The sequence below is a fragment of the Halorubrum distributum JCM 13561 genome, assembly GCF_000337395.1.
In the GTDB taxonomy this organism is placed as follows: domain Archaea; phylum Halobacteriota; class Halobacteria; order Halobacteriales; family Haloferacaceae; genus Halorubrum; species Halorubrum distributum.
Window position 1 is genome coordinate 1 of the sequence record NZ_AOJF01000025.1, and the last position, 54,396, is coordinate 54,396.

At 66.1% G+C, this 54,396-nt stretch carries 63 protein-coding genes and 1 tRNA gene (1 of these 64 only partly in view); 39 read left to right on the plus strand and 25 right to left on the minus strand.

Annotated elements, in window-relative coordinates; translation table 11 throughout:
• Positions 1-93: 93 nt before the first annotated feature.
• Positions 94-843: a GNAT family N-acetyltransferase gene (locus C470_RS03430; protein ID WP_007344502.1), complete on the plus strand. Its 750-nt coding sequence runs from the start codon at positions 94-96 to the stop codon at positions 841-843.
• A gap of 62 nt (positions 844-905) precedes the next feature.
• On the opposite strand, the gene C470_RS03435 is transcribed toward C470_RS03430, so the two are convergent.
• Complete coding sequence (locus C470_RS03435) at positions 906-1,898, minus strand: NAD-dependent epimerase/dehydratase family protein (RefSeq protein ID WP_008365289.1); 993 nt, start codon at positions 1,896-1,898, stop codon at positions 906-908.
• A 59-nt stretch (positions 1,899-1,957) separates the two neighbouring features.
• Complete coding sequence (locus tag C470_RS16005; protein WP_162832646.1) at positions 1,958-2,098, minus strand: hypothetical protein; 141 nt, start codon at positions 2,096-2,098, stop codon at positions 1,958-1,960.
• Between the two features lie 77 nt (positions 2,099-2,175).
• Here C470_RS16005 and C470_RS03440 point away from each other — a divergent pair, with 77 nt between their 5' ends.
• Positions 2,176-2,685 carry a zinc ribbon domain-containing protein gene (locus tag C470_RS03440; RefSeq protein ID WP_008365290.1) on the plus strand — a complete coding sequence of 170 codons (510 nt, stop codon included), beginning with the start codon at positions 2,176-2,178 and terminating at the stop codon, positions 2,683-2,685.
• A gap of 31 nt (positions 2,686-2,716) precedes the next feature.
• Here C470_RS03440 and C470_RS03445 read toward each other — a convergent pair whose 3' ends face one another.
• Positions 2,717-5,215, minus strand: coding sequence for a cbb3-type cytochrome c oxidase subunit I (locus tag C470_RS03445; RefSeq protein WP_004596330.1), 2,499 nt, complete (start codon positions 5,213-5,215; stop codon positions 2,717-2,719).
• Positions 5,212-5,994 carry a cytochrome c oxidase subunit II gene (coxB, locus tag C470_RS03450; protein ID WP_004596331.1) on the minus strand — a complete coding sequence of 261 codons (783 nt, stop codon included), beginning with the start codon at positions 5,992-5,994 and terminating at the stop codon, positions 5,212-5,214. Before coxB ends, C470_RS03445 begins: the two co-directional genes overlap by 4 nt.
• Positions 5,995-6,246: 252 nt before the next feature.
• Between coxB and C470_RS03455 the strand changes: the two genes are divergently transcribed.
• Positions 6,247-6,669, plus strand: coding sequence for a hypothetical protein (locus C470_RS03455; protein WP_004596332.1), 423 nt, complete (start codon positions 6,247-6,249; stop codon positions 6,667-6,669).
• A 46-nt stretch (positions 6,670-6,715) separates the two neighbouring features.
• Here the strand turns inward: C470_RS03455 and C470_RS03460 are convergent, their stop codons facing one another.
• Entirely contained in the window at positions 6,716-9,235 is a 2,520-nt protein-coding gene (locus tag C470_RS03460; RefSeq protein WP_008365291.1) for an efflux RND transporter permease subunit, read from the minus strand.
• A gap of 60 nt (positions 9,236-9,295) precedes the next feature.
• Entirely contained in the window at positions 9,296-11,011 is a 1,716-nt protein-coding gene (locus C470_RS03465; RefSeq protein WP_008365292.1) for a COG1361 S-layer family protein, read from the minus strand.
• A 166-nt stretch (positions 11,012-11,177) separates the two neighbouring features.
• Between C470_RS03465 and C470_RS03470 the strand changes: the two genes are divergently transcribed.
• Entirely contained in the window at positions 11,178-11,912 is a 735-nt protein-coding gene (locus tag C470_RS03470; protein WP_008365293.1) for a TetR/AcrR family transcriptional regulator, read from the plus strand.
• A gap of 34 nt (positions 11,913-11,946) precedes the next feature.
• Here the strand turns inward: C470_RS03470 and C470_RS03475 are convergent, their stop codons facing one another.
• A complete protein-coding gene (locus C470_RS03475) occupies positions 11,947-12,648 on the minus strand; it encodes an HD domain-containing protein (protein ID WP_004596336.1) in 702 nt (233 codons plus the stop codon).
• 180 nt (positions 12,649-12,828) lie between these two features.
• Here C470_RS03475 and C470_RS03480 point away from each other — a divergent pair, with 180 nt between their 5' ends.
• Both C470_RS03480 and C470_RS03485 read left to right on the plus strand, forming a co-directional pair.
• Positions 12,829-13,749 carry a cation diffusion facilitator family transporter gene (locus C470_RS03480; protein WP_008365294.1) on the plus strand — a complete coding sequence of 307 codons (921 nt, stop codon included), beginning with the start codon at positions 12,829-12,831 and terminating at the stop codon, positions 13,747-13,749.
• Positions 13,750-13,838: 89 nt separating this feature from the next.
• The gene (locus tag C470_RS03485; protein ID WP_008365295.1) at positions 13,839-14,549 is read left to right on the plus strand and encodes a YqjF family protein; all 711 of its coding nucleotides are present in this window, start codon (positions 13,839-13,841) and stop codon (positions 14,547-14,549) included.
• 520 nt (positions 14,550-15,069) lie between these two features.
• On the opposite strand, the gene C470_RS03490 is transcribed toward C470_RS03485, so the two are convergent.
• Positions 15,070-16,359, minus strand: coding sequence for a Glu/Leu/Phe/Val family dehydrogenase (locus tag C470_RS03490; RefSeq protein ID WP_004596339.1), 1,290 nt, complete (start codon positions 16,357-16,359; stop codon positions 15,070-15,072).
• Between the two features lie 171 nt (positions 16,360-16,530).
• Here C470_RS03490 and C470_RS03495 point away from each other — a divergent pair, with 171 nt between their 5' ends.
• Both C470_RS03495 and C470_RS03500 read left to right on the plus strand, forming a co-directional pair.
• Positions 16,531-16,995, plus strand: coding sequence for a PH domain-containing protein (locus C470_RS03495; RefSeq protein ID WP_008365297.1), 465 nt, complete (start codon positions 16,531-16,533; stop codon positions 16,993-16,995).
• Positions 16,992-19,016: a PH domain-containing protein gene (locus tag C470_RS03500; protein WP_008365298.1), complete on the plus strand. Its 2,025-nt coding sequence runs from the start codon at positions 16,992-16,994 to the stop codon at positions 19,014-19,016. Before C470_RS03495 ends, C470_RS03500 begins: the two co-directional genes overlap by 4 nt.
• Before the next feature lie 18 nt (positions 19,017-19,034).
• Here the strand turns inward: C470_RS03500 and C470_RS03505 are convergent, their stop codons facing one another.
• Positions 19,035-20,180 (minus strand): acyl-CoA dehydrogenase family protein, encoded by a 1,146-nt coding sequence (locus tag C470_RS03505; protein ID WP_004596345.1) that lies wholly within the window; start codon positions 20,178-20,180, stop codon positions 19,035-19,037.
• A gap of 177 nt (positions 20,181-20,357) precedes the next feature.
• On the opposite strand from C470_RS03505, the gene C470_RS03510 reads away from it, so the two are divergent.
• Complete coding sequence (locus C470_RS03510) at positions 20,358-21,419, plus strand: phytoene/squalene synthase family protein (protein WP_004596347.1); 1,062 nt, start codon at positions 20,358-20,360, stop codon at positions 21,417-21,419.
• 53 nt (positions 21,420-21,472) lie between these two features.
• Here C470_RS03510 and C470_RS03515 read toward each other — a convergent pair whose 3' ends face one another.
• The 3 genes from C470_RS03515 to guaB form a co-directional block, all read right to left on the minus strand.
• Complete coding sequence (locus tag C470_RS03515; RefSeq protein ID WP_008365299.1) at positions 21,473-23,473, minus strand: DEAD/DEAH box helicase; 2,001 nt, start codon at positions 23,471-23,473, stop codon at positions 21,473-21,475.
• Positions 23,474-23,543: 70 nt separating this feature from the next.
• Complete coding sequence (locus C470_RS03520) at positions 23,544-24,131, minus strand: HalX domain-containing protein (protein ID WP_004599777.1); 588 nt, start codon at positions 24,129-24,131, stop codon at positions 23,544-23,546.
• A 180-nt stretch (positions 24,132-24,311) separates the two neighbouring features.
• Positions 24,312-25,799, minus strand: coding sequence for an IMP dehydrogenase (gene guaB / locus C470_RS03525; protein WP_008365300.1), 1,488 nt, complete (start codon positions 25,797-25,799; stop codon positions 24,312-24,314).
• Positions 25,800-26,322: 523 nt separating this feature from the next.
• On the opposite strand from guaB, the gene C470_RS03535 reads away from it, so the two are divergent.
• The 20 genes from C470_RS03535 (at position 26,323) to C470_RS03610 (ending at position 38,755) form a co-directional block, all read left to right on the plus strand.
• Entirely contained in the window at positions 26,323-27,339 is a 1,017-nt protein-coding gene (locus C470_RS03535) for a DUF5794 domain-containing protein (RefSeq protein ID WP_007344516.1), read from the plus strand.
• Between the two features lie 108 nt (positions 27,340-27,447).
• Positions 27,448-27,672 carry a DUF5795 family protein gene (locus C470_RS03540; protein WP_004596358.1) on the plus strand — a complete coding sequence of 75 codons (225 nt, stop codon included), beginning with the start codon at positions 27,448-27,450 and terminating at the stop codon, positions 27,670-27,672.
• A 138-nt stretch (positions 27,673-27,810) separates the two neighbouring features.
• Positions 27,811-27,985 (plus strand) — tRNA-Trp (locus tag C470_RS03545).
• A gap of 321 nt (positions 27,986-28,306) precedes the next feature.
• A complete protein-coding gene (locus tag C470_RS03550) occupies positions 28,307-28,768 on the plus strand; it encodes a hypothetical protein (protein WP_008365302.1) in 462 nt (153 codons plus the stop codon).
• 259 nt (positions 28,769-29,027) lie between these two features.
• Positions 29,028-29,612 (plus strand): molecular chaperone DnaJ, encoded by a 585-nt coding sequence (locus tag C470_RS03555; RefSeq protein WP_008365303.1) that lies wholly within the window; start codon positions 29,028-29,030, stop codon positions 29,610-29,612.
• The gene (locus tag C470_RS15915; RefSeq protein WP_160162936.1) at positions 29,605-29,760 is read left to right on the plus strand and encodes a hypothetical protein; all 156 of its coding nucleotides are present in this window, start codon (positions 29,605-29,607) and stop codon (positions 29,758-29,760) included. The genes C470_RS03555 and C470_RS15915 overlap by 8 nt, the downstream gene beginning before the upstream one ends.
• Positions 29,753-30,283, plus strand: a complete 531-nt coding sequence (locus tag C470_RS03560) for a hypothetical protein (protein ID WP_008365304.1) — start codon at positions 29,753-29,755, stop codon at positions 30,281-30,283. The genes C470_RS15915 and C470_RS03560 overlap by 8 nt, the downstream gene beginning before the upstream one ends.
• A complete protein-coding gene (locus tag C470_RS03565; protein ID WP_008365305.1) occupies positions 30,280-30,735 on the plus strand; it encodes a hypothetical protein in 456 nt (151 codons plus the stop codon). Before C470_RS03560 ends, C470_RS03565 begins: the two co-directional genes overlap by 4 nt.
• Positions 30,725-30,952 (plus strand): hypothetical protein, encoded by a 228-nt coding sequence (locus C470_RS03570; RefSeq protein ID WP_008365307.1) that lies wholly within the window; start codon positions 30,725-30,727, stop codon positions 30,950-30,952. The genes C470_RS03565 and C470_RS03570 overlap by 11 nt, the downstream gene beginning before the upstream one ends.
• Positions 30,949-31,371, plus strand: coding sequence for a hypothetical protein (locus C470_RS03575; protein ID WP_049908565.1), 423 nt, complete (start codon positions 30,949-30,951; stop codon positions 31,369-31,371). The genes C470_RS03570 and C470_RS03575 overlap by 4 nt, the downstream gene beginning before the upstream one ends.
• Positions 31,371-31,730 carry an HNH endonuclease gene (locus C470_RS03580; protein ID WP_008365311.1) on the plus strand — a complete coding sequence of 120 codons (360 nt, stop codon included), beginning with the start codon at positions 31,371-31,373 and terminating at the stop codon, positions 31,728-31,730. Before C470_RS03575 ends, C470_RS03580 begins: the two co-directional genes overlap by 1 nt.
• Positions 31,723-32,100, plus strand: a complete 378-nt coding sequence (locus tag C470_RS03585) for a hypothetical protein (protein ID WP_008365313.1) — start codon at positions 31,723-31,725, stop codon at positions 32,098-32,100. The genes C470_RS03580 and C470_RS03585 overlap by 8 nt, the downstream gene beginning before the upstream one ends.
• Entirely contained in the window at positions 32,093-32,404 is a 312-nt protein-coding gene (locus C470_RS03590) for a hypothetical protein (protein WP_008365316.1), read from the plus strand. The genes C470_RS03585 and C470_RS03590 overlap by 8 nt, the downstream gene beginning before the upstream one ends.
• A 46-nt stretch (positions 32,405-32,450) precedes the next feature.
• The gene (locus tag C470_RS03595; RefSeq protein ID WP_239638552.1) at positions 32,451-34,094 is read left to right on the plus strand and encodes a DNA cytosine methyltransferase; all 1,644 of its coding nucleotides are present in this window, start codon (positions 32,451-32,453) and stop codon (positions 34,092-34,094) included.
• Positions 34,095-34,156: 62 nt separating this feature from the next.
• Complete coding sequence (locus C470_RS15545; protein ID WP_152418627.1) at positions 34,157-34,669, plus strand: hypothetical protein; 513 nt, start codon at positions 34,157-34,159, stop codon at positions 34,667-34,669.
• A 202-nt stretch (positions 34,670-34,871) separates the two neighbouring features.
• The gene (locus tag C470_RS03600) at positions 34,872-35,228 is read left to right on the plus strand and encodes a hypothetical protein (protein WP_049908567.1); all 357 of its coding nucleotides are present in this window, start codon (positions 34,872-34,874) and stop codon (positions 35,226-35,228) included.
• Entirely contained in the window at positions 35,228-35,551 is a 324-nt protein-coding gene (locus C470_RS03605; protein WP_008365322.1) for a hypothetical protein, read from the plus strand. The genes C470_RS03600 and C470_RS03605 overlap by 1 nt, the downstream gene beginning before the upstream one ends.
• Positions 35,552-35,694: 143 nt before the next feature.
• Entirely contained in the window at positions 35,695-37,224 is a 1,530-nt protein-coding gene (locus C470_RS15550) for a hypothetical protein (RefSeq protein WP_152418628.1), read from the plus strand.
• Between the two features lie 90 nt (positions 37,225-37,314).
• Complete coding sequence (locus tag C470_RS15555) at positions 37,315-37,854, plus strand: hypothetical protein (RefSeq protein ID WP_152418629.1); 540 nt, start codon at positions 37,315-37,317, stop codon at positions 37,852-37,854.
• Between the two features lie 160 nt (positions 37,855-38,014).
• On the plus strand, positions 38,015-38,755 hold the full coding sequence (locus tag C470_RS03610; RefSeq protein ID WP_008365324.1) for a hypothetical protein: 741 nt from the start codon (positions 38,015-38,017) through the stop codon (positions 38,753-38,755).
• Here the strand turns inward: C470_RS03610 and C470_RS15560 are convergent.
• From C470_RS15560 to C470_RS03620, 3 genes are read right to left on the minus strand one after another with little or no spacing between them, the layout of a single operon-like run.
• Positions 38,733-39,020 (minus strand): hypothetical protein, encoded by a 288-nt coding sequence (locus tag C470_RS15560; protein ID WP_152418630.1) that lies wholly within the window; start codon positions 39,018-39,020, stop codon positions 38,733-38,735. The genes C470_RS03610 and C470_RS15560 overlap by 23 nt on opposite strands.
• Before the next feature lie 6 nt (positions 39,021-39,026).
• Positions 39,027-39,323, minus strand: a complete 297-nt coding sequence (locus tag C470_RS03615; RefSeq protein WP_008365326.1) for a hypothetical protein — start codon at positions 39,321-39,323, stop codon at positions 39,027-39,029.
• 26 nt (positions 39,324-39,349) lie between these two features.
• Complete coding sequence (locus tag C470_RS03620) at positions 39,350-39,646, minus strand: PhiH1 repressor (RefSeq protein ID WP_082226639.1); 297 nt, start codon at positions 39,644-39,646, stop codon at positions 39,350-39,352.
• 423 nt (positions 39,647-40,069) lie between these two features.
• Between C470_RS03620 and C470_RS03625 the strand changes: the two genes are divergently transcribed.
• The 9 genes from C470_RS03625 to C470_RS03645 all read left to right on the plus strand — a co-directional run bounded on the left by C470_RS03625 (position 40,070) and on the right by C470_RS03645 (position 44,493).
• Entirely contained in the window at positions 40,070-40,375 is a 306-nt protein-coding gene (locus C470_RS03625) for a helix-turn-helix transcriptional regulator (RefSeq protein WP_008365330.1), read from the plus strand.
• Positions 40,372-40,629, plus strand: a complete 258-nt coding sequence (locus C470_RS03630) for a hypothetical protein (protein ID WP_008365332.1) — start codon at positions 40,372-40,374, stop codon at positions 40,627-40,629. Before C470_RS03625 ends, C470_RS03630 begins: the two co-directional genes overlap by 4 nt.
• An 8-nt stretch (positions 40,630-40,637) precedes the next feature.
• Positions 40,638-40,790 carry a hypothetical protein gene (locus tag C470_RS15920; RefSeq protein WP_160162937.1) on the plus strand — a complete coding sequence of 51 codons (153 nt, stop codon included), beginning with the start codon at positions 40,638-40,640 and terminating at the stop codon, positions 40,788-40,790.
• Positions 40,791-40,905: 115 nt separating this feature from the next.
• Positions 40,906-41,937, plus strand: coding sequence for a tyrosine-type recombinase/integrase (locus C470_RS03635; RefSeq protein ID WP_008365334.1), 1,032 nt, complete (start codon positions 40,906-40,908; stop codon positions 41,935-41,937).
• A gap of 161 nt (positions 41,938-42,098) precedes the next feature.
• Positions 42,099-42,314 carry a hypothetical protein gene (locus tag C470_RS03640; protein WP_007993890.1) on the plus strand — a complete coding sequence of 72 codons (216 nt, stop codon included), beginning with the start codon at positions 42,099-42,101 and terminating at the stop codon, positions 42,312-42,314.
• Positions 42,311-42,448, plus strand: a complete 138-nt coding sequence (locus C470_RS16010; protein ID WP_162832647.1) for a hypothetical protein — start codon at positions 42,311-42,313, stop codon at positions 42,446-42,448. Before C470_RS03640 ends, C470_RS16010 begins: the two co-directional genes overlap by 4 nt.
• Positions 42,438-42,656, plus strand: a complete 219-nt coding sequence (locus tag C470_RS15220) for a hypothetical protein (protein WP_082226641.1) — start codon at positions 42,438-42,440, stop codon at positions 42,654-42,656. Before C470_RS16010 ends, C470_RS15220 begins: the two co-directional genes overlap by 11 nt.
• Positions 42,653-42,829 (plus strand): hypothetical protein, encoded by a 177-nt coding sequence (locus C470_RS15925; protein WP_160162938.1) that lies wholly within the window; start codon positions 42,653-42,655, stop codon positions 42,827-42,829. Before C470_RS15220 ends, C470_RS15925 begins: the two co-directional genes overlap by 4 nt.
• An 8-nt stretch (positions 42,830-42,837) precedes the next feature.
• Positions 42,838-44,493 (plus strand): DUF7845 domain-containing protein, encoded by a 1,656-nt coding sequence (locus C470_RS03645; RefSeq protein WP_394295044.1) that lies wholly within the window; start codon positions 42,838-42,840, stop codon positions 44,491-44,493.
• Positions 44,494-44,964: 471 nt separating this feature from the next.
• On the opposite strand, the gene C470_RS03650 is transcribed toward C470_RS03645, so the two are convergent.
• Both C470_RS03650 and C470_RS03655 read right to left on the minus strand, forming a co-directional pair.
• On the minus strand, positions 44,965-45,273 hold the full coding sequence (locus C470_RS03650) for a hypothetical protein (RefSeq protein ID WP_008365339.1): 309 nt from the start codon (positions 45,271-45,273) through the stop codon (positions 44,965-44,967).
• On the minus strand, positions 45,273-47,453 hold the full coding sequence (locus C470_RS03655; RefSeq protein ID WP_239638554.1) for a hypothetical protein: 2,181 nt from the start codon (positions 47,451-47,453) through the stop codon (positions 45,273-45,275). Before C470_RS03655 ends, C470_RS03650 begins: the two co-directional genes overlap by 1 nt.
• A 286-nt stretch (positions 47,454-47,739) precedes the next feature.
• Between C470_RS03655 and C470_RS15565 the strand changes: the two genes are divergently transcribed.
• Positions 47,740-47,946 carry a hypothetical protein gene (locus C470_RS15565; protein WP_152418631.1) on the plus strand — a complete coding sequence of 69 codons (207 nt, stop codon included), beginning with the start codon at positions 47,740-47,742 and terminating at the stop codon, positions 47,944-47,946.
• Positions 47,947-48,765: 819 nt separating this feature from the next.
• Here C470_RS15565 and C470_RS03660 read toward each other — a convergent pair.
• The 8 genes in view from C470_RS03660 to C470_RS03690 are tightly spaced (at most 53 nt apart) and all read right to left on the minus strand, a layout consistent with a single transcriptional unit that may run on beyond the window.
• Positions 48,766-50,016: a hypothetical protein gene (locus tag C470_RS03660; protein ID WP_239638555.1), complete on the minus strand. Its 1,251-nt coding sequence runs from the start codon at positions 50,014-50,016 to the stop codon at positions 48,766-48,768.
• 2 nt (positions 50,017-50,018) lie between these two features.
• The gene (locus tag C470_RS03665; RefSeq protein ID WP_008365344.1) at positions 50,019-50,771 is read right to left on the minus strand and encodes a hypothetical protein; all 753 of its coding nucleotides are present in this window, start codon (positions 50,769-50,771) and stop codon (positions 50,019-50,021) included.
• A complete protein-coding gene (locus C470_RS03670) occupies positions 50,764-52,596 on the minus strand; it encodes a hypothetical protein (RefSeq protein ID WP_239638556.1) in 1,833 nt (610 codons plus the stop codon). Before C470_RS03670 ends, C470_RS03665 begins: the two co-directional genes overlap by 8 nt.
• Positions 52,593-52,946, minus strand: coding sequence for a hypothetical protein (locus tag C470_RS15570; protein WP_137708597.1), 354 nt, complete (start codon positions 52,944-52,946; stop codon positions 52,593-52,595). Before C470_RS15570 ends, C470_RS03670 begins: the two co-directional genes overlap by 4 nt.
• Positions 52,946-53,320, minus strand: a complete 375-nt coding sequence (locus C470_RS03675; RefSeq protein ID WP_239638557.1) for a hypothetical protein — start codon at positions 53,318-53,320, stop codon at positions 52,946-52,948. The genes C470_RS15570 and C470_RS03675 overlap by 1 nt, the downstream gene beginning before the upstream one ends.
• 53 nt (positions 53,321-53,373) lie before the next feature.
• Complete coding sequence (locus C470_RS03680; RefSeq protein ID WP_239638558.1) at positions 53,374-53,658, minus strand: hypothetical protein; 285 nt, start codon at positions 53,656-53,658, stop codon at positions 53,374-53,376.
• Between the two features lie 2 nt (positions 53,659-53,660).
• Complete coding sequence (locus C470_RS03685; RefSeq protein WP_008365354.1) at positions 53,661-54,134, minus strand: hypothetical protein; 474 nt, start codon at positions 54,132-54,134, stop codon at positions 53,661-53,663.
• 2 nt (positions 54,135-54,136) lie between these two features.
• On the minus strand, positions 54,137-54,396 hold the 3' portion of the coding sequence (locus tag C470_RS03690) for a hypothetical protein (RefSeq protein ID WP_008365356.1). The gene runs 193 nt beyond the window's last position; the window shows 260 of its 453 coding nt (coding positions 194-453); its start codon lies off the right edge, out of view; it ends in the stop codon at positions 54,137-54,139.

Consider the following 54,396-nt stretch of genomic DNA (forward strand, 5'->3'; position numbering starts at 1 on the left):
GAGTGGCGCCGGTCCGCGCCGAGGGGGCGACACCGACCGCGCGCGACGGAAATCCCGACCGAGTTTTTTGTAGCCGGAGTGGTATCTACCCGCATGGACCTACGTGAAGCAACCGCCGCCGACGTCGACGCGGTCCGGTCGGTCGCCCGCGAGTCGCTCGTGGCGTCGTACGGACACGCGGTCGACGAGGAGCTGTTGGACGAGGCCGTCGAAGAGTGGTACGACGCCGGCGACCTCGGCGACGACGTCGAGGACGACGACGCGGTGTTCCCCGTCGCGGTCGTGGACGGGGTCGTCGTCGGGTTCGCGGAGAGCTACGTCGTCGGGCGCCGCGAGCGCGTCGGTGAGATCGACTGGCTCCACGTCCACCCCGACCGCAGGGGAGAGGGGATCGGCTCCGCCCTCCTCGAACGGGTCGAGTCCGCGCTCCGCTCGGCCGACGTGGACCGCATCGAGGCGCGCGTCCTCGCCGACAACGAGGCGGGCACGGAGTTTTACGAACGCGAGGGGTACGAGCTCGCCGGCGAGCGCGACGTCGACATCGGCGGCCAGACGTTCGCGGAGCGGGAGTTCCGGAAGCAGGTCGGCCGGCTCAGGGGCATCTCCGAGGCGACCTACCAGACCGAGGAGGGAGAGACGGTCTACGTCGCGTTCGACGAGAGCGACCGCGGCTCGCGGGCCCCGTTCTACGTCGCGTACGCCGACCCGGACCACGAGCGCCGGTACGGCTACCTCTGTGGCAACTGCGAAGGGACGGACATCGCGATCGACACGATGGACCGAATGGAGTGTCGCGACTGCGGGAACCGCCGGAAGCCGGCGCGGTGGGACGCGGCGTACTGACGCTCTCGATCCGGTCGTCGCCGCGGCTCTCCTCCTCGCGATCGTCGACGCGATCTCCGCTCTCAGAGGGTCTCCTTCACGCCGATGACGCGCTCCTCGGCCTCGCGGCCGGGGTCCCACTCGCTCCCGTCGCGGTCCGACTCGCGGTGTTCCTCGACGGTCCGCGCCATCGCCTCGTCGACCGGCGTCGACTCCCAGCCGAGGTCGGCGAGCGCGCAGGTGTCGAGCAGGTGCGGGTATTCCCGGTAGAGGACGAAGTCGTCGGGTTCGAGCCCGCCGGCGGCGAGCGCGTCGTCGCTCGCCGTGACGAGCTCGCAGTCGATCCCCGCGACGTCGGCGATCGTCTCCAGCGTCTCCCGCAGCGTGAGCGCGCGCCGGTCGCCGACGTTGTACGCCGCGCCCGGCTCGCCGCGCTCGGCGACGATCCGCAGCGCGCTCGCGACGTCCTCGACGTACGCCCGGTGCCAGAGGTTCTGCCCGTCGCCCGGAACGACCACGCGGTCGTGCGTGAGCACGCGGTCGATCCAGTAGTCGAGTCGCTCCGTGTAGTCGTGCGGCCCGTAGACGATACACGGGCGGACGGCCATCGCCGCGACGCCCGCCTCCGCGGCCGCGAACACCGCGCGGTCGCCCTCCGCCTTCCGGTTGCCGTACGTCTCGTGGTCGTCGTCGACCGCCTGTTCGTCGGTACACGGCTCCAGCGGCGTCTCGCCCTCCCGCTTGGGGATCTCCTCGGCGGCGTAGCTGGAGCCCGACGAGATGTACACGTAGCCGTCGACGTCGGCGAAGATCTCCGTCGCGGTCTCCACGTCGGCGGGCTGGTAGGCGACGCAGTCGATCACCACGTCCGGTTCGACCGAGAGCTTCGCGGCCCGTAACGCGGTCTCGTCTTTCCGGTCCCCCTCGACGTGGGTCACTCGGTCGTCGTCCGCGAAGGGGTTCTCGTGGTTCCCCCGGTTGAATATCGCGACCTCGTAGTCGTGTGCCAGCAGTTCCTCGACGGTGTGTCGGCCGATGAATCGCGTCCCGCCCACGACGAGCGCCGTGTCTGTCATACGCGGGATCGGACGAGCGAGGTGAAAAGCGTGGCCGAACCGGAACGCGACGGGGCGATTCAGTCGTCGTCGCGGGGGCCGTCGCCGCGCCACCGACGATAGAGGAGGTAGGCGACGCCGAGACCGATCCCCCAGGTGCCGACGCCGAACACCGCGACCGCGACCCCGGAGAGGAACTCGCCGAGCGGAACGCCGAACATATCCGAGTTCGGCGCGTCCCGCACATAAACGCTCCGAGAGAGGTAGCTTCTCGGGGCGGGAGCTCCTACGGCTGCGCATGTCAGAGTACACTCGCCGGCGGCCCTGGCTCGCCGCCCTGCTCGCGCTCGTCGTCTCCGGACTCGGTCACGCGTACCTCCGCAGATGGGCCCGGGCGCTCGGCTGGTACGTGGCGGTCACCGCGGCGGTGTTCGTGTTCGTTCCCGAGTCGGCGATCGCTGGCGCGTTCGCCGGAGACCCGCCGGCGGTCCGAGAGGTCGCCCCCGCCGCCGCGGTCGTCGGCGCCAGCGTGATCGACGCGTACGTCGTGGCCCGCCGGAACAACCGGGCGTACGAGCGGGAGCGAGAGACGACCCGCGCGACCGACCGCAGGGAGCCGGTCGACTACGGGACCGCAGCGGAACCGGACGCGCGATCCGCGGGGACGACAGAGGAACCGAACGCGCCGTCAACGGGGGCGACGGACGCCGACGGGACCGTGCGCTGTCCGGAGTGCGGCAAGGAGACCGATCCGACGTTCGACTTCTGTCAGTGGTGCGCCGAACCGGTGGGTGAGGGCGACGCGTGAGGACGAAAAGAAAACCGAACCGCGGACCGCCTCAGAAGAGGTAGAACAGCGGGAAGATGAACACCCAGACGATGTCCACGAAGTGCCAGTAGAGGCCGAAGTACTCGATCGGCCGCTCGTCGTCGAGGTAGTGACCCTGGTACGCCCTGACGAACAGGAAGATGGCGATCACTAAGCCGAGCAGCACGTGGATCCCGTGGAGCCCGGTCGTGACGTAGTAGATCGACGCCTGGATCGGGTCGCCGTGGGCGTTCGCCGAGATGGTCACGCCGCGGTCGAAGATCTCGTGGTTCCACTCCCACAGTTTGATCGCCATGAACGTGAACCCGAGCAGGATGGTCGCGCCGAGCGTCGCCAAGAGGCCCTGCCGGCTCTTCCGGCGGGCCGCGACCAGCGCGAGGATCACGGTGAACGAGGACGTGATCAGGACGAAGGTGTTGATGAGCCCCGGCAGCGACTCCGTCAGCGGCGACCAGGTCATCCAGCCCGCGTTGTAGCGGACGAAGATGGCCGCCGAGAGGAACGCGCCGAAGACGATCACGTCCGAGGCCAGGAAGAACCACATCCCCAGCTTCACCTTCTCGACGCCGTTGAACGGCCAGCGCTCGGCGAACTCCGAGGGCGGCGCGTAGAAGTCTTCCAGCCCCCACTTCACGCCGGTGTAGAGGAGCCCGAGCATACCGGCCACGATGGCGATCGGGTACATCGCGTTGGAGATGACGACGTTGCTCTGCATGGCCGTCTCGCCCAGCTCGACGGTGACCGCGTCCGCGAAGCCGGAGAAGCCGAACAGCGTGACGCCGAGCGCCACGGAGAGCGCGAACGGCCAGATGCTGGCGTGGCTCGGATGTTTGTCCCAGTACGGGTACTCGGAGATGTGCGCCGAGTGGCTGTCGCCGCCGTCGGTGGCGACGTCGCCGTTGTCGTCCGTCTTCATCGCGGGTCCGCCGTCCGGCACGTAGTCTTTCACAAACTCCAGCTTGCCGGAGGCGTACGACGGCCGGTTCGGCCAGTTCTCAAGCGGCGGGGGCGAGGAGACCGCCCACTCCGCGGTCCGCGAGTAGTCCCACGGGTTGTCGCCGGCGGGCTCGCCGGAGACGTAGGACTTCGCGAAGTTGTAGAACATGATGAAGAAGGAGAACCCGAGCACGAAGGCTCCGATCGTCCCGAACTGGTGGTAGATCTGGAACTCGGGGTTGTACTCGAACACCCGACGGGGGGTCTCCCAGCCGAGGAACATCGAGAAGTAGACGGCGTTGAACCCGATGAAGAAGATCACGAAGTGGAGCTTCCCGAGGAACTCGTCGTACATCTTCCCCGTGATCTTCGGGAACCAGTAGTAGGCCCCGCCGAACAGCGCCGTCGCGCCGCCGAACATCACGTAGTGGAAGTGCGCGACCACCCAGTAGGTGCCGCGGAACTCGTAGTCCAGCACGATGGCGCCGAGGAACACCCCGGTAATCCCGCCGAGGATGAACAGCAGGAGCGCGCCGAACGCGAACAGGAACGGTGTCGTGAACTGGATCCGCCCCTTGATCAGCGTGTAGATCAGCGCGAAGACGACCAGGTCGAACGGGAGCGAGATGCCGATGGTCGTCGCCATCATCAGCGTCTTGATCTCCAGGTTGATCGTCGTCAGGAACATGTGGTGCATCCACACGAGGAACGACTGGACGGAGATCAGACAGATGGAGATGATCACCCACTTCCGGCCGACGAGGCGACGCCCGGAGAACGTCTGGAACAGCTCCAGCATCACGCCGAGCGCCGGGAAGAAGACGATGTACACCTCCGGGTGACCGAAGAACCAGAACAGGTGGCCCCACAAGAGGGAGCCGCCTTCGGTCGCCGAGAAGTAGACGCTCCCGAGGACGCGGTCGGCGGCGAGGATGAGGCCGACCGCGAGCAGCGCGGCGAACGCGAACAGCATCATCCACACGGTCGCGAGCATCGACCAGGTGAACATCGGCATGTCCATGATCCCCATCCCCTCCGCGCGGGAGTGGTGGATAGACGTGAGGAAGTTCACCGTCGACGCCGTGGTCCCGGTGACGAACATCGCGAGCGCGAGCACCGCACCGGTCGACCCGATGCTCGGCGTGTACATCGGCACGTTGAGCGGGGCGTATATCGTCCACCCCGCCGACAGCGTGCCGCCCTGGAAGAAGCTCACCGCGAGCAGGAGCCCCGAACCAAGGTACAGCCAGTAGGATAAGGCGTTGAGCCGCGGGAACGCCAGGTCGTCCGCGCCGATCTGAAGCGGCACGAAGTAGTTCGCGAAGCCGAACGCGAACGGCGAGAGGAACCAGAACACCATGATGAGCCCGTGGGCGGTGACGGCCTCGTTGTACGCCAGCCCGGAGAGGATCTGGCTCGTCGGGTCCCACAGCTGGAGGCGGATGAGCAGCGCCATCACGCCGCCGAACAGCAGGAAGAACAGCGCGGTGATCGTGTAGAGGATCCCGATGTCCTTGTGGTTGGTCGTCACGAACCAGCGCTTGACCGAGGTCGTCGGCGGGAGTCCGCTCATGCGCTCACCCCGCTGGGCGCGGCGACGCCGGCCGCCCCGATGTTAGAGCTGTTGCCCGCGCTCTCGGAGCTGTTGCCGGTGCTCTCGTACCACTCTTCCCACTCGTCTTCAGGCAGGACCGTGATCTGGCTCTTCATCTGAGAGTGACCCGCACCGCACAACTCGAAGCACTCGACGCGGTAGGTCGCCTCCCCGCCTTGTGCCTCGACGTCCTCGGAGCTCACAGCGAACCACACCTCGCTGTAGTCTCCGGGGATGGCGTCGGACTTTATCCGCAAGTCCGACGAGCCGAAGTTGTGCCAGACGTCTCTCGACGTGATGTTGAGGTCGATCCGCTGGTCGGCCGGCACGATCAGCGCCTCCCGTTCGGTGTGACCGTTCGGGTACTCGTAGGCCCAGCCGTACTGGTACCCCTCGACCATGATCTCGATGTCACCCTCGTCGCCGGTGTCCGGTCCCTGCTCGACGTAGAGGAGGAGTCCGTACGCGTACACGACGAGGCTGATGACGACGATCGCGCTCAACCCGAACGACAGGAAGAGCTTCTTCGCTTTCGGACCGCCCTGTCCCGTTGGGAGCTCGCCGACGACCGGTGCGTCGAACTCCTCGTCCGACCGGTTCCCGTCGTCGCGGTACTTGTACACGTTCCACAGCGTGTACGCCACGACGATGGTGCCGACGAGGGTACCGAGCGCGAGGAAGACGAAGAAGATCTCGTCGAAGACCTCCGCCTGTGCGCGCCAGTCGCTCCCCTGTTGTAGGATAACTGGATCTATCATGTTCGTCTGTCTGCTCTTGTACCACCCTTAGCGATGGCACACTTATCTCTTGTGTAGCGGGGCGGGCGATCGGAGGGCCGAAACGCGGGTCTCCCGCCGCGGACGCGACCCCGCCGACCGGTCGGTCGGCGCGTCGAGCGCAGAACCGTCGAGCCGGACGGAGCCCGCGCGTCGAAGGGTATTTGTACGCGCGAACGGAGCCCCTAATAACGGATATCCATGACATCACTCACCCTCTTGAGTACGGGGCTGATGGGCCTCCTCGTCGTCGCCACGTTCGTCGCGGTCGCCGAAATCGGAGCGAAGCGAGTCGCTCCCGGCCGCGACGAGTCCGGCGGACGCTACGAAGCGATCGTCGGGACGCTCGGCGACATCGCCCGGACGCCGGTCGTGTGGGCGGTCTCGTTCGTCGGCATCACCGTCCTCGTCGGCGGGAGCATCCTCCTCGGAGTCGGGAGCTTCGGGATCCCTGAGGGGCTCGCCGGGACGCTGGTGAACGTGGCGTACCTGATCGTCGGGCTGCTCCTCGTCGGCTTCGTCTTCCTCGGCGCCTACTTCGCGACGCGGAGCCGCGGACTCGGTAACGCGCACGGGGTCGCCGCCGGATCCCTCGCGACCGGCGCCGCGTTCCTCGTCCTCGTCACCGTCCAACTGGTCTTCAGCGTAGTCGGCTGACACGCCTCGTTTTCGCGTCCGCAGTCCGATCGAAGTCGCTCTCGGGTCAGCGCCCGCCCTCGGCGCGGGACCCGCGGAGCCCGTCGTCGAGCCCGAGACCGACTATCCCGCCGTACCGGTCCCACACGACGACGAGCGACGGGACGAGCAGGATCGAACAGAGGTACGCGTAGAACACGCCCAGCGCGAGCAGGACGCCGAAGTCGCGGAGCAGGGGGATCACCGCGAGCCACAGGACGCCGAGGCCGGAGACCGTGGTGAGCATGCTGCCGGTGAGCGCGCCGCCCGTCCCGGCGATGGTGACGTCGAGCGCCTCGTCGATCGGGAGCCCCGCCTGGTACTCGTCGACGAACCGGTGGACGAAGTGGACGGTGTAGTCGACCCCGAGCCCGATCGAGACGGAGAGGATCGGCGCGTTGATCGGGGTCAACGGAATTTCGAACAGTCGCATCGACCCGACGAGCAGCCCGACCGTGACGAGGACGGGGACGAGGTTGAGGAGGCCGTAGACGGCCTTCCCTTCGAGGTACGCGTACGACAGCGCCAGGAACAGCGCCGTGAGCCCGAAGGCGGCGAACAGGCTGCGGATCGCCGACTCGGTCAGTAAGTCGATCACCGCCTCGTTGACGACGAGGGACCCGGTCGGCACCGCTTCGAGGGGGGTACGCTCTGCGAGCGCGCGCACGTCCGCGACCGCCTCGGAGTTGTCGACGCCCGGGCGGATCGTGTAGTCGATCCGCGCGCTGCCGCGGTCGGCGGCCACGTAGCCGCGCGCGCGACCCTCCGCGGAGGAGTCGAGAAGTGCGTCGTACACCTCGTCGACGTTCCGGTCGGGCACGCCGTTGCCGAGGCGGTCGTTGCGCTCGACGAGCGCCGCGAACTCGGGGTCCCGCTCCGCCCGGTCCTCGATGACGGTGACGATACTCGTCGCCTGCGCGCGGCGGTCGTCGGTCGTCGCGAAGGTGTCCGGCGGGTTCCGCGTCGTCCGGTCGATCAGCTCCAGGGCGTCGTCGTCTCTGACCGACTGGTCGACGTACAGGGTCACCGACCCCACGAAGTCCTGTTCGAACTCCTCCTCGAAGAGCGTCAACACGTCGAGGAACGTGTACTCAGTCGGCGCGAACGGCTCCGGGAGGTCGGCGTACGTCTCCAGCCGGTCCTGGTCCGGGAAGAACGCCTCCTCCGAGAACTCCGTGTTCACACCGGTGCCGTAGGCGCCGCCGACCGCGCCGCCGACGAGGAGGAGGGCGACGACCGCGACGGGGGCGATCCGCGAGAGGTCCACCCCGACGTGGAGCACCCGGGCGAGCCGCGACCCGCCCGATCCGAGCGCGGTCGTGCCGAACTCCGGGATCGGGAGCCGCTCGCGCCAGCGGTCGGCGAGCACCTTCGCGGCCGGGAGGAAGACGCCGAATATCACCAGCGTGAACGTGATCCCGGCGGCCGCGACGATCCCGAAGTCGCGGTTCGGGTCGAACGGGCTCACCACGTTGGAGACGAGCCCGAACACCGTGGTGATCGTCACGAGCAGGAAGGCGATGAGCAGCTGGTCGGTCGTGGTCCGCATCGACGCCTCGATCCCGGTCCCCGTCGCCCGCTCCTCGCGGTAGCGGTTGACGATGTGGATCCCGAAGTCGATCCCGACCGCGAGCAACAGCGGGAAGACGGTTATCAGCGAGTCGGAGAAGGGGATCCCGGCGTACCCCATGAACCCGAAGGTCCAGAGCAGCGAGATCAGCAGCGCGGAGATCCCGATCGCCATGTCGATCGGGTCGCGGTACGCGAAGATCAGGAACCCGACGATCAGGATGAGCGCCGCCGGGAAGACGATGATCGCGGTGTCGGTGAGCAGGGCGGTGATCTCCGACTGGAGGACGCCGTCGCCGAAGAGGATCGCGTTCTCGCCCGCCTCGTTGCCCGGGACGGAGTCGACGACCTCGACGCTGCGGGTCTGCAGCTCCGTCACCCGCGCCGTCGTCGCCGCGTCCGGCAGGTCGTAGGTGATCCCCACGATCGCGGTGTCGGCCGCCTGCGCGGTGGGGTTGTAGTCGACGGACACCTGCGCCGCGATCGCCCCCGCCGCGTCGGCGTCGGCGATGGCCGTCCGCAGTTCGGCGGGCGTCGCCTCGGCCACGGCGTCGCGCCGCTCGGCCGCGTTCGCCGCGTCCGGGTCCAGCTGTCGCGCGATCGCGTCGGCGTGGCTCGACGTCGACGCGACCCGGAGGGTGGAGCGGGACTCCAACCGGTGTTGGGTCTCCAGCGTCCGGACCAAGGCGTCGCGGGAGAGGACGTTGTCGTCGGAGACGATAACCTGTGCCGAGGTGGCGGAGCCGCCGATCGACGTCTCGAACTCCTCGTCGATGTCGTCGAGCGCCCGCTGGGCGGGGATGTCCTGCGTGAACTGGTCCGCGCCGGCGCTCGTCTCGATCCCGGTCAGTCCGCCGGCGAAGCCCGCGGTAACGAGGAGGAACACCGCGACGACCGCCAGCGGCCGCTCCGTGACGACGCGGTCGATCTCCTCGATCAGGCGGTCGGCCGCGGTCACCGGCGCCCCGCTGTCCGACACCCTCCCGTCGGGTGAGCCCCTGTCGGTCGACCCGGGGCGGTACTGTGTCCCTTCATCCGATCACCGCCGTCGGTACCAGACCGCGCCGCCGACCGCGGCGACGGCTAGGAGGACGCCGACGGCGATCAGGCCCACGGGCGTCCCGCCGTCGTCGGCGGCGGCGGTCACGGTGACCGGGACCTGCGTGACGTCCGAGATGCGGTCGTTGCCCCGCTCGTCCTCGTACCGGAAGTCGAGCTCGATCGGGTGCTCCTCGACGCTCGCGCTCCCCGCGGCCGACACCTCGAACCAGATCCTCGCGGACTCGCCGGGTTCGAGCTCGTCGACGAACGCCTCGTCGTTGACCGCCGTCAGCGGGCTGTCGGCGTAGAGCCCGGCGTTGATCGACGAGAGGGTCTCGGGGCGACGGTTCGTGATCGTGGCGTTGATCCGCCGGGTCTCGCCGGCCGGAATCGTGGCGTTGTCGACCGCGAGGTCGAACTCGGGCTGGCGGGGCGCCACCTCGACGCGGCGGGTCTCCTCGGCCGCGAGCGTCGCGTCGCCGCTCTCGTACTCGGTGGTGAACCGGAACTGCCGCGGGCCGGGGTCGGCGCTCCCGCTCACGTCGGCGTCAAAGGTGAAGTTCGTCGACTCGCCGGCCGGGATCGTCGGGAGCGCGTACCGGCTCTCGCCGAGGCTCACGCGGTTGCTCCCGGAGTCGGCGATAAGGACCGCGTCCTCGACGTCGAGCGGCCCCTCGTTCGTGATCGTGCCGGAGACCGTCCCCGAGTACCCGACCTCGAGCGTGCCGGAGACGTCCTCCAGCGAGAACGACTGCTCGCGGATCGGGACGACGCCGGCGCGCGCGGGCGCCGCGGTCTCGTCGATCCCGTTCGGGTCACGGTAGTCGACGGTCGAGGAGAGCGCGTACGCCCCGCCGCCGAACGCCTCGCCGACCGACGAGTCGAACGTCACCGTCCGGTTCTCGCCGGGCGCCCAGTCGCCGACGAACGACTGGCCGCCGCCCTCCCCGGCCCCGAGCCGGACCCCCGGGCTGGTCGTCGTTCCGGAGACGACCGCGTCGCGCGCGGTCTCGTCGCCGACGTTCGCCATCGTGACGGTCACGTCGCCGCTCCCACCGACCTGCGCGTCGGTGTCGGTCTCCAGCACCGCGAACCGCGCGCCGTCGTCGACCACGATGGTCAGGTCGAAGTCGTCGATGCCGCGCCGGTCCTTGTGGTCGTTGAACTCGGGGATGATCTCGAAGGTGTAGCGGTAACGGGCGGTCGCCTCCACCTCGTACCTGCCGTCGGGCACGTCGTCGGGCACGGTCACGTCCAGCTCGACGGGGACCGGGCTCGCGGCGGTCGAAACGTCGCCGACCGGGATCTCGCCGTCCTCGACGTCGATCGGCACGTCACCGTCGTCGATCTCGAGGGTGAGCCCGCGCGCGGTGGTGACCCGCGAGTTCAGCTGGTTGCCGATCTCCATCTCGCCGGTGTTGACGATGTCGATCCTGACCGTGGACTCCGCGCCCGCCGGCACCGTCCGCTGGGTGGCGAACAGTTCCAGCACCGGCGACCCGCGGACTTGTCTGTCAGTCGGGTCCGATTCGGTACCTGCCTGCGCGACGGCGCCGTCCGCGACCGGGCCGCCGATTCCGGAGAGCGCCGCGGCGCCGCCGTCCGCCGTCCCCGCGCTCGTGGCCGCGGCGCCGGCGAGCGAGAGGCCGACGAGCAACGCTCCCACCGCGACGACGGCGAGCGCGGCGGTCGCGAGCCGCGTCGACCGACTCATCGGTCGCCTCCGCCGGATCGGTGGGAGGGTCTGGTCGCGCGGAGCGACCGGTCGTACCGTGGCGCGTCGGGTCGAGTCATACGTTGCTGTCAGGGGCCCGCGGCATAAGCGTGTTGAATGAACGTTCAATCAGGAGCGATATATACCGCACCCGTCTACGCGGCGTATGAACGACCCGTTCGCGGAGCCGTCGGACACCCGACAGGCGATCCTCGGCGCGGCGTTCCGCGCGCTCTGTGAACACGGGTACGCGAACGTCACAATCCAGCGGATCGGCGACGAGTTCGACAAGAGCCCGTCGCTCGTGTACCACCACTACGACGGGAAAGACGACCTGCTGATCGACCTCCTCGGCTTCCTGCTCGACGAGTTCGAGGCGTCCGTCGCCGACGGCCCCGTCACGGAGCCGCCGGGCGAGGATGCGGCTGCCGCGGGGGAGGACGCGCCGGAGGTGGCTCCCGAGGAGGCCTTCGACCGCTCGGCGCGGGAGCAGCTCGACGGCTACCTCACGGCCGCGGTCGACCCCGCGTCGCTCGACGACGCGTACGCGCCCGACGAGCGGTTCGTCACCGTGATGACCGAGCTCCGTTCCCAGGCCGCGAGCGACGAGGCGTACCGCGACCACTTCGACCGCAGCGACCGCGTCTTCGGCGAGTACCTCGAACGGCTGGTGCGCGAGGCGGCGACCGAAGTGTCGGGCGGCGGGGACGACGTGTCGGGCGACGAGCGGACCGTCGCCGCGTCGGAGGTGGCCGCGACGCTCCAGACGTTCGCTACCGGCGGGATGTTCCGCTGGGCGACGACGAACGACGGGGCGTGGGTCGAGGATTCTCGGAGAGGAATCGACCGCTACCTGGAGGCGATGCTACCGCTCGTCGAGACGACCGATCCGGACGAGTAGGGAGCGGTGATGCCGTCCCCGTTCGGTGACGATCTCAGCGGTCGGTGACGCCTTCGGCGTCCATCCGGGAGACCTCCTCTTCGAGCCACTCGCGGAGCCACTTCACGCGCTTGATGCGCTGGTGCGCGATGCTCTCGGCCGTGTCGGAGACGACGCGCTCGGTGTGGTCGTGGGCGCGCTGGAGCACGCGGTCGACCATCTTCGCGGCGTCCATGTGCGTGCGCGACTCGTACCCCATCCGCAACAGCATGAGGACGGCGCCGTTGGCGCCGACCTTGTCGAGCACGTCGGCCTCGATCAGACACCGGCTCTCCAGGGGTACGTCGTCGAGGTCGCCCGTGTACGAGTGGTCGACCACGGCACCGCACACCTCCTCGATGAACGACTCGGGGTAGTTGCCGCGGCTCTGGAGGTACTCGCGGGTGACGCGCGCGCCGGCCTCCGCGTGGACGTCCTGTTCGGCCTCCAGCTTGGCGACGTCGTGGAAGACGGCCGCGACCCGCACGACGTCCACGTCGGCGCCCTCGGCCTCGGCGATCTCGGTCGCGAGGTCGACGACGTTGAGGATGTGGTTGAACCGGTACGACGCCGAGTGCCACGGGTACCAGCGCATCCGTCCGCCGTCGTCCTCGCCCTCGACGCTGGCCGCGAGGTAGTCGCGGACGAACCCCTTCATCTCCTCGAAATCCTCGTCGCTCACCTCCGTTTCCTTAATTTCGACGCCCACCGGGACCACCTCGGGCGAAAAGATCGTGATTCATTACCGTAGCCGAGGAGCGTTTCGGTCTTAGGCGTTACGACGGAGTCTCCCGCCGATCCGGCGGCGGGCAGTCGGCGAGGGAAGCGGCCGTCGGCCGATCGGAGCGCGCCGACGCGACGCGAGACGCTTAACAGGGTCGCGGGCGCATCGGCTTCTATGTCGAGCCCCTTCGGGAGCGGCGACCGCGCTCGGTTCCAGCGGGCGGCGGCGGTGAACGTCGCCGGCAACGCGGTGAAGATCGTCGTCGAAGGGGCGGTGGGACTCGCGTTCGGCAGCGTCGCGCTGGTGGCGGACGCCGCCCACTCCGTCGCCGACCTCGTCGCGAGCGCGGTCGTGTTCGTCTGGGGGGGCTCGCGGTACGAGAGCGCCGACGAGACGCACCCGCACGGCCACCAGCGGATCGAGCCGCTGACGGCGCTGCTCGTCGGCGCGACCATCGTCGTCCTCGGGCTCCTCCTGTTGCGCGAGTCGGTCCTCGGGCTGCTCGGGACGCACAGCCCGCCCCGGAAGAGCCTCCTCCTCGTCGCCGCGCTGCTGTTCGCGATGGCGGACATGTACCTGCTGTACTGGTACACGGAGCTGGTGAACGCCGACCTCGGCTCGACGGCGCTCACCGCGCTCGCGGTCGACTGCCTCAACGACATCTACACCACGATCGCGGCGCTCGTCGGCGTGTTCGGCGTGTTCCTCGACGTCCCGATCCTCGACCCGATCGCCGGCGCGCTCGTCAGCGTCCTCGTCGTCTATCAGGGGATCGAGATCGGCCGCGAGAACGTCACCTACCTCGTGGGCGCCGCCCCGCCGCCGGGCGACCGCGAGCGCGTCGTCGCCGCGCTCCGCGAGAACCCCGCCGTCGAGGGCGTCCACGACCTCACCGTGTTCTACGACGGGACCGACCTGGAGGTCGAGGTCCACGTCGAGGTCGACGGCGAGATGACGCTCCGGGAGGCCCACGACGTGGAGACGGACCTCGTCACGAACCTGCGCGCGCTGGAGGACGTCGGCGACGTCCACGTCCACCTCGACCCGTCCGGGCTCGGCGAGTGGAAGGACGCCGAAGACGGGGGCAGCGGGTAGAACGGAGAAACCAGCGTGAGCGAAGACGGAGCCGAACGAGGAGAGTCGCCCGGCGTGCGGGTTAACTCGCTGGCGCTCCTACCGATCGTATGTTCAAGCGGCGCTGGCTGACGATGACGTGGCGCGACGCGCTGTTCTGTCACTGGCCCGTCGATCCCGCCGTCGTCTCCGCGACGCTCCCCGACCGGCTCTCGGTCGCCACCCATCGAGACGACGCGTACCTGAGCGTCGTCGCCTTCGTGATGGACGACATCCGTCCGCGCGGGGCACCAGTCGGGCTCTCGTTCCCGGAGCTCAACCTCCGGACCTACGTCGAGGGCCCCGACGGTCCGGGCGTCTACTTCTACAACCTCGACGCGGACGACCGGATCGGCGTCGCGGCCGCGCGGCGGCTGTTCGCGCTCCCGTACTACCGCGCGGCGATGGACGTGTCCCGCCCCGATACCGCCGATCGCTCGGAGCGAACGAGCGGCCCCGTTCGGTTCACCAGCCGCCGGACCCACCCCGGCGTTCCTCACGTGCGGTTCGACGCGACCTACGAGCCGACGGGTGAGGCGTTCGCGGCCGAACCGGGGTCGCTCGACGCGTTTCTCGCCGAGAACTACCAGTTCTACGCCGCGGGGAACCGGCTGTACTGCGGGGGGATCGCTCACGACCCGTGGCGGCTCCGGGAGGCGACCGTCGACCTCCGGGCGAACACCCTGTTCGAGGCGAACGGGTTCGACCGGCCCGACGGCGACCCGATCGTCCGCTACGCGGAGCCGATCGAGGTCGGCGCGGACCGGATTCGCTCGGTCTGACGAACGGTATTTAAATAACCACGAGCAAGTGCGACGATAGCTTATAAAAGCGGTGCGGCGGCGCGCCCCGGTGAGCGGCCCAGAGGGCCGCGAACCGACGGTGCGAGGGAGTCAGTCGCCGGAGCGAAGCGGAGGCGACTGACGAGGCTGGGGAGGCGTGAGGCTGCGGTGCCGTGCGATGGGGGGCGGGACTCAAAGGGGCAGCCGCGAGGGCGGCGCAGGCGACGTAAGGACCGCAGGAGCGAACGAAGTGAGCGACGAGGACCGCAGCGAGCGTGCGCCGCCCTCGCGGCTGGGGCTTTGGCGGTGTTCGCCGTCGATCCGGAATCAACGATTTATAACCGAGCGGCTGGGGCTTTGGCGGTGTTCGCCGTCGATCCGGAATCAACGATTTATAACCGAGCGGCTGGGACTTTGGCGGTGTTCGCCACCGATTCAGCTGTCACTTATAAAAATCTGGCAACGACACCGAAGATCTACTTATAAATAACCGCGCAGCCGTCCCGCTATCGACCGCCGTCTACGGGAAGAGCCCGCGGTACTCGTGGGCCGTCGCCGTGCGCTCTAAGGCGAGCGTGTACGCGGCGGTCCGGAGGTCGGGAAGGCCCTTCGTGTCGTACTGTTCGATGGTCTCGTCGAACGCGGTGCCGATGCGGCGCTCCAGTTCGGCGTTGACCGTCTCCAGCGGCCACGAGAACTCCTGTGCGTTCTGCACCCACTCGAGGTACGAGACGATGACGCCGCCCGCGTTCGCGAGGATGTCCGGCACGACCTGGATGTCCCGCTCGGTGAGCGCCTTGTCGGCGGCGACCGTCGTGGGTCCGTTCGCGGCCTCGACGATGGCCGACGCCCGGAGGTCGTCGACGTTGTCGGCGGTGATCACGCCCTCGACGGCGGCGGGGATGAGCACGTCGACGTCGAGGGTCAGAAGCTCCGCGTTGGTGATCGCGTCCGGGTCGTCCCAGCTGGAGCCGTCCGCGTTCCCCCGGTACTCGCCCGCGACGTACTCCTCGATCAGCCCGCCGGCGTCGACGTGCGCGCCGAGCGCCGCCACGTCGAGGCCGTCCGGGTCGTACGCCGCGCCCGACACGTCGGAGGTGGCGACCACGCTGGCGCCGGACTCGTCGAGGAGCCGGGCCGCGTTCGAGCCGACGTTCCCGAACCCCTGGATCGCGACGGACGCGTCGGAGAGGTCGCGGTCGAGGTACTCGAAGAGGCGCTCGGTGACGAGCGAGACGCCGCGGCCCGTGGCTTCCACGCGGCCGGGCGTCCCGCCGATCTCCAGCGGTTTGCCCGTGACGACCTGCGGGATGGAGTGGCCTTCGTACATCGAGTAGGTGTCCATCATCCACGCCATCGTCTGCGGGTTCGTGTTCATGTCGGGCGCCGGCACGTCGGTCTCGGGACCGATCATCCGACGGATCCCCTCGGTGTACCGCCGCGTGAGCCGTTCGAGGTCCTGGTCGGTGAGCTCCTTCGGCTCGCAGATCACGCCGCCCTTCGCGCCGCCGTAGGGGAGGTCGACCAGGGCCGTCTTCCAGGTCATCCACCCGGCGAGCGCCTCGACCTCGCGCTGAGTGACCGAGGGGTGGAATCGGACGCCGCCCTTGAACGGGCCGCGGGCGCTGTCGAACTGACAGCGGTACCCCTCGAACACCTCGACCTCGCCGGACTCCAGCCTGACCGGGAGCGTCACCTTCAGCGTGCGCTCCGGGTGTTTGAGCCGCTCGAACACCCCGTGGTCCACGTCTGCGTACTCCTCGGCGCGGTCCATCTGGGCGAGCATGTTCTCGAACGGATCGTCGGCCATGGCCGGAACGACTCCGTCGCGCGGCATATCGGTTTCGGCAAGTATCGCCTCCGGAAGAGAATATCTCACACGATCTTTCGGCCGTTTTCTCCGGCCGTTTCCGGCCGGACTTATACGTCGGGGCCGTCAATCGCCGGCCATGACACACGGACATGCGACGGGGGACCGCCGATGACGACACAGACGCTTCACCCCCGAGTCCAGGTCGTGTGGGTCCTCCGCGCGGTGCTGCTCTCGGCGCTCGTCACCGCGCCGTTCGTCGGCGGCGCGTACCTCGAATACCTCCCGCGGTGGGCGCCGGTCGCCGCCGGGGCCGTCGTCCTGACGCTCACCGTCGCGCACGCGCTGCTCCGCTACCGCCGCTGGAGCTACGAGATCCGCGAGGACGCGATCTACCTCGACCGCGGCGTGATCACGCAGGTCCGGACGACGGTACCGCTGGTGCGGATCCAGCACGTCGACTCCCGCCGCGGCCCGATCGAGCGGACCGTCGGCCTCGCCTCCTGCGTGGTGTACACCGCCGGGTCGCGCGGCGCGGACGTGCGGATCCCCGGGCTGACACCGGACGGCGCGAGCGACCTCCGCGAGGAGTTGAAGCGGCTGGCGATCCGCGCCGACGGGGAGGACGCGGTGTGAAGTTAGCGCCGCAGTCGGTCCCGTACCGCGCGCTCCAGAAGGCGGCCGGGACCGCCGTCGCGCTGTTCGTGATCGTGAACAGCGGCGGGTTCGGCCTCCCGCTCGCGGTCGGCGGCGGGGCCGCGATCCTCCTCGTGATGCTCGCCTACGAGGTCGCGTACTACCGCCGGTTCGAGTACGTCCTCACGGAGGACACGCTCGACATCTCCTCCGGCGTCATCTCCCGGCGCGAGCGCGAGATCCCGTACCGGCGGATCCAGAACGTCGACGTGAGCCGCGGCGTGCTCCAGCGCGCGATCGGCGTCGCCGCGGTCGATCTGGAGACCGCCGGCGGCTCCAGCACGGAGGGGTCGATCCGCTTCGTCACGCCCGCGGAGGCGACGCGGCTCCAGCGCGAGGTCCAGCGACGGAAGTCGGCGAGCTCGCGGGGCGAGGACGCCGGCGACGGGACGGCGACGGACGCGGTCGGGGGCGGCCGCGACGACGCGTTCGCGCCCGACGAGGAGGAGCTGTTCGCCATCTCGCCCGGCGAGCTGGCGCTGGTCGGGGCACTGTCGTTCGACGGGCGCCTGATCGGCCTCCTCGCCTTCCTGAGTTCCGGGTCGTTCCCGGTGCTGTCGAGCTTCCTGCCGGAGACGTCGGCCGCCGCGCTCACCGCGACGGCGTTCGTCGGCGTCGCGGCGCTGTTCATCGCGTCGTGGCTCATCGGCGCGGGCGTCGCCTTCTCGAACTACTACGGGTTCCGGCTCTCGCGGGCCGGCGACGAACTGCGCTACGAGCGCGGGCTGTTCCGCCGGTACAGCGGGTCGATCCCGACCGAGAAGGTCCAGGCGCTTCGGATCACCGACAACCCCGCTAAGCGAGCGCTCGGCTACGCGAGCCTCTCGATCGAGACCGCGGGGTACGCCCCCGGTCAGGGCTCGGAGTCCGGCAACCAGTCCGCCGTGCCGATCGCCGCGACCGACCGCGTCTACCGGCTCGCACACGAGATCGAGTCGTTCGGGTCGCCGGATTTCAACCGGCCGCCCAAGCGGATCCGGTGGCGGTACGTCATCCGGTACGCGATGATCGTCGGGGTGCTCACGGCCGTCGCGTACGGCGTGGACTGGTACGTCTCGCCGTCGCTCCCGTGGTACGGCGTCGCCGCGCTCCTCCTCGCCGTGCCGCCCGCGGCGCACCTGAAGTGGAAGCACCGCGGCTACTGGGTCGGCGAGGACCACCTGCTCACGCGGAACGGGTTCTGGAGCCGGACGGTCGCCGTCGTCCCGTACTACCGGATCCAGAACGTGATCGACAGCCGCACCGTGTTCCAGCGCCGGTGGGGCGTCGCGACGATCGTCGCCGACACGGCGGGGACCAGTTCGCTGACCGGCAGCGACGCCGCGGCCGTCGACTTCGAGGTCGACGAGGCCGAGGAGCTAAAGGAGACGCTCACGGAGCGCCTCGCGACCGCCGTCGCGGAGCGGCGGAGCGAAGGGACAGACTCCTTCGAGTGGATCGACGACGACGCGGAGGGAGACGGGAGCGTCGGAGCCGCCGAGGGCGTCGAAGGCGACGAGCGGACCGGAGCGAAAGGGAGCGTCGAAGGCGACGAACGGACCGGAGCGAAAGAGAGCGTCGAAGGCGACGAACGGACCGGAGGCGACCAGACCGGCAGCGACGGTCCCGTCGAGGACGCGGTCGTCGACGCGGAAGCCGACGGCGCGACGACGGAGGAACCCCCAGACGAAGAGCCAGAGATACCCGACGACGGCGTCGTCCGTCCGGACTTCTCGCCGAGCGACCGCGACTACTCGGAGCCCGCGGAGCGGATCGACACGGGCGGGTACGCGGTCGACCAGAACCCGTCGGATGCCGACGTGGCGCACGGACCCCGGGCCGACGAAGCAGGCGACGCAGACGAGACAGAAGACGACGGCGACGGAAACGGAACCAACGGCGACCGCAACGAGGACGAACGGGCGGACGCTGACGACGCCGGCGGTGGCCCCGAGAACGGCGACCCCAGTTCGCGACCCTGACCGTCGCGGCGGGCGGCGCTACTCGTCGAGCAGCTGCTGAGCGATCGTGTTGCGCAGGACCTCGCTCGTGCCTTCGTAGATCTCCGAGAGCTTCGCGTCGCGGTAGAAGCGCTCGGCGGGGAAGTCCTTGGTGTAGCCGTAGCCGCCGTGGATCTGGATCCCCTCGTTGGCGACCTCGCGGGCGATCTCGGAGGCGTACAGCTTCGCCTGCGCGGCCTCCTTGATGTAGTCCTCGTCGCGCATCTTCAGGTCGGCGGCCTCGTGCATCAGCAGCTCCGCGGCGCGCGCCTTCGTGTCCATGTCCGCGAGCTTGTGCTGGATGGCCTGGAAGTCCGAGATCGGGCGGTCGAACTGCTCGCGCTGCTGGGCGTAGTCCTTCGCCTCGTCGAGCGCGGCGCGCGCGATCCCGACCGACCGGGCCGCGATGGTGATCCGGCCGCCGTTGAGCGTCTTCAGCGCGTGGACGAACCCCTCGCCCTCCTCGCCGAGCCGACGCTCCTCCGGGATCCACATGTCGTCGAACCGGAGCTCGGCGGTCGGACACCCCTTGTCGCCGAGCTTGTCCTCCGTCCCCTCGACGATGAACCCGTCGTCCTCCTCCGGGCGCACGACGAACGACGAGATGCCCTTCCGTCCGGCGTCGGGGTCGGTCTTCGCGAACAACGTGACCGTGTCCGCGACGGAGCCGTTCGAGATCCAGAGCTTCCCGCCGTTGACGAGGTACCCGTCGCCGTCGCGCTCGGCCGTGGTCGACATGGCGGGCACGTCGGAGCCCGCCTCGGCCTCCGAGAGCGCGAACGCGCCGATGTCCTCGGCGGTGTTCAGGGCGGTGAGGTACTCCTCCTTCTGGGCCTCGTCCCCGAACTCGTACAGCATGTTACCGGCCAAGGAGGTGTGGGCCGCGACGACGGTGCCGAGCCCGCCCGAGCCGCGGGAGATCTCCTCGAGTCCGATCGCGTAGCTGTGGTAGTCGAGCCCGGCGCCCTCGTACTCGACCGGGAACGGCATGCCCATGAGGCCGAGGTCGGCCATCTCCTCGACGAGGTCCGCGGGGAACTCGTCGGTCTCGTCTATCTCGGCCGCGCGGGGGACGACCTCTTCGTCGACGAACTCCGCGACCGTGTCGCGGATCTGACGCTGCTCTTCGGTGAGCGTGAACTCCATGCCGTGGCGTTCGGCCGGGCGGACTTAGCCGTTTTCACACGGTTGTACACGGGCCGACGGTTCGTCGGAGGGGACGGGCGCTTCGTCGTGCGATTTCGGCGGCTCGGCCGAGGAACGACGCCCGACCGCCGTTCCACGAGGCTTTTTATGCGTTGTGCCGTAAACACTGGCAACTGAATGAGCGGACGAGAACACGCCCCCGGCGAGGCCGACCTCGCGTGGTGTCACGAGGCGGTCCAGGGGGTCTCGCGGACCTTCGCGCTGACGGTCGACGTGTTAGAGGAACCGATGGCCTCGCAGATCTGCGTCGGCTACCTCCTCTGCCGCGTCGCCGACACGGTCGAGGACGCCGGGCACATCCCGCCGGACGCCCAGAGCGACGTGTTGCGGACCTACCGGCGGGCGATCGACCCGGACGACGAGACCGACATCGGCCAGTTCCGCGAGGCGGTCGACGAGTGGCTGCCCGCCGAGCGCGACGACGACTGGACCGTCGTCGCCGAGGCGCCGACCATCGCCGCGACGTTCGAGGAGCTCGACCCGGAGGCCCAGGCGGCCATCGTCCCGCCGGTGCTGGAGATGGTCGACGGGATGGCGATGTTCGTCGACCGCCACGCCACCGAGGGCGGGCTCCGCATCGACGACCGCGAGGAGTTAGAGCAGTACTGCTACTACGCGGCCGGCACCGTCGGCAACCTCATCACGAACCTGCTCACCCGCGAGGACATCGGCGAGGAGCGCGCGGAGCGCCTGCGGGAGACCGCCGAGGAGTTCGGACTCCTCCTCCAGCTCGTGAACGTCTCGAAGGACGTCTACGACGACTACACCGAGGAGAACAATGTCTACCTCCCCGCCGAGTGGCTGGAGGCCGAGGGGGTCGACCAGGAGCGCGTCGTCCACCCCGAGAACCGCGAGTCGTCCGCGCGCGTCGTCGACCGCACCGCCGACTACGCCCGCTCGTTCCTCGACGACGCGCAGGCGTACCTCGAGACGATGCCGCTCTCGAACGGCAACACGATGGAGGCGTGGACCGTCCCGTACCTGCTCGCGGTCGGCACCCTCCGCGAGCTCGGGAGCCGCCCGGAGGACGCGCTCACCGAGACGGGCGTGAAGGTGTCCAGACAGGAGGTGTTCGCGGTGATGTCCGCCGCGAGCGACGTGGGGCGCGACTCGCTCGCGGAGCTCCGGCAGACCATCGCCCGGACCCCGTTCCACCGCGCTGTCGGATCGGCCGACTGAAGCGCCGCCGGTCGTCGCCGGTTCCGCACCGCCCGTTTCTCATCGCCCGTTTCTCACAGCCGCGACCGCGCCCGCGACACCGCCGGGACGCGTACGCCGATCGTCTCCCCGAGCGCCTCGGCCGCGCTCAACAGCCACTCGGCGCGCTCCACGCGCGAGTCGAGATCGCCGGGACCGATCCGATACCGCTCGACGAGCTCCTCGACGGTCGCGCCGCCGATCCACTCGTCGAGGATTCGCGCGGTCTTCACCGACTCCAGCCACCCCTCGAAGTCGTCCGGCTCCGTCATGTCCGTGGTGAGGTGGGCGGCGTTCGTCCGAGCGAACTGGTAGACGTCGGCGCGCTCGGCGTTCCCGAGGTAGGTGTCTTGCATGTCCGGCGTGTCGCAGATCACCTCGAAGGCCGTGAGCGTCGTCGCGTCCGATACGTCGGCCGCCGCCCGGAGGCCGGCGACGATCCGCTCGCCGGTCTCGGGGCGGACGTACTGCTTCGAGGTCGTCTCGCCGACGGCCGTCGCGACGAGCCGGTAGTCCTCGACGCCGCCCGTCTCCCGGGCGACCATCCCGGCCGCGACGAGGTCGTCGACCGCGACGGCGACCGCGTCCGCGAGGCCACCGGCGCCCGTCTCCCGCGCGTAGAACGTCCCCTCGAACACGTCGAGGATCTCCGTCTCGGTCGCCGCGAACCCCGTCGCGACCGCCGCGAGGACGTGCGTCCGCAGCGCGGCCGGGTCGGCGAGCTGCGACTCGACGGCCTCGGGCTCGCCCTCGACGTACCGCTCGTGAACCTCGTCGCGCGTGTCCGCGTCGGCGACGAGGACCGCCTCGCCGTGCGGGTCGAGCCCCGGACGCCCGGCGCGGCCGCACATCTGGTGGACCTCCAGCGTCGGGATCCACGACATGCCGCCCTCGCCGTACCGGCGCTGGTCGCGGACGACGACCCGCCGGGCGGGCACGTTGATGCCGGCCGCCAGCGTGGGGGTGGCACAGATACAGGCCACGTCGCGCTCGCGGAACGCCGACTCGACGACCCCGCGGTGGCCCGAGCGGAGCCCCGCGTGGTGGAACGCGACGCCCGCGCGCAGGCAGTCCGCGAGCTGTCGGCCGGTGAGCGTGCCGTCCACGTCGGTGGCCTCCTCGGCCGCCGCGGCGGCCGCGTCCTCGACCCCGAGCTCCGCGGCGAGGCCGTCGTCCGCGAGCCGCTCCGCGAGGTCGACCGCCTCGCGCCGGGACCGGACGAACGCGAGGCACTGCCCGCCGTCGGCGACCGCGTCGGCGACCAGCGCGGCCGTGACCTCGGTGGGGTCGTTCGCGTCGCCTGCGTCGCCCACCTCGCCTGCGTCGCCCCCGTCGTCTCCCTCGCCGTCGGCTCCGTCAGCGATGGAGCCGACGTCGACGGAGAGGCTCGTTCCGTCGTCGAACGCGACTTCGCCGCCGACCGCGACGCCGGTCCGGAGGTCGACCGGTCGCCACTCCGACTCGACGAGTTCGGCGTCGAGCCAGTCCGCGATCGCGTCGGGGTTGTCGACGGTCGCCGACAGCGCCACCGTCTGAAGCTCTGGGTTCCGGCGGCGGAGCGTCGCGAGCGTCACTTCGAGGGTCGGCCCGCGCCGCTTCGCGCCGAGCAGGTGGACCTCGTCGACGACGACGCAGGCGAGCTCGTCGACCCACGAGGCGCCGTTCCGGATCGCCGAGTCGACCTTCTCGCTCGTGGCGACCACCACGTCGTTGCCCGCGAGCGCCTCGCCCGTCGCGTCGAAGTCGCCGGTGGAGATGCCCACGTCGACGCCGGGGAGCGCCGCGAACGTCTCGTACTTCTCGCGGGCGAGCGCGCGGAGCGGGCAGACGTACAGCCCGGGGCCGTCCGCGGTCAGCAACGCTAGCTGGGCGATGAACGTCTTGCCCGACGCGGTCGGCACCGCAGCGACGACGTCGGCGCCCTCGCAGACGCCCGCCTCGACCGCCGCGCGCTGCGGCGGGTACAGCTCGCGCACGCCGCGCTCGGCGAAGTGGTCGACGACGGGCTGAGACAGCGGCAGGTCCCGGACGCGCATGTAAACACGGCTTCGGCTCGATCGGTGATAAAGAGTCGGCGGCGTTCCCCTCGCCCGGTTCGGTCGCGGGCTACCCGTCGGTGTCGAAGTCCTGGAAGAGCTTCTCGTAGTCCTCGTCGTCGGTCGCAACCGCGTCGCGCGACTCGTCGGCCCGCTCGCGGAGCTCCGCGATCCGCTCCGTGAGCCGCTGGTACTCCTCGTTGTCCGCGAGGTCGCTGGCGCTCTTCTCGGACTCAAGCATCGCCTTCTTCGAGGTCAGCGAGAACAGCTCCTGGACCTCCGTATCGTACTCGCCGCGGCGCAACAGTCCCTCCACCGTCTCACGAAGCGTGTCGCTCGTGACGGGCTTGACGAGGTAGTCGTCGAACCCCATCTCCAGGATGTCGAAGTCGGGCTCGACGGCGGTGACCATCGCGACCCGACAGTCGATACCGCGGTCGCGGACGGCGGTGAGGACCTCGTCGCCGGAGAGGCCGGGCATCCGACGGTCGAGGAGTATCGCGTCGACCTCGTCGTCGGCCTCGTCGAGCTGGTCGAGCGCCTCGCGGCCGCCGTACGCGGTTCGGACGCGGTACTCGTCGCCGAGCCAAGCGGCGTACAGGTCGGCCAAGTCGGGTTCGTCCTCGACCACGAGGACCAGCGGCGGTTGCTCACTCATGGATGACGGGAGCGAGGGGGTGTTCGCTCACACGTTTCGTCTCGCCGCTGGCTATATTAAAATACCTCTTCGACGCGCAGCGGGATCGGTCGCGCCGTGGGGGTCGGGTCCGATCGCGGCCGCCCGAACCGGCCGTTCGAGTTACTCGTCCGGGTTACTCGTCTGGGGTATCCGTCCGTGCTACTCGTCCGGGCTGTAGTTGGGCGCCTCGTCCGTGATCATCACGTCGTGCGGGTGGCTCTCGCTTTGGCCCGCAGAGGAGACGCGGACGAACTCCGCGCGCTCGTGGAGGTCGGGGACGGTCTCGGCGCCGACGTATCCCATCCCGGAGCGAATCCCGCCCGTCAGCTGGTGGAGCTCGGAGGCGAGGCTCCCCTTGTACGGGGTCGCCGCCTCGACGCCCTCGGGAACGAACTCCTCGTCTTCGTCCTCTTCCTTGAGGTAGCGGTCGCCGCCGCCGGACTTCATCGCGCCGACCGAGCCCATTCCGCGGTACTGTTTGTACTTCTTGCCCTGCATCGTGATGACGCGGCCGGGCGCCTCGTCGGTGCCGGCGAAGTAGGAGCCGAGCATCACCGCGTCCGCGCCCGCCGCGAGCGCCTTGATCGCGTCGCCGGAGTAGCGGATCCCCCCGTCGGCGATGACGGGCACGCCGTGGTCGCTCGCGACGTCCGCGACCTCGGCGACCGCGGTCATCTGGGGCATGCCCGCGCCGCTGACCACGCGCGTGGTACAGATCGACCCCGGGCCGATGCCGACCTTCAGGCCATCGGCGAAGTCCACCGCGGCCTCGGCGGCCTCGCGCGTCCCGACGTTGCCGACGACGACGTCGGCGTCGACGGTCTCTTTGATCGCCTCGGCGGAGTCCAAGACGTTGAGGTTGTGCGCGTGCGCGCAGTCGATGAAGATGATATCGACGCCGGCCTCGTCGGCCGCGACGGCGCGCTCCTCCTCGAAGGGACCGACGGCGACGCCGGCCAGCAGGCGGCCGCGCTCGTCGCGGGCGGCCTCCTCGTGCTCGCGGCGCTGGAGGATGCCCTGCATCGTGACGAGGCCGACGAGTCGGTCGTCGCCGTCGACGACCGGGACGCGCTCGATCTTGTGCTCGTACATCAGTTCGAGCGCCTCGCGCGCCCCGACGTCCTCCGGCGCGGTGATGACCTCGTCGGTCATCGCCTCGCGGACGGCGTCTTCCTCGCCGACCTCGAGGTACGGGCGGATGTCGGTACCGGAGATGATACCGAGGACGGCGTCGCCCTCGTCGACGACGGGGGCGCCGGAGACGCCCTGTCGCTCCATCACGGCGTCCGCCTCGCTGACGGTGTCGTCCGGCGAGACGGTGACGACGTTCTCGCGGCGGATGACGAGCTCGTGGGCGCGCTTGACGCGCTCGACCTCGGCGGCCGTCTCCTCGACGGTCATGTTGCGGTGGAGGACGCCGAGGCCGCCTTCGCGGGCCATCGCGATCGCGAGGTCGCTCTCGGTGACGGTGTCCATCGCCGCCGACAGCACGGGGACGGTGAGCTCGACGTTCCTCGACACCCGCGTGCTCAGGTCGGCGTCGTCGGGCTCGACCCGGCTCTCCTTGGGGCGGAGCAGCACGTCGTCGAACGTCAGCGCTTCCGGAACCTCGAGCTTCGCCGAGAATCGGCCAGAATCTGTCGCCATATAATCCGTCATGAACGGCCGATGAAAAGCGTTGCGAGACGGCACGGACGTGGTGGTTGATCACATCCGAACTCGTATTGTATACACAATCGTGGATTTTTATCTGCTCAAGCCCGCTCGCGCGAGCGTCCTCGGTCGGAGCCCTCCATCCGACCCCGGTAGCCGAGAGAGTGAACTCGAAAGCCGAGAGATGATCGGAGAAGATCGGAAAGCGTCGACGTATCGTCGTCGAAGTCCGGAGTTCGTCGTCGATCCTTCGTGTCGTGCGGACACGTCTCACACAACCTTTAACGCGACCGAAACACGTATATCTGGTATGGACTCCGACAGTCCCGTGAACGCGCGCATCGCCGGCCAGCCGAACGCCGACCTCGGCGTCCGCTTTACAGCCGGCAATCCGCGCAAACCCTTTACATGGGCTCGTCGGACCCCCCGCGGCGTGGACTCCGCGTGCCGGTCCCCGGACCACCGCGAGTCGCACGCGTCCCACCGCCACCCCGCCGGTCAGGGCTATCGTCCCTAAATGAGCACGTCACGTCACCCGGTCGCCCTGCGGCTCGAACAGCAGGTCGGGAGCGCGACGAAGCTGCTCGCGACCGTCATGGCCCTGCCGCTCGTCGACGGCATCTTCCCCGCACTCGTTGTCGCCGGCGTCCTCGGCTCGGCCACCGGCGTCGTCGAGACCGGCATCCTCATCTTCGGCGGCTCCGCGACCGCCGCGGTGATCCTCGCGGAGATGGACGGCTCCCGCCGGGAGATGGCGGCCTCGATCCTGCTGATCGGCGCAGTGATCATCCCGATCGCCGCCGTCGAGGCCGCACTCGCGCCGACGCTCCAAGGACTCCTCGATCTCCCCGTCTTCGAGCGGTTCGCCGGGCTCGTCATCCTGACCGTCGCCGCCAAGACCGCCAGCTCGGAGGTCGGCGAGTACCTGCCGAGCCCGGGCGTGATCATCGGGCTCGGACTCGTCGCGAGCTTCGATCCGTCGGGGTTCGCGCTGCGGACCTCGACCGAGTACGTGGTCAACGGGACCGCGGCCGCCGCCGTGGGCGTCGGGTTCGCGCTGTCGATCGCGCTGCTGTCGCCGCACCTCCGCGGTCGCGTCGACATCGACCGGTTCCGGTTCGGCTCCGCGGTCGCGCTGGGCGTGCTCGCGCTGCCGATCCTGCTCGGCCCGTTCGACTTGATGCAGACGGACGCGCCCATCGCGCTCGCGGTGCTCGCCGTGACGACCCTGTTCGCGTACGACCCGAACTCGGACGGCGTGGCGGGCGCCGCCGACGGTGACGCGCCCGGTGACGACGCGCCGGACGACGGCGAGTCGGTCGACGGGGCGGACGCGTCGGACGCGGACCCGACCGACGGCGGCGAAGAGCCCGCGGAGTCGCCGAGCGATCCCCCGCTCGACGCGCCGCCAGAGGGGCCCTCCCCCATCGTCGACGACGACGTCGCAGTCCTCGCGAACGGCGGCGAGGGGCGCGAGACCGACGACGACCCGGACCCGTTCACGGACGACGACTCCCGCGCGCCGTGGCTGTAGTTCCGGGATAATCGACCGCGGGCCCCGGCGCGTTCGACGCGCGTCGGTCGGCGGTCCGCGTCCCGCGCGTGTCGCCGGGGTTTAGGTACTCGACCCCGAACGGCAGGTATGTCGAACCGCGTCGTTCAGGGGCGGATGGTGACGCCCGAGAAGCTCGCAGAGCTGGTCGAAGGTGAGTCGGTGCTGGAGGCCGAGTCGATCACGGACGCCGACCGCGACTGCCCGGAGTGCGGCGGCGACGTCATCTCGGTCGGGTACATGCCGAGCGTGACCGAGTTCGTCACCGGCTACAAATGCCAAGACTGCGACTGGAGCGCCGACGACCGGGAGTAGCGCCGGTCTCCGTCCGTTCCGCACGCCGCCGGAGCGGACCGATATTCGCGGGACCGGGAGCACGTCGCCGTCCCCCGAACGCCCTCGATCGAAACCCCTTTATCCGCGTTTCGGCAACGGTCTGATGCGAGATCACGCGGGGCTGTGGCCAAGCCAGGCATGGCGACTGACTCCAGAGGCTTGCGCCCGGGACGACACTCCAGACTGATATACCGAGCGGCCGACTGATCATCGGTCGTGTTGACGACCCTCTGGAGTTCCGAGGCGCACCGGAGATATCAGTCGATCGGGGGTTCAAATCCCTCCGGCCCCACTCCAGAATTAAACCTTTGTGAACCTGAGGTAAACTCCGAGCCGAAGATCTGCGAATTCTGCGGTTGCTACATCACCNCCCTCCGGCCCCACTCCAGAATTAAACCTTTGTGAACCTGAGGTAAACTCCGAGCCGAAGATCTGCGAATTCTGCGGTTGCTACATCACCGAGTACAAGCAGCGGTGCGCCGCGCTCGACGACGGGGTGTGCCGGCCATGAGGTTCTGCCCCGAGTGCGGAACGAAGCTCACGCGGACCTCGAAGCCCGGCAGCGCGATCCCGTACGACACCTGTCCGAACTGCTCGTTCGGGGGTGACGCCGATGTCTGATCGCGTCGACGAACTCCGCGAGCAGATCGCGAACCGTCTCGGAGAGCCGGATCGGCTCCAGTTCCCGAGCGGATGGACCACGTCGACGAGCTGGCGGCGCGCACAGGTCGCTCCGTCGCAGGTCGGCGCGGTGAACCCGGCGGAGTTCGACGTCCTTCTCGGCCGCGAAGACGACGAGACTGCGCTCTCGAAGCACCGCGTGCTGTTCGCGGTCTACGAGGGGGATCTCGTTGCCGAGTGCGACTGTGACGGCCACCACTTCCGCGGATGGTGCGCTCACGTCGCGCTGCTCTGGCGGCGGTGGACGCTCGACGACCTCGGTGTCACCGACCTCGACACGGGTCGGACGCACCTCTCGCCGCCGTGGTGGCTCTCGATCGACGACGCAGAGGCCGAGCGGGCCGAAGCCGACGCGAGCCAGCCGGTCGCGGCCGACGGAGGTGTTGAACGGTGACCTCCGTTTCGAGTGGATCAACTGGAGTGTTCAAACCGTACGGTCGGACTTCCCACCCGTACGGGTGCTTTTCCGCCACCATCGATGCTTCTGAATCCTCTACCTCCGAATCAGCCGAACCGTACGGAGGTACGGGGGGGTCCGAGAATCGGCGCCCTCGTAGCGTGGGTGCGAGTGGGTGCGCGAACTTAGCGCGGCGCGCGCGGCGGCGCGCATTATGCGGCCTCGCGGCTGCTCGCAGGCGTAGCGGGGTGGCGGCATGACGCTCGACTGGCCCGCCGGATTCGAGCGAACGGCCGCCGGAGACCGCGAGCGGAACCGGAGCTTCGAGGCGACGCTCGGTTTGACGACGAAGGAACTCACGACCGAGATGGGCCGGATGGACGTCGACGAGTGGCGCGGAGAGATCGCGAACGCTCACACGAAGTCGAACGGCCTGCCGCTCCACAACGCCAACCCGGACGATCCGGGATTCGTGCTGCGGTGGGTCGACGACGGCGAGCAGTTCGCAGTCGCGTGCGACGCCTCGCCGCGACTCCGCGACAACGTCCGGTACGTCCTGAAGTGGGTCAACGAGACGCGGATGCGGAGCCAGCGGCCGGTTCAGACCGGCGACTCCGAGTTCGCGGCTGCCCGGCTCCCGCCCGCCGACGACGACGCGGTCGCAGGAACTGCCACGAGCCAACCAGCGCACGAGGTCCTCGGCGTCGCGCCGGACGCACCGGAGAACGTGGTCGAGTCCGCAGCTCGGGCTCGGAAGGCGGAGACGCACCCGGACAACGGAGGCGACTCCGACGAGTTCCAGCGAGTCGTCGAGGCCGAGGAGGTGATGCTCGATGGTTGAGGCAGCGACGAAGACAGCCGCCTGTCCCGATTGGCGGTGCCCGAACGACGATCTCGAAGAGGTCGGCGACAGCGAGCCGGATGGTGACTACTACTGCTGGATGTGCCGAGTCCTGTACTCGGCCGAGGAGGTGATGATCGATGAGTGACGAGGAACGCGTCGCGAAGGCGCCGATCCGCGACGAGAAGCGGCTCGAAGCGCTGGAGGCCGCAGAGCAGGAGCACGGCTCGATGGCGGCCGCGCTCCGGCACGCGCTCGACCGGCTCGCAGACGCGAGCGAGACCGAGGCGGAGACGGACCCGACCGAGGTCGACGTCCCGGCGAAGGCCCTGGAAGGCTACTGGGAGCTCGTCGACTGGGCGGACGTCGGCGGCCGGATCGAGATCGGGACCGCGGAGTCGGTGCTGGCGAACGCGCTGAACATCCCGAAGCCCGCGGTTCGGTCCCGGGTGATCAAGCCGCTCGTGAACGAGAGCCTGCTCTGGAAGGATTGGGGACACGACGGCGTCTGGCTCGTGGTCGGGCGGCGAGACGGCGAGCCGCTGAACGCACCCGAGCAGGCGCCGACGCCCGAAGCGTCGCCGACGTCGTCGGAGGCGGCGACGGACGGTGGCGACCCGAGCGACCGGCTCGACGAGTTGGCGGCGGCAGGCGCGGAGGTAGGCGAATGAGCGCCACCAACGACGCCCGTAGCGGGCCGCACGAATGTCCGTTCGACGAGGACTACTACGCGTGGGTCGCCGGCGAGCGGGCCTACCTCCGCGGATACCGCGTCGACGCGACGTGCGGGGACTGCGGCTCGCAGCTCGACGTCCGGTTCGGAGAGCACACGTTCCTGTTCACCTGTCCCGAGTGCGTCGTTGAGAGCGACGATCCGGTCACGGAGTCGTCGCGGGCGACGGCGCTCGGCTGGAGAGTCTCGATGACGAACTCGACCGACCTCACTCAGTGGTCGGTCTACCTCGCTGGCGAGCAGGTCGACATCGAGCAGGTGCCGCACGGGGTCGAGGTGCGAGGCTCGCTGACCGAAGACGGCGAAGAGTACGTGATGAACGTCGCGCTCCCCGAGAAGGGACAAGAGTACGACGTCGAGGCCAACGGAGGTGAGTCCGATGGCGCGTAGCGAGCACGTGGTCGGCGCGGCCGAGAACGTCGACATGCGCGGGCCCTCCGAGTCCGAGCCCTACGAGGTCGACGTCGACGAACGGCGAGTTGTCTCGGCGTACTGCTGTACCTGCGAGAAGACGACGACGATGCTGCTGGAGGTCGGCGACGACTCTCCCTGGGAGCACGACGAGAAGCACGCGAGCCACGTGGTCGACTACTGGAGGGAAGCATGACGCTGTCGAACAACGAACTCGCGGCGATGGGAGTCGGCTTCTCATCCGGTGCTGGTGCTGGAGTCGTCGACCCTGCTGCTGGGCTCGGAATCGGCGCCTTCGGGATCGGAATGATTCTGATCGCGATCAAGCGACAGCGCGAGCAACGGCAGGAAGAGGAGAGATACGAACCGGAACTGGAGACCGACGGCGGAGCAATTCCGGACGAGACGCCGCAGGAGGCGGCGCCGGAGCAGCCGACCGTGCTCAACGTCGAGATCTCGGGCGACCGGATGCTGGCGAGCGCGGAGCGGGGCGACATCAGTCTCGTCGTTGAGGCGCCCGCCGGAACCTCCGAGGACGAGCTCGCCGAGGCGCTCGAGGACGTCCCGGGGAAGATCGAGCGGACGGCGGACCTGTTCACTGGGGGTGACCGGTGATGCCGGACGCGCGATTCGAGACGAAGCCCGGCAGCGGCTCGGGCGCGGGATACGAGCGCTGGCGGTCGTACGAGAACCGGCCGTCGACCGACGTCGAGGGGAAGGAGGACGTCTACGTGGCGCACCACCGGCTGCTGGCCGTCGTGGAGTGCTACGCGGCGTCGACACCGCTCTGGGCGATCTTCGCAGACCTCGACGGCTCGGACGTTCACCACGAGAACGGACTGAAGTGGGACAACCGGGCGGAAAACATCGAAGTCGTCGACCACGGCGAACACGCTCGGCGGCACGCGTCGACGGCGTCGGACACGCCGACCCCGGATGCGGGTGGGGATCTGGAGGTACCGGCCGATGACTGATCGTTACTACGTGGTGACCTCGTGGGAGGACATCGCGGCGGCAGCGGCCCCGAACGACCGTGACAAGCAGCGAGTGGCGACGATCTTCAGCGAGAAGGCGTTCAACTGCGTGGTGTGGTTGCCGGAATGGCTGCTCGACGCGGACGACAAGGACATCGAGACGGTCGAAGCGTCTGACCACCTGGCGGTCGGAGGCGCGACCGACTACTCGGAGAAAGCGTGGGAGTTCGCGCAGCCACACCGTGACGGCGCGGGTGGCTATCTGCCGAAATCGAGCGTGACGCTGTTCGAACGGGGCGATGGTGTCGAGTCGATTGAGACGCCGCAGCGAGGGCTGACGAGCTTCGAGGGGGCACAGAGCGATGACTGACGAGACTACCACCAAGACCATGAGTGAAACCGAGAATCCGGAAGACTGCGCGGCTATCGATCGGACACCAGACGCGGGCGTTCGGGTTTACGCCACCGACGAGAGCGTCGACATATCAGAGAGCAGCGGTCCGGCGGACCTCCACTACCTCGTGGTGCGGACGGAAACGGGAGCAAAGCAACTCGCACGGTTCGCCGCGGCGGCGCTGAAGGGAGACAGCCTCAGTGTGAACGACATCGACATCGATGAGCTGGAGCTGGAAGATCTTGCGCCAGCGTTCGAGGATGGAGACGACAATGTCTGAATCGTTAGAAGCTGACAATCATCAGCTCGGAGAAGGCCGGGAACCAGTGACCAACAAAGAACCAAAGCAGGAGAGCGAGAACGGCCAAAGTTACGAGTCCGGCGAGGATACCGCCCAGCAGTTGGAACGGATTCATAATCGGATGAACTACTCGTCCGATGATAATTCTTTGGCGGAACCCACAGTTCGAGCCGTCGACCTGTTCTGCGGCGCCGGCGGGACCCTCGAAGGCCTCTCGCAGGCGTGCGACGACCTCGGCCTCGATCTCCAAGTCACCGCAGTTAACCACTGGGAAACCGCGATCGAGACCCACAAGCGGAACCACCCGAGCGGCGATCATCACGTCTCGAAGGTGGAGGAACTCCACCCGCCCGACGTCGTCGAGGAAGGCGGCGTCGACGTGCTCATCGCGTCGCCGGAGTGTACACACTTCTCGGTAGCTCGCGGCGGGAAGCCGGTGAACGACCAGAAGCGCGCGTCACCGTGGCACGTTCTCGACTGGGTCGAGAAGCTCCGCCCGAAGAACGTGCTGCTGGAGAACGTTCGCGAGCTCGAGTCGTGGGGACCGATCGACGACGAGGGACAGCCGACGCGGAACGGCGAGATCTTCGAGACGTGGATCAACGCGTTCCACGCGCTAGGCTACTCGGTCGACTGGCAGGTACTGAACGCCGCAAACTACGGCGACCCGACTACGCGGAAGCGGCTGTTCGTTGTCGGCCGTCGAGGCCGGCGGGCGTCGTTCCCCGAGCCGACCCACAGCGACGCCGACGACGAGCTCCCTGACTGGCGGCCGGCCGCGGAGGTCATCGACTGGTCCGACGCCGGCGAGAGCCTGTGGAAGCGCGACCGGCCACTCGTGAACAACACGATGCGCCGGATCGCGGAGGGGATCCGGCAGCACTGCGACGAGCGGCTCGAACCGTTCGCCGACGCCGTCGCCGAGCTCGGGAAGGAAGATGTCGCCGCACTCCAAGAGGACGTCGTCGATGTCGACGAGGTCAACGAGGTCGCCGAAGAGCGCTGCGAGCCGTTCCTCGTGAAGTACTACGGCACGTCGACGGCGAAGCCGGTAGACGAGCCGATGGACACGGTGACGGCGCAGGGCGGGAAGTACGCACTCTGTACGCCGTACCTGCTTGGACAGCAGTCCGGAGCGACGGCCCGGAGCGTCCTCGACGAGACGGTTCCGACCGTCGCGACACGTGGCGCTATCGGCCTCTACAACCCGACAGCGTTCATCCTTCCGCGGAACGGCTCCCGGGGCGGGCTTCACTCGAACGCGACGTACAAGCCCTACGAGCGGCCGCTCCACACGGTCACGGCACGGAACCAAGACGGCCATGTCGTGACGCCGTTCCTCGTCGAGTACTACGGGAACGGCTCCTCAAACAGAATCGACGAACCGCTGCCGACGGTGACTACGCGCGACCGCTTCGCGCTGGTCTTGCCGGAGGCGTTCCCGTACGGGCTCGACATCCGGTACCGGATGCTCCAGCCGCGTGAACTGGCGGCTGCGATGGGGTTCCCGTCGGACTACGAGTTCGCCGGCAACAAGACCGAGACGACGAAGCAGATCGGGAACGCAGTGCCGGTGAACCTCGCGAAGGCACTGACGAAGCAGCTGCTCGTCGGCAATGAGCCGTCACTCCAGACGTTCGCCGAGCAGGAAGTAGTTGGAGATGACTGAGTAGGTCATTGGCAGGCCCTCCATCGACCAAATTATTAATCTGGTAGAATATTTGTTTACAGATGAATCTTCCTCCGATTCCCGCAGAATACTTCGTCCTCGCATCGGCTATTCTGAGCGCCTTCATCGCCTATCAGTCAAGAATCAACGGTATCGAATCTCAAAGAGAACGTGAGTCCTACCTGAAGTCGAGGCTCGAAGGGGGAACGCACATTGGGGACAGATGGGGAATCAAGATAGACACGGTGAGATTCCATGAGGATTCAGGATTTTGGTATCGAAAAGAAAAATTTCTAACAGGTAGAATATCAGGCGAGACAACCGTCGTAGTTCAGTACAAGATACAGCCATTACCGGGAAATTATTGGGATCACGAAGGTCCACAGGCAGTTTTAGACGGCTACGAAGTCCCTGTGAAACATTTGAGAACGACGACAGATACAGACCCGACAATTGCCAATTTTAGTGTGGAAAGTCCCGATCCACAAGTGGTTGAGAACTTCTTTGTAGAACTACTTATGATGGACGCTGAATTGAAAAAACAGCAGGAAAAGACAGACGACAAACGGCACTAATGATGACTGATCTATCTACGAATGGTATCGGGCGTGTCTAGCTGGATAGCAATNGGGTGTTGGCGGGCTCGTCGGCCGCGTCCCGCGTATCGGTGACACGCTCGGGTCCGTCGTCGAAAGCGGCCTTTCGTCGGCCGGGAGCGGACTCGTGACGGTCGGGGAGAACCGACTTCTCACGGGCGCTATCGGTGCCGCTGTCGCCGTGGCGGCCGCCGAAGCGGGCCTGTTCAGTATCGGCTCCGAAGCCGGTGCGATCATCGCCGTCGCCGGCATCGCAGTCGGCTCGCTGTTCCTGCTCCGGCAGGCCGACGAGTTCACTGCGGCCCGGTGGATCGCGATTGTCGGCATCGCCGGCGTCGTCGCGCTCCAGGGACTCGGCGAGGGAGATCTCCTCACCGAGTTCGTGAACTCGGACGCGTTCCTGATCGCGGTCCTCATCGGCGGCTACGCGCTCATTCAGCTCGTCCGCGAGTACCGCGCGAACAACGCTCCAGACGATGACCAGCCGCAGATCGTCATCGGCGGCCGGTTCTCGAATGACGACGAGGGGTCCGACTGATGAGCTGGCTCCTCGACGCGCTGTCCGCCCTCGGCGCCGGCCAACAGCTACTGATGGGCGCGATGCTGTTCGTAGGAGCCTTCTACATCCTGAAGGTCGTCAAAATCGGGAAGATAATTGGTGACACGGTCTCGTCGGGGGCAGCCTACGGGATTGCGATTCTCGTCGTTGGCGGGCTCGCTATCGCGCTCGGCTGGGTCGACCCGAACGTGAGCGCCATGACCTCGCAGCTCGGCAGGTTCGCCGACACCATCTGGTCGGCGGTCGGCGACTGGGTCATCGAGCAGACGCTCGGCAGGCTCAAAGAGTCAGCGGGCGTGTAGCATCGCTCGCAGAATAGCACCCATTTCTCGGCGCGTGCTACGCCGCTCTGAGCGTTCGGAGCAAAACGAGGCCCCAAGCCACTCGTCTCAAAATCGATAGCTGAGTCGGACTATTTTTATTCACCCGATTAAGTGTAGGATTCGTGAATAGAAGGAATCTCCTACAGGTTCTCGGTGTATCTGGAGCTGCGGGACTCGCAGGATGTAATCAGGTTCGCGGTGTGGTCAGGTCCGGTCCGCCCTATTTTGAAGAAATCGAGATAACCGGACCAGATGAGGTAGAGACATGCGAGGGGATCAATCTCGAAGTGAGCGTGACGAATACCGGTGGAGAAACCGGAGAGTTCACTGCCCGGTTGGATATCGGGGAGGGACTGTTCCAGAGTTCGGAATCGATAGCAGTCGAAGACGTTCAGATCACACAGACAAAAACAGCGACTATCGGCCCGTATTGGTCGGATAAGACCGCTGAAATTCCTTTCCGGCTAACGGAACACGACGCCTCACACACAGTGGTGGTGACGACGCGCGAGCTTCAGATGGGAGAGGAGCTCAACTGTGATGGGGGATACCGAATTTCTCTCTCCTCACCGCGGTTCGTCAGTACCCTCACGGAGGGCTCAGGGGAGGATATCAGACTGGTTACGCCCGAAGAAGACGGTAGGATCTACGCGTTAGTTGAAGCCGAGATTGAACTATACAACGAAGATCGGAGACCGTACGGAACTCTGTCGACGGAGTCGTCGAATGGATTTGCGCTGTCAACACAGACTGATCTCTCAGAGATAAACGAGCTCGACAATCCGTTCAACCGTGATCGGTTAGACTCGACCGGATCAGAGAGTGGGACTGTCGTATTTGCCGTTGAGACAACGGAAGGCGACGGTATCAATGACAATATAATCAAGAACTGGAATTCAGATACGCCGCCCGACGTCATCTGGTCGCTCGAAGACGTTCCGGGGGCGGCGTTCGATACAACCGTCGAATCTCCTGAGAGCATTGAGATAGGGCAAGAAGGGACGGTCTCAGTCGTAGTTGAGAATACGGGTGACGGGGCAGGGACGTACCGAGCAGCGCTACTCAAGAGCCTGAACAGCTTCGGACCACAGGAGACGAAAGTGGACAGCATCGAAGTGGCGGCAGGCGAAGAGGAACGAATTCAGTTCGGGATCACTCCGGAGGGGCTCAACAAGCCAGACTACGAAATCGCTCCTGAGGGCACGGCGATCAACTACGTTGTCGAGCCTGTAAGTCTCGAATTCGGTGAAGAGTTCACGACATACGACGGCGGGACTTATGTCGTGAATACGCCACTAAATAGGTCCATCTACGCAGATGAGGTGAGTTACACCGAGTTTGGGAGTGAGCAAACGGCAACGGCAGGCAGTGGTGAGACGTTCGTGATTGTAGAGATAGACGTCGACCCAGAGTCGGAGATCCTCAACACCGTGGACTATTCGCTGCTCGTTGATGGTAGGACCGTTGAACCGTTCAGTTCTGGATTCCAGCGAAACTACACCTCACCAGTTTCAGGTGCCGAATATCCGGGAAGCGACACTGGCGGATTGTTGGTATTCCGAGCACCCGAATCAGCCCGTGAAAGCAGTGTAGAGGTACAAGCGATGTTCTACGGAGAGGAGGGTGATTATCCGGTTCAGTGGACAGAGTAGTATGTGCCGCCATTTTTGAGAGTAGAGAATGGTAACGGTAGTTCAGCGCCCTATGATTTATTATATTCTGAATTTGATTTGATATCGCTAATGGCATCCGTTCAGATTTTACTTTCACTACTTATTCTAGGGATAAGCGGTGTCGGTGCCGTATTTAGCTTCCTCATCTGGAGAAGCAATACTACAAGAAGCTTGTATGATCAAGAGGATCAAATTCGTGAAGAGCTACTGGATAAAGAAATTACAATTTCGTTCCATTCTGATGGCGAATTCTTTCAGCTCATAATGAGAATACACGAGATAAATTGCTATGAGCCAAACAGTAACTGGCGGTACAAAATTAGACGCGCTGTTTGGGGGAGCAATGGGACAACAGAGATCCAATTAGAAGTCGTCTGGAGTGATTGGATCAAAGATATGATGGAGCTACATGCGATGTCATTGCCGAACGAATTGGAAGATACCGGGAAGATGGAAGAGCTCAATATTGAACTACTACCTGGCGGGTATAGCTCACAGAGAATGAAAATATACACTACGCATCCAAAAGATGTGAACAGAGAGATTTCAAAATTCAAACGCACAGTGACAAGAGCGGTCCATTCCAAGATTGACGAGCTTGAATCATAAAATCCGAATCTGGTACACCCATCCAGATGCGTCAGTCGCAGTTCCGATGCCGGTAGTTGAACAGATGCCAACACCGTGGTTAGCCTCTCAAACCCCATTTAATACGGGGGGAATATCTACCACGTAACTTTAACACGTAGCCAACATAGACCCAGATACGATGAGCTACCAGCGTCAGCAGTCCCCCAAACAGCAACTGTCCGACTTCAGGGAAGTCTTCCCCCAAGTCGCAGTTGTTGCTGGCATGGCTGCCGCAATCATGGCGTTGGTGTACAAACCCGTCCTGAGTGCGATCGGGGTGACTGGATGGATCTCTGAAGTCACGGGTACCCAAGCTCTCATGCCGTTTTTCGTTATGTCTTGGGTTTCCTTATCCCTCTACATCACGGCATACAATATGGAATCTGCTGATGAAGAGCTGGAAGAAGAGGCTGAAGAAGTGGCTGAAGAGACGGTCGAAGGCGAAGACTCTGACCAGCCAATTAGAGAGTCAGTTCTAAAGCTACACAAGGGATTCACTCAGCTTGCCAGTCTGGCACTAATGATTGCCGTCGGTGGCATTACTGCTGCTTACTTGACGGCGACCATCGCGCCAGCGGCAGGTATCGTGCTCGCAGCTATAATGCCGCTAATCGAAATGAAACTCAGCGGTAGCGACGTGTGGTTCCTCAGCCCTTCAGAATTGCTGATAATCCCCACGTTCATCGCTTTAGTTCCACTAACTCTAGCCGTAATGGTAGGCATATTCCTCATGAGTGTGGTGGTAGCGCTATCTCAGGCCCTAAAGGATCTGATTGAAGCGGTCACGGCGAGTATGGTAAAAACGCTATATATCGCTAATGTGGAGACCCCTGCCCTCGATCCGGTCTTTGATCGGTTCAATCGGCGCGAGCGCCGCTAAGCGTGGAACACCACCACTTTTGAAAGAAAGCGACATACGACGGACCGAAGACACCCATTCCTCCGAGGATTATTCTCAATTCAGATGAGTTGTAGATCCAAAGTACAGAGCAGACGACCAACGCGGCGAGGAATCCCGGAAGCGCAATATGCCACTCGTGAACTGCTTTGACAAGCTGTACTTCTTTTGAAGCGGTGTTTTGCTCGTAGTCCCAGTTCTGCCGTATCCACTCTTTCGAGAAACGTTTGGGATCGTCCTGGCTCATTTTTTTTTAGAATCCGGCCCATTGACCAGGACGTGTAGCGTGTGGAGGCCGAAGAGCAGGAAGCGGTCGAACGAGATCGGCATCTAGGTGGCCTTTCAGATAGGCGAGCCCCCACGTCGTGATCGACCAGTGGTCGTCAAGCTCGTCGCGATTGTAGTGAGCGACCCAGCCGGCGCGGGCGAGGACCGTCAGACGCGTGCGGACGAGCCCGCCGAGCAGCTCGCAGTCGTGCGCGATTTCCCACCACGAGGAAGCACCCTCGCGGTCGAGGTACTCAAGAATCCGATCGTCCTCGTTGACCATCCAGTTAGCCGATTTCTTGACCATAATCAGGTTCCAACATGCGCACCTTCGTCACTACTCTCCGTCTCCTCGTTTAGTTCTTCGGCGTCAAGCTCACCATTTAGGTATCTCTCACCTTTGTCGGTGAGGCTGTAGACTCCATTGGGGAGCCGATGGAGAAGACCGTGATCCGCGAGCTTGTTTAGCCGACGGGAGATATTGGGCCGGCTGGTGCGGATGTAGTCCTCCTTGTCCAACTCGCTCGCAGAGGTGGGGCCACCATCTTGGATGATCTCCATTATCCGGTCATCCCAGATGGTCATCCAGTCTGTACTCTTTCTCATTATGCTCACAATCTCACTACCGCATCTTTGTTTCCGGGTATTGATACTGAAATATGAGTCTGATTAAGAAGCATCCATAGCATATTATCTTATCGAGCAGTACATTTATGAACAGTCAGTGTAATGCTGTGGGTACGGAGCCCGAGTGAGAGACTCTCGGCAGTGCGAGACTATGTTGGTTCCCGGCCGCGGCGTCACCAGCGCCCGGCCGGGTCGGGTTCTGTGCTGAAACCACAGAACCATGCCATCGAAGGCAACGGGGGGTCAATTCCCCCCAACGACGGCAGACGAACCGTGCGGACATAACAGCGACGGCTGCGCGTTCTGCCCCGCGGACGCCGACGGCTACGACGCGACCGCGGAGGCACCGCTCTGTCGCGACTGCTCGGACCGCTTCAGCGACTTTCTGGCAGGTGGTGCGCGATGAGTACCGGGATCCAGAAGACGAAGAGCGACTTCTTCGATCTGACCGGGTTTCAGCGCGACCTCTTATGGGCGATCGCCCACGAGGGCGGCGCCGAATACGGGCTCGGAATCAGGGAGTCGCTCGAAGAGTCCGGCTACGACGAGATTAATCACGGCCGACTCTACCCGAATCTCGACACGCTCGTTCGAAGCGGATTCGTCGAGAAGAACGAACTCGACAGGAGGACGAACGAGTACGCGCTGACCGACGAGGGGAACGAACTGCTCGCCGACCGGCAGTCGTGGGAGCGTGGTGAGGCGTGAACTTCGAGCGCATCACCGACGGCGAGGCGACCGCCTACACGGCGGGCGTCGAGCGTCTCCACCCGGACGTCGACAAGTGCCTGAAGCGGGAGGGCTACCACAGCGAGGGGACGCTCTACGTGGTCATGGCGGGCGGCGAGACCTACGCGTCTCACGACCGCTTCGCGATCGCTCGGGAGCTGCCCGGCGACGCCTCGTGGGTGACGGACGCGCTCCGCGAGCTCGAACGCGACTACATCGGGGTGCCGCAGTGACGCGGCGCGTGACAGTCGAACTCCGGACGGCTCGCGGGAAGCTCGTCGAGGATGTCGAGGCGAGTATCGTCGCGACCGACGACGCGATCGTCGAGCAGGCTCGCCGAGATCTCGGCGTCGCCCCGGAGGACTTCAACCGCGGCGAGGTGGTCGCGCCGTGACGCTCTGGGACTGCCCGGAGTGCGGTTCCACCGTGAACGCGTTCGTGAACGGCCAGACGTGCCCGCACTGCGGCTACTACCGTGGTCGGTCACTCGTGACGCTGAACACGGGACCATGAGCCGGGACCTATCACCGCGGGAGGCTGCGGACAGGTTCCTGAGCCGGCGCGCGCAGCGACAGGCCGACGAGACGGTCCGGAGCTACTCGCATCGGCTGAGTCACTTCGTCGAGTGGTGCGAGGCGAACGACATCGAGACGATGCGCGAGATCGGCGGCTGGGAGATCGACGAGTACCGACATCACCGGGAGTCTGGCGATGTCTCCCCGTCGACGGTGAAGAGCGCGATGGTCTCGGTGAAGCAGCTGCTGGAGTTCTGCGAGCGAATCGAGGTGATCGAAGAGGACACCGCGAAGAAGGTCGAGATCCCGAAGCTGACGAAGAGCGAAGAGACGAGCGACGAGCAGCTGCCCGCGGACCGAGCGCGAGCGCACCTCGCGTATTTCCGCGACTCCGACCAGTGGTTTGGAACCGCGTGGCACGCGTCGCTCGAAGTCCTCTGGCACACGGCGTGCCGGCTCGGTGGACTCCGCGGCCTCGATCTCGGTGACTACGATCCCGACGAGGGGACGCTGTGGTTCAACCACAGGCCGGAGACCGAGACGCCGCTGAAGAACGACACCGAGGGCGAGCGCATCGTGAGCGTGAACGACGACGTCGTCGAGGCGCTCGACATGTACGTGGCCCGGGAGCGGCCGGACAAGCGCGACATGTATGGCCGTGACCCGCTGTTCGCGACCCGACAGGGGAGGCCGAGTCGAACGACGGTACGGTCGTGGTGCTATCAGTCGACGCAGCCGTGTCTCTACACGGGCTGCCCTCACTCTCGCGAGCGTCACAGCTGCGAGTGGACGAAACGCGGGTCGGCGGGGAAGTGTCCGTCGTCGAGATCGCCGCACGCGGTCCGAACCGGCGCGATCACGTGGATGCTGAACGAGACGGAGGGTGACATCGAGTACGTCGCTCGGCGGGTGAACGCGAAGCCGGCGACGATCAGGCGGTACTACGACAAGGCGACGGTGGTCGAAGAGTTCGAAGAGCGGCAGCAGCGGCACGCGGACCTGGATATCAACAATGAGCCAGCCTAACGAAACGCGATCGGTAGAATCGGCGGGGAAGAAGCCCGGAGACGCGGACTCAGCGAGTTTCGCATCCCCCTCCGGCCCCATAGCAGTCTTCACTCTAACGTATCACTTCTTAGTAATAGGTATTCGAGGAAAAACAGGTCCGTAGCCGGAGGTGTCGGCGCGTGAGCCTCGGCTACTCCGGGAGCTTCACCGCCGAGAAGGACCGCGAGTTCTTCTGTGACACCTGCGGTGCGCGCTGTACCCGCAGCATCAACGGCGACCTCGAGTACGGCCATCTGGTCGGCTGTCCCGAGCGTCCCGATGAGTTCAAAATTGGCACCTCTGAGGGCCGGCGCTACCGTCCCGACGAGGGCTCAGACGGGGGTGCGTCAGCGTGAGCGACGACGACTCCGGTCACGCGAGGTCGCTCGCGGAACAGCTCCGGCTCGCGGAGGAGAACGGAAACCTCCCCGACGAGCTGGCAGAGGACCCCGAGGACGACGAGACCGAGGAGGTGGACGATGTCGAGTGAACGGGCCACCACGCCCGGCGTGGGCCACGTCGGTCCGCTCCTCTCGGCGCGCTGTACGGGCTGCGGGAAGACTTCAGAGAAGCGGACGGCCGAGATCGTCGGTGACCGCTCCAGCGGTTCGTTCCAACACGTGTGTCACTCGTGCCAGGGTGTCACTTGGTGGAACGTCCTCGAGCTCGTCGAGGATGACGCGGGTGGTCACCGATGACGGGGTGCCCACACCCCACGCAGCGCCGGAGCGGCGTCTGTCAGATGTGCGCGGTCGAGCAAAAGTTCGACGGCGTCGATTTCGATAAGGGCGGCTACGAGTGTCCGGAGTGCGGCGGGAAGACATCCGGCCGCGACGTCGTCTGCTACGAGTGCCGGGGTGGTTCGGAGTGAGCATCGACATGCCCTCGACGCCGGACGCCGGACTCGGGACGCTCCCGGACCCGCGCATCGAGGACCGCGTCGCGCCCCAGCCCGCGGCGCACGGAGCCGCCGTTCAGGCCGTCTTCAACGACGCGAGTCGCGATCTCGCGCTCTACTCGGCAGTCCACCAGTTGTGGTACGACATTGTCGGCGATCGCGACGAGGAGCCGGGGATCGCCGCCGAGGTCGATCACCGGGAGCTCCCGTGGCTCGACGCGCCGACTCCCGGGCGAGAGTGGGTCGTGAAGCTCACCTCGTCGCGCTGGAAGGCCGGCACGGGAACGGGAGACGACTACTCGGCGTACTACAAGTACGACCTCACGCTCCGCGAGCGCGACGAGGACGGCGACCTCTACAAGACCGGGAAGGCGTGCTCGCTCCGAGTGATCCCGCAGTTCGAGGATCTCAACTACAAGGACGGCGAGCCGCTCACGCTCCAGTACGACGAGGGATCGCTCGTGCGGTGTTCGACGACGTGGGCCGACACAGCCGCCGAGGTCGAGGGGCGGATGCTCGACCTCCTCGAGATCGTCCTGGACGTCGACCGCGGTCGCCTCCTCGCGGACCGGAACGCCGAATCGCGCCGGCTCACAAAAGCCGAGGCGCACCACCGGTTCGACATCGGGTGGAAGCGGCAGGTCGTCGAGGTCCTTGACCAGACTCGGGAGCTGATCGCGTACGGCGGTCAGTCCGAGATCGAGGCGCACCAGCGCCGCCAGCGCGAGGGATACCTGGAGGCGCTCCTCGACGCGGACCGCTGGCATCTCCTCGGGTTCGAGCGGACAACCTACGACATCGAACTCAAATGCTATCAGGCCGCGGGGTGGGCGGAGTTCCCACGCGAGGACCCGGCGCACCACCCGAAGCTGGAGGCGTCGTTTGCGGGCGTCGACGGCGACGGAGCGCTTCCACACGTTGACGAATGGGACGAGGTCATGTCCGTACTGCGGTCGGTCGTCTCGGCGCACCTGGAGTGGGCCGGCGTCGGTCGCGAGGAGCTGATCGCCGACGACTATCAGGCGGGACCGGCGAGCCCGGAGTACCGGTACAAGCATCCGGGCGGCCGTCGTGAACAGCTTCGCGAGCGCTACGAGGCCGTCGGGACGGAGATCCACCGCGAGGCGCTGAAAGCGAACACGCAGGCCGTGTACGACATCCTCCGCGTGGTCGCGACCGAGTCCGGTGCGTCCTACGACACGCTCGAGGAACGGACCGGTCTCGCTCGCTCGACGATACGATACCACGTCTCCCGGCTCGTCGAGGTCGGGATCGCGGAGAAGGTCGGGAACCCCGTGCTGGTCGTGTTCCCGAGCCTCGCCGTCCTCGATGAGGCCGAGGAGATCCTCCGGCGGATCTACCCGGACGACCAGGTCGACGATATGATGGAACGCGCAGAGGCTCGTCGCGAGCGCCGCGAGGAGCGCGAGGACCCGTCCGCGGTCGGTGACGGCGACCAGGAGGCCAGCGACGACCAGGACGACGCCGGCGACGGAGATCGTGGACGTCGTTCGGAGTGGGCGTACTTCCAGGACCTCGCGCTCGAGCCGCACCAGCTGGCGACGGCGCTCGAGAAGGAGTACCTGGAAGGCGACGAGGTCCGCGTACGGACCGATCGCCGAGACTGGGTCGGATAACGGCGCTCGACGCGCCTCGGTTCGCCGCGGTCGGTAGCTTCGCCTCTGTTCTTTCGAACCCTCTGACGCCTCGATCCGCGCCTCTTGTCCCTCGACGTCGACGAGCCATCGGCTCGACCGGCGTCGATCGCTCCGCTTTCGCAGTTACGGTGCCTTCCGAGGTGGATTTTAAAACATAATGGTTCCTAACACCAGTCCGCGGATCGCCCCTCTTGTGCTGTCGAGCGTCGCGAGAACGGCCGCGAGAGCGTTTGCGGTGCGTGGGTAGGTTAGCAGGGGACCCTACGGGTGTAGCCCCTAAGGGGGAGAACAATAACGGCCGGCGACAGAACGTCGCCGGCCTGCCGCACCGCACCGCTCCGCACGTTGAACCTACAGGACGGTCGTAGAACGCCCTCTCGCCGGTGAGAACGCGGTATAGTGGGGGACGGGACCGTGAGAAAGTACCTTGTCAGATAGCCTTAGGTGGGGCTACCCGAGCCGTCCGATCGTCTGGTCGATCACCCACTCGCCGACGGCGCCCCAGACCGCGTCGACGGCCGTCGACAGCTGCGAGGTCATGGCCGACACGTTCGGGTCTATCCATCCGAGCGCGATCGCGACCCCGGCGCCGACCAGGACCACGATACCGTACGCGGCCCCCGACGACAGGACGCTCCCGACGAGACGGCCGATTTTCACCACCTTGAACAGGTAGAGCGCTCCCGCGAGGAGCATGGCACCCATCATGAGACGTTGCCCCGCTCCGAGCGCCGACAGCGCCTCGAGGAGCCAGCTCATTAGTCCGAGCCCTCCTGGTCGTCGCCCGAGTTGAACCGCCCGCCGATCACTATCTGCGGCCGGTCGTCGTTCGGGTCGTTATTCTGCCGGTACTCCCGCACGAGTTGGATCGCCGCGTAGCCCGCTATCAGGACCGCTATCAGGAACGCATCGGAGTTGACAAACTGAGCGAGGAGGTCTCCCTCTCCGAGCCCTTGAATCGCGACGACGCCCGCGACCGCGACGATCGCGATCCATCGGGCCGTAGTAAACTCGCCGGCCTCTCGGAGGACGTAGAGCGAGCCGACCGCGATCCCTCCGACAGCGAGGATCGCGCCGGCCTCCGAGCCGACCTGATAGAGTCCAGCCTGTCCCGCCGCGACCGCGACCGCCGCCGCGATCGCACCCGATAGGAGCCTGTTCTCGCCGACGCTTACGAGCGCGCTACCGACGCTCGAGACCGCGGACTCCAGCGCGCTCCCGAGCGCCGGTCCGACGCGCGGGACCTGCCCGACGACGCCGCCGAGACTCGCTCCGAGTCCGTCGATCGCGTCCCTCGAGGCCGCCGGTCGCGTCCCGGCGACGAACAGCATAGCAACCCCGCCGAACAGGACTGTCAGGCTCGGGAGGTTCCCGGTTGTGAGCGTCGCGAACACCCCACCGCCGACCGTATCGGTTCCCGGAGTCGGCGGCTCCGCCGCGACGATCTCCACGAGACCCACGTCGTCGCGGGAGACCTCAATCGCCGAGGGCTTCTCCGCCCCACCGAGTCGGTCCCCGTTCTTGTCGACGGCCGCGTAGTATTCGCCGTCAGTTCCGGCGACGTACTCGACGCTCCAGGAATCACCGACCACCGACGCCGGCTCGACGACGAACCGCGGTCTCGTCGCGTTGACGCCGTCCGGAACGCGCACCCGCATGGAGTTGTGGTCCGGCGAAACGCGCGCCGAGAGCGTTTGGAGCGTTAGCGTCGAGCCGCTCGTCGCGTTCGGCGCGTAGAACCGCTGTTCTCCGTCTGAGTAGAGCTCGACGTAGTCGCTTTCCGTGGGATAGCTCTCGTTTGTCGCGTAGTGCGTGAGCTCGCCCTGAGCCGTCTCACCGACCTCGAGGTAGCTTCCCGAGCTCCAAGAGTCGAGTTGAATCCGCGAGTTGAGATCGAACCCGACGGGCGTCGCTCGCTGGACCGATATCTCTCCGTCGCGAACGTCGACGCGCGAGCCTGCCGACCGAATCTCGACAGTCGTTCCCGCCGGGACCGGGTTGCCCGCGACCTCCGACACGTCGACCGACAGCGTTGTTCCCGAGAGGTTCGTCGCGTACTGAGGCACGCTCGACCAGCTCCCGCTCTCGTTAAGTCGGTACTCCACGGACCGCATGCTGAATACGTCTCGAGCGTGCGGAATCCGGAGCGTTGCGTCCGCTATCTGGTTCGTGTACGTCTTTGTGACGTTGTAGCGCTCCGTGAGCGCCTCAGACTCATAGAGAACAGTCCGCGGCGACTCGAGGTCGTGTCGGTACTCGAGCTCGACCTTCGGCTCCGGTCCGGCGCCCGAGTAAGAACCGTCTCCGACACTCACCGTGATATTATTCGTTCCCTCCTGGACCCACGACGCGTTAGCGTCCAGCGAGACGGTTTCGCCGTCGTTGAGGGTGCCGGAGTGAGAGACGGTGTTGCCGTTCAATTCCACGACGGGATCGCGCGTCTGAGTGACCTCCATCCACTCGGCGGAGACGTCGACCTCACCGTCCGTCGATATATCCGCCGACTGCGACCCCGTCGTTAGGCTAACCGACTCCGTGACCGTCTCACCGGGAGCGAGGACGCCGGAGTGAGAGACGGTCGACCCACCGATCGACACGGACGGATCCTCCGTCGCCGTGATCTCCGTCCATGACACGTCGACGCCGACGCCCCGCGCGTTTGTCGACGCTGTGAGACTATTGGACCCGGGTGAGAGCGTTATCGGCTTTGTGACTGTCTCACCGGGAGCGAGGTACCCGGAGTGAGAGACGGTCGACCCACCGATCGACACGGACGGATCCTCCGTCGCGATTATCTCGTCCCACGACGCCGAGGCTTCGATCGTCCCGTCGCCGTCCGCCGTGAGCGTGATCGCGGTCGTGTCCGACGTGATCGAGAGCGAGCCCGATCCCCCGCTCCCGAGAGAGACGCTCCCGCCGCCTCCGTTCGCCGTCGCCACGATATTGTGCGGCGCGTCCGACGCGATAGTAAGACCTGTCGAGTCGCCATCAGGTGCTTGATAGTTTGCGCTCCCTCCCGTGTCGGAAAATGTGATCGTGGTTGTGTCGTCTACGGAGACACTCCCTTCGTCCCACGTGTGCGTCTCCGTGCCTGTACCAGACGAAGTGCCCCGCGTTCCGAAGGACGTACCATCAATTAGTACCTCCGTGTTTGTATTGTAGCTGTTCGGCTGATCGATCGTCGCGGTGATACTGCCTATTTGGTCAATATCTGACGTGTCGATCGTGAACGAGTTGCTCGACCCTCCTGTAACCCAGCCAGCACTCCCGCTTTTCGTTCGCTCGACGTTTGAGGTGCCTGTTATGCTCACCTCAGCGTTCCGATTGTCAAACGCCGAACTGTCGAGCGTGGCGAGCGTCTCGCCCGGTGAGATAGTGCCAGAGCCGGACCGCGGGTTACTCGTGGTTGAGTCGCCTGTTAGCGTTACTTGAGCATTTTCCGGGTTTTGATTCCCCCCAACGTCGATCCCGAGCGTGTCGCCATTTGAGAGCGTCCCGAGTGAGGCGCTTCCGGGGGCCGTCGTTTCGACTCCGGTCAGCGTGACCGTCTCGTCTCGCGGCGCGGTGGTTCCGCCGACGTCGATCTCGAGCGTGTCGCCGGCCGACGCTGTCCGCGACGCCGAATCGGTCGCGGTGTTCTCCACGCCCGTCAAATTGATCGAGACATTGTCGACGGATTCCCTCGAGTCCAGTTGGTACGTGTGTCGCGTCCCGTCGGTCGCTGGTCGGTCCTGTATTACGAGTTCGCCGCCGAAAGTGACCGTGTTCGTCGAGAACCCTCGGACGTAGAACGCGGCGGAGTCGCCGCGGACCTGGAGAGGTTCCGTGTAGGTCCCGCTCTCCTCGTGAGCGATACGCGCGACGCTCGGGATCTCTCCGTACGCGCCCTTGAACCACTCAGTCGGAACAGCGACCCATCGGCCGTCGTGCGTGCGATCGTCCGACAGGTTAAGCGCCGGCTCGCCGTCGACGGTCGTCGTCTCGACGCGCATTGTCTGAGCGCCCGTCGACGCGTGAACAGTCGGGCTATCGTCCATCAAGTGCGACCCCGGCAGGACGTTGAGCCCGTCGATCGGTCCGCGATTGACCTCCTCGAGCTCGGTTCCGTCCGGAGTGACGATCGTCCCGTTGTTCGCGTCCGGTTCCTCCGGACCCGTTCCGGGAGCGAACGTCGGGAGCGTCAGCGCCGCCAGGAGGAGCGCGCCGACGACCACGAGCGTCCCGACCGGCAGGTCCTCGAGAGCGCTGTCGTCAGTCATCGGCAGACGCACCCCCCTCCCCCCCGGTGGCCTCTACTCCGCTACGCGCACGTGCGCAGCCCTCGCTGAGCGAGATTTTGAGCCAGCGACGCTCATCCTCCGGGAATTTGGCTATATCGTCCCAAACAACCTTGTTGAAGCTTGTTTCGTTCCAGAAAATCAAATTCCCGACAGGACGACGGGAGAGCTGGTCTCGGATCATTGGTATCGAACTGAACCCGACGGGAGCCCGGTCGTTGTTCTCTTGTGCGGGGTTCGCGGTCCCGTCCGGCATGGAAATACGCCATTGGATCGTCCGACGGATCTTCGAATGGAGGTTCTCCTCGTGGTGTGCCAGGTAGAACAGGCTGAAATGGAACTTTCGAGAGTCTGCCATCACTCTCCGGAGTGCTTTCACCTTCTCGTAGGTCTCGTGAACGTCCGCTTTGGCACTCTCCGGTGCGAGGTCCGCGGTCTCGTCGAACACCAGCGATGTCCAGAGGTAAGGGCCGTGTTCGATACGTGCGATAGCCCACGCGAACCACCAATGAACGAGCGGAGTGGGCTCTTTTTCCTCACTCGCGTTCCAGCGTGCGACCCACTCGACTTTTCCATCAAAGTAGTCCGATTCATTGACGATCTCCTCACAGCCGCTAAAGCTCGGGTCCGGGTAGACGACGTTGAAAGTCCCCGGTTTGAGCTTCTGATTCAGGTCGATCGGGTCGTCGTAGTAGACGACTTCACGGACCTCCTCCTCGAGGTCCGCGTTGCTATCTTCTACTGTTCCGGATACCTCGATGGGCTTCCAGGAGGCCTCGTGTTTCGCCGAACTGGGAAGGAACAGCCTCGTCCAGGGCTTCAGCGGGAGCCACTCAGACCGAGTAGGGCTCCCGCGCCAAACGACCGCCTCGCTGTTCACTTCCATCAGACGAGTCGTCCAATAAAGTCCCCAAGTGGACTTTCCTGAGCCTTTCTCGCCGGTCGCGAGGAAGTTTGTTCCACCGACTTGAGTGGTTCCACGGTCCTCCGTAGCCGACTCGTGGATTAGACAGTCCGGGTATGCTCGGAAATCATATGTGTCGCTGAACGGTTCAATACCGAATCGTCGGCGAATGTCCTTCGCGTCTGTCGCTTTGTTGTTCCAACCCGGCGGTTTATCCTCGACGTTTGGATACTCCGGATGTGATTGCTTAGTGTTCTCTCCCCAGGACTGCCCTTCCGGCGGCTTACCGGCTCTACCTCCGTCTTGATGTGCTTTTGCCATTGTTATCCTCGTTCCCATTTCCCCATGTCGCTGTCGACGTTCGCGGACTCGGACCCGCGGAGCGTCCGAGCCGCCGCATTACACGCGGGGAGCAGCGTGCTAACTGCGAATCTGTACCTCGTCAGCGTCGCTCCGTCGCTCTCGCTGTCGAGAAGCGCCTCCATGAGCGGACTCGACCGCTCCAGGTCGTTGACCGCTCCCTGAGGCTTCTCGCCGTTCGTGACCGCCGTCACGCTCCGAAGCCAGCGCGTGACCTCGCGCCGCGAGTCGAATCCCGTCCAGAGCTCTCGGAGCGCCTTCGATTGGCCCGTGTCGAGCCGCTCGAACGCCGGTCGCATGAGCGGGTTCCGCTCGTTCTCCGGGTCGATCGTCACGCTCTCGTCGTCGTCCTCGAGGCGCTCTTTGGCCCGGTCGCGGAATTGTCGAAACGCGAGGTCGCACGCGTCGTCCATCGACTCAACGAGCCGCTGTCGAACGTACGACCCCGTCTCACTCCGTCGGAGGAGATCGTCGAATACCGGCGACTCCGGCATTATCTGACGCGGCTCGAGAACGGACTCCACGTGTCCGAGCGTCCGGACCGACGCCGCTTGATACCACGAGAGCGCCATCCAAAGCGACGTAAACCCGTCCGCGAGCGGTTGAATCGGCGGGTCGCGCCGAACGTCGCCGTCGTAGAGTAGCCGGTCGTGGTCCCGGTCCAGGACCTCGAGCGCCGGTCGCGTCGACCGACGCGACCTCGTCGAGCTACTCATTATCGCCCCCGTCCGCGCGAACGTCGCTCGTGTCCGACTCGTTCGTGTCCGGCTCAGGACCGCCGAGTGTCGGCTCCGACTCCGAGTCCGGCCGCGCTTCCACGTCGAGACCCATACCGAGAGCCTCCTCGTTGAGCCGCCGCGTCACGGTCTTGTCCTGCCGGCCTTGGACCTCCCGCGCCTCGAGCGCTGTCGTCGTGCGCTCGCTCCAGGCGATCTCCTCGTACTCCTCGAGCGTTTTCGCGTCTGCGTGCTCCTGCTGGAGGATCGTGAGACTCGCGTCGGCCGTCACGTCGTGACGCGGCGCCGGAGTGAAGTCGACGGAGCCCGGTTGAGCCTCGAGCGACTCCACCGCGAGAGCGACCGCGCCGAGAGCGGCGCCGACTGTCGGGACGTTCGCGACCACTCCGCCGACCTTCCACCCGATGATAGGGAGCGCGAGTGCTCCGAGCGTCAGCGCTCCATAGAGGAGCTTCTCGCCGCGCTCAGTCGTCTCCGGGTCGATCCTCCACCACACAGGCATACGACGCGCTAAGTGCGCCGCTGTGTGTTTGACGCCCTCCGAGTCCGGATGGACATACACCTTCTCGGAGATACACCCCGCGTTCACGCGAACCCGCGTCGTCAGCGACGACAGGTCGAGCCGCGCCGCGTCTGAGAAGAATCGAGCGAGGAACGGCCCGATTCCCTTTTTCGGGATATATCGACCCTCCTCACCGCGGACCATCGGGAGCCGCGGGAGGTCCTCATACAGCTCGTCGTGATAGTTCGACTCCGGGATCTCTATCGAGTCCGTTACCTCCGACGCGCCGCCGTCCGGAACCGCCTCCGGGTCCGACTCGCCGTCGCGTCCCTGTCGGAGCGCGATCGCGGACGTGAGCTCTTTCCGCTCAAATCCGACATACTCAACGTCGGAGTGTATCTGGAGTCCGCCGCCGTACGCGATCACTCCGAGCGACAGGCCCATCAGGATATCCAGGTTCGCGATCACAACCGCGACCTCGTAGTACGCGGCAGAGAGCGCGAGCCCGCCACCGAGGAGACCGAGGAACACCCACGCGCCCTTTCCGTACCGCGGGCCCGTCCCGGTCCGCTTGAGCGTGACTTTCGCCAGCGACAGCCCGAGAACGACCGCCGCGACTCCGGGGAGTATCGCTACCCGGAACACGTACGTCCAGGCCTCCGAGAGCGTGTCGATCTGGACCTGTTGAGAGGCCGGCGCCGACGCGTGTTCAAACCGCCACGTCGCTCCGGTTACTCGCTCCCCGTCCCGCTCGAGCCATGCTGTCGCCTCTACCTGTTTATCGTAGTGCGACTGAAGCTCGACGTCGCTCGTTGAGTACCCCTGAGCAAAGTTGACGCCGATCCGCTGGACCGTCTGATTCGCGGCGTACTCTCGCGTCGAGCCGCCGACCTCAGTCGACTCCGGTTGCCAATAGACGACGACAAACTCGTACTCTCCGGCCGCCTCTCCGTACGCGTTACTGTAGAGCGTGAGAATGTCGCCGTTCAATGTCTCTCCCGGCGAGACTCTCTTTACCCCGTTACTGAGCGGGTTGATCGGAGTGTATTGGAGTATTACTCCACCCATGCCGATGTTCCGAGCCGACTCGGGAGCCGCGGAGCTCTTAACGCCGCCCCGTCGGAGCTCCTCGAGGTCGAACGGTCCCGGCTCGGACCACGTTGTGTTAGCCTCCGTCTGAGCGTGTCCGTGGGCTTCCACGGCCGCCGTTGCGTCCGTCTGAGGGCCCGCGGCGGCCGCCGCCGGAACGAGAGCGCTCGCGACGAGAAACGCGGCGGTCGCGACGACCCACGCGCGTTTCATCGGCCCTCCTCGCTCTCGTCGGCCCTCCATCGGTTCGTTTCTTTCCGACAGCGACGACACTCGTGGTTCTCTCGGAGCTGACAGTCCAGTTCGTCGAGAGCTACAAGCCCAATCCAACCGAACCCTCCAGCGCCTATGAGGGAGACCGCACCTCCCGCCAAGTCGCCACTGCCGGCCATGTCGACGCCAAGCGAGAGGGCGATACCGGCCACTGCGAACGCTATCACAGCGACGCCCGTCATGGCTCGATGCTTCTCTTTGAGAGCGTCTCTAAGCCGCAGACGCCCCGATTTCGACTCCCAAGCATCTGCGATCCATTTAGCCTCGGAGTCCGTTTCGATCACCGCCATTAGTCGTCTCCCTCCGCGACCTCCGAGCTCGCGTAGATCCACGCCAGGACCGCGACGAGGCCGACCGCCGCGATCTCCCCGTTCGTGAGTTCGAGCCCGAGTCCGTCGAGCGCGATCACTCCGGCGCCGCCGCCGACGAGACCGCCGAGAGCCGTCGCACCGATATCCCATACCTCAGGTCCGAAGTACATCCCTCCGGCGAGACCGCCGGCTCCCGCGGCTCGCTCTCCGGTCAGCGACGACCGCACCGCGCGGAACGCCTTTTTCGGGTAGAGTAGCGCGTAGGCGAATACGTCCGTGTACTCGCCGAGGACGTACGCGAACCCGCCGAGAACGATCCACCCGAGGATCGCCTCCGTAGTCATGGCTGGCATCTATGCTCCCTCCGTTGACCGCCCTGTACCGCCTCGTTTCGTCGTGTTGAGTTTCATGAGTCGTCGATTGAATCCTCAATTTCGTTGCTCGCGTCCCACAGGAGCTTTATCAGGAGAATCGAGCCGGTGACAACCACCAACTGAGTCCCCCACCCCTCCGGGAGCGGACTTGATTCGCCGAGCGTCGAGACCAGCGAGGAAATGTAAAATAACTGGTTGATGTTCGTCCACGCGTAGAGCGCTATCTGGTCGACGAACGGTATATTGAATACCGCCGCGACAGCGCCGAACAGTCCAGTTATCACCGCTGGCGGACTTTTGAGTGCGTCCGGTGCCATTGTTAGGTTCCCAGGATTCCCGCCGCCCCCGGTATCGCGTCAGCGATAACGAGGATCGTTCTCCGTCCGATCACAACGAACAGGTAGACCACCGCGACGACCTCCGCCGCGAGGATAATCGGCGCCGCCGGCCCGCCGATCGACGCGAATCCGACCAGCGCCTCCACGATCCGATCGACGACGCCGAGAATCCCGGTCCCGTCGACTGCCGACCCGCCGACTGTCGACCCGACGCCCACCAGCGTCTCTCCGACGAACAGCGGGATATCAGCGAGTCCGAGCGTTCCGACCAGCCCTGGACCGTCGCCCTGAAAGACGAACACAATCAGGTCCAGAATCCCGACGACGACGCTCTCTAAGCCGCTAATGAGCGGCGACAGGATCGCTCCGAGAATGAATCCCTGAGGAGCGCTCGCGAACCGGAGGAGCACCGCCGGAATGCTACTGTCGTCGCCGCCGTTCGGAGCCGCCGCCATGACTATCCACCTCCAGCGAACCTCGAGGCGGCCGACCTGAGCCCGACGCTCAGGACGTAGACCGACGCGAGGACGATCGCGACGTTGATCGGCAGGGAGAGTATCCCGAAATTGGCGGTACTGAATTGGAACGCGCTTGAATAGGCAGATCCGACGGCACCGAGTGTAACCTCAATGACGCCGGGGGAGTCGACCGTCGGGCGGCCGCCCGCTCCGAGCGGCTCCTCCCACCCTTCGATAAACCCGGCAAAGCCGCCAAATA

Bases quoted from the DNA above. Each gene is read 5' to 3' on its own strand.
- C470_RS03510 (WP_004596347.1), top strand. From the start codon at position 20,358: ATGAGCGGACGAGAACACGCCCCCGGCGAGGCCGACCTCGCGTGGTGT.
- C470_RS15220 (WP_082226641.1), top strand. From the start codon at position 42,438: ATGTCGAGTGAACGGGCCACCACGCCCGGCGTGGGCCACGTCGGTCCG.
- C470_RS03685 (WP_008365354.1), bottom strand. From the start codon at position 54,134: ATGGCGGCGGCTCCGAACGGCGGCGACGACAGTAGCATTCCGGCGGTG.
- C470_RS03515 (WP_008365299.1), bottom strand. From the start codon at position 23,473: ATGCGCGTCCGGGACCTGCCGCTGTCTCAGCCCGTCGTCGACCACTTC.
- C470_RS03580 (WP_008365311.1), top strand. From the start codon at position 31,371: ATGCCGGACGCGCGATTCGAGACGAAGCCCGGCAGCGGCTCGGGCGCG.
- C470_RS03455 (WP_004596332.1), top strand. From the start codon at position 6,247: ATGGGCCTCCTCGTCGTCGCCACGTTCGTCGCGGTCGCCGAAATCGGA.
- C470_RS03570 (WP_008365307.1), top strand. From the start codon at position 30,725: ATGGCGCGTAGCGAGCACGTGGTCGGCGCGGCCGAGAACGTCGACATG.
- C470_RS03620 (WP_082226639.1), bottom strand. From the start codon at position 39,646: ATGAGAAAGAGTACAGACTGGATGACCATCTGGGATGACCGGATAATG.
- C470_RS03650 (WP_008365339.1), bottom strand. From the start codon at position 45,273: ATGAGCTGGCTCCTCGAGGCGCTGTCGGCGCTCGGAGCGGGGCAACGT.
- C470_RS03680 (WP_239638558.1), bottom strand. From the start codon at position 53,658: ATGGCACCGGACGCACTCAAAAGTCCGCCAGCGGTGATAACTGGACTG.
- C470_RS03610 (WP_008365324.1), top strand. From the start codon at position 38,015: ATGAGCTACCAGCGTCAGCAGTCCCCCAAACAGCAACTGTCCGACTTC.
- C470_RS03575 (WP_049908565.1), top strand. From the start codon at position 30,949: ATGACGCTGTCGAACAACGAACTCGCGGCGATGGGAGTCGGCTTCTCA.
- C470_RS16005 (WP_162832646.1), bottom strand. From the start codon at position 2,098: ATGTTCGGCGTTCCGCTCGGCGAGTTCCTCTCCGGGGTCGCGGTCGCG.
- C470_RS03490 (WP_004596339.1), bottom strand. From the start codon at position 16,359: ATGGCCGACGATCCGTTCGAGAACATGCTCGCCCAGATGGACCGCGCC.
- C470_RS03495 (WP_008365297.1), top strand. From the start codon at position 16,531: ATGACGACACAGACGCTTCACCCCCGAGTCCAGGTCGTGTGGGTCCTC.
- C470_RS03480 (WP_008365294.1), top strand. From the start codon at position 12,829: ATGTCGAGCCCCTTCGGGAGCGGCGACCGCGCTCGGTTCCAGCGGGCG.
- C470_RS15570 (WP_137708597.1), bottom strand. From the start codon at position 52,946: ATGGCGGTGATCGAAACGGACTCCGAGGCTAAATGGATCGCAGATGCT.
- C470_RS03645 (WP_394295044.1), top strand. From the start codon at position 42,838: ATGCCCTCGACGCCGGACGCCGGACTCGGGACGCTCCCGGACCCGCGC.
- C470_RS03660 (WP_239638555.1), bottom strand. From the start codon at position 50,016: ATGGCAAAAGCACATCAAGACGGAGGTAGAGCCGGTAAGCCGCCGGAA.
- C470_RS03675 (WP_239638557.1), bottom strand. From the start codon at position 53,320: ATGCCAGCCATGACTACGGAGGCGATCCTCGGGTGGATCGTTCTCGGC.
- C470_RS03635 (WP_008365334.1), top strand. From the start codon at position 40,906: ATGAGCCGGGACCTATCACCGCGGGAGGCTGCGGACAGGTTCCTGAGC.
- C470_RS03465 (WP_008365292.1), bottom strand. From the start codon at position 11,011: ATGAGTCGGTCGACGCGGCTCGCGACCGCCGCGCTCGCCGTCGTCGCG.
- C470_RS03435 (WP_008365289.1), bottom strand. From the start codon at position 1,898: ATGACAGACACGGCGCTCGTCGTGGGCGGGACGCGATTCATCGGCCGA.
- C470_RS15545 (WP_152418627.1), top strand. From the start codon at position 34,157: ATGAATCTTCCTCCGATTCCCGCAGAATACTTCGTCCTCGCATCGGCT.
- C470_RS03440 (WP_008365290.1), top strand. From the start codon at position 2,176: ATGTCAGAGTACACTCGCCGGCGGCCCTGGCTCGCCGCCCTGCTCGCG.
- C470_RS03665 (WP_008365344.1), bottom strand. From the start codon at position 50,771: ATGAGTAGCTCGACGAGGTCGCGTCGGTCGACGCGACCGGCGCTCGAG.
- coxB (WP_004596331.1), bottom strand. From the start codon at position 5,994: ATGATAGATCCAGTTATCCTACAACAGGGGAGCGACTGGCGCGCACAG.
- C470_RS03505 (WP_004596345.1), bottom strand. From the start codon at position 20,180: ATGGAGTTCACGCTCACCGAAGAGCAGCGTCAGATCCGCGACACGGTC.
- C470_RS03430 (WP_007344502.1), top strand. From the start codon at position 94: ATGGACCTACGTGAAGCAACCGCCGCCGACGTCGACGCGGTCCGGTCG.
- C470_RS03535 (WP_007344516.1), top strand. From the start codon at position 26,323: ATGAGCACGTCACGTCACCCGGTCGCCCTGCGGCTCGAACAGCAGGTC.
- C470_RS03540 (WP_004596358.1), top strand. From the start codon at position 27,448: ATGTCGAACCGCGTCGTTCAGGGGCGGATGGTGACGCCCGAGAAGCTC.
- C470_RS15925 (WP_160162938.1), top strand. From the start codon at position 42,653: ATGACGGGGTGCCCACACCCCACGCAGCGCCGGAGCGGCGTCTGTCAG.
- C470_RS03590 (WP_008365316.1), top strand. From the start codon at position 32,093: ATGACTGACGAGACTACCACCAAGACCATGAGTGAAACCGAGAATCCG.
- C470_RS03445 (WP_004596330.1), bottom strand. From the start codon at position 5,215: ATGAGCGGACTCCCGCCGACGACCTCGGTCAAGCGCTGGTTCGTGACG.
- C470_RS03670 (WP_239638556.1), bottom strand. From the start codon at position 52,596: ATGAAACGCGCGTGGGTCGTCGCGACCGCCGCGTTTCTCGTCGCGAGC.
- C470_RS03565 (WP_008365305.1), top strand. From the start codon at position 30,280: ATGAGCGCCACCAACGACGCCCGTAGCGGGCCGCACGAATGTCCGTTC.
- C470_RS03485 (WP_008365295.1), top strand. From the start codon at position 13,839: ATGTTCAAGCGGCGCTGGCTGACGATGACGTGGCGCGACGCGCTGTTC.
- C470_RS03605 (WP_008365322.1), top strand. From the start codon at position 35,228: ATGAGCTGGCTCCTCGACGCGCTGTCCGCCCTCGGCGCCGGCCAACAG.
- guaB (WP_008365300.1), bottom strand. From the start codon at position 25,799: ATGGCGACAGATTCTGGCCGATTCTCGGCGAAGCTCGAGGTTCCGGAA.
- C470_RS03560 (WP_008365304.1), top strand. From the start codon at position 29,753: ATGAGTGACGAGGAACGCGTCGCGAAGGCGCCGATCCGCGACGAGAAG.
- C470_RS03615 (WP_008365326.1), bottom strand. From the start codon at position 39,323: ATGGTCAACGAGGACGATCGGATTCTTGAGTACCTCGACCGCGAGGGT.
- C470_RS15555 (WP_152418629.1), top strand. From the start codon at position 37,315: ATGGCATCCGTTCAGATTTTACTTTCACTACTTATTCTAGGGATAAGC.
- C470_RS03520 (WP_004599777.1), bottom strand. From the start codon at position 24,131: ATGAGTGAGCAACCGCCGCTGGTCCTCGTGGTCGAGGACGAACCCGAC.
- C470_RS03555 (WP_008365303.1), top strand. From the start codon at position 29,028: ATGACGCTCGACTGGCCCGCCGGATTCGAGCGAACGGCCGCCGGAGAC.
- C470_RS03550 (WP_008365302.1), top strand. From the start codon at position 28,307: ATGTCTGATCGCGTCGACGAACTCCGCGAGCAGATCGCGAACCGTCTC.
- C470_RS03470 (WP_008365293.1), top strand. From the start codon at position 11,178: ATGAACGACCCGTTCGCGGAGCCGTCGGACACCCGACAGGCGATCCTC.
- C470_RS15560 (WP_152418630.1), bottom strand. From the start codon at position 39,020: ATGAGCCAGGACGATCCCAAACGTTTCTCGAAAGAGTGGATACGGCAG.
- C470_RS03625 (WP_008365330.1), top strand. From the start codon at position 40,070: ATGAGTACCGGGATCCAGAAGACGAAGAGCGACTTCTTCGATCTGACC.
- C470_RS03585 (WP_008365313.1), top strand. From the start codon at position 31,723: ATGACTGATCGTTACTACGTGGTGACCTCGTGGGAGGACATCGCGGCG.
- C470_RS15915 (WP_160162936.1), top strand. From the start codon at position 29,605: ATGGTTGAGGCAGCGACGAAGACAGCCGCCTGTCCCGATTGGCGGTGC.